Source organism: Lysobacter olei (assembly GCF_054777355.1).
In genome coordinates this window covers 228147-270907 of record NZ_BAAHAT010000006.1, presented here as the reverse complement: position 1 = coordinate 270907, position 42761 = coordinate 228147, and the positions used below count along the sequence as shown (strand labels likewise).

At 65.8% G+C, this 42761-nt stretch carries 34 protein-coding genes (1 of these 34 only partly in view); 11 read left to right on the top strand and 23 right to left on the bottom strand.

Going from position 1 to position 42761, the window contains the following annotated elements:
• Window positions 1-766: 766 nt before the first annotated feature.
• The 8 genes from ACYVBS_RS11160 to ACYVBS_RS11125 all read right to left on the bottom strand — a co-directional run bounded on the left by ACYVBS_RS11160 (window position 767) and on the right by ACYVBS_RS11125 (window position 9038).
• Window positions 767-1219, bottom strand: a complete 453-nt coding sequence (locus ACYVBS_RS11160) for a hypothetical protein (RefSeq protein ID WP_460823673.1) — start codon at window positions 1217-1219, stop codon at window positions 767-769.
• A gap of 30 nt (window positions 1220-1249) precedes the next feature.
• Entirely contained in the window at window positions 1250-1651 is a 402-nt protein-coding gene (crcB, locus tag ACYVBS_RS11155) for a fluoride efflux transporter CrcB (protein ID WP_460823672.1), read from the bottom strand.
• Window positions 1652-1678: 27 nt separating this feature from the next.
• Complete coding sequence (locus ACYVBS_RS11150; protein WP_460823671.1) at window positions 1679-2257, bottom strand: hypothetical protein; 579 nt, start codon at window positions 2255-2257, stop codon at window positions 1679-1681.
• Window positions 2258-2341: 84 nt separating this feature from the next.
• On the bottom strand, window positions 2342-3628 hold the full coding sequence (locus ACYVBS_RS11145) for a replication-associated recombination protein A (RefSeq protein WP_460823689.1): 1287 nt from the start codon (window positions 3626-3628) through the stop codon (window positions 2342-2344).
• 169 nt (window positions 3629-3797) lie between these two features.
• On the bottom strand, window positions 3798-4508 hold the full coding sequence (locus ACYVBS_RS11140; RefSeq protein ID WP_460823670.1) for a hypothetical protein: 711 nt from the start codon (window positions 4506-4508) through the stop codon (window positions 3798-3800).
• Between the two features lie 271 nt (window positions 4509-4779).
• A complete protein-coding gene (gene lolA, locus ACYVBS_RS11135) occupies window positions 4780-5418 on the bottom strand; it encodes an outer membrane lipoprotein chaperone LolA (protein WP_460823669.1) in 639 nt (212 codons plus the stop codon).
• A gap of 101 nt (window positions 5419-5519) precedes the next feature.
• On the bottom strand, window positions 5520-7901 hold the full coding sequence (locus tag ACYVBS_RS11130) for a DNA translocase FtsK (RefSeq protein WP_460823688.1): 2382 nt from the start codon (window positions 7899-7901) through the stop codon (window positions 5520-5522).
• A 69-nt stretch (window positions 7902-7970) separates the two neighbouring features.
• Entirely contained in the window at window positions 7971-9038 is a 1068-nt protein-coding gene (locus ACYVBS_RS11125; RefSeq protein WP_460823668.1) for an alanine dehydrogenase, read from the bottom strand.
• A 175-nt stretch (window positions 9039-9213) separates the two neighbouring features.
• On the opposite strand from ACYVBS_RS11125, the gene trxB reads away from it, so the two are divergent.
• The 4 genes from trxB (at window position 9214) to infA (ending at window position 12453) form a co-directional block, all read left to right on the top strand.
• The gene (trxB, locus tag ACYVBS_RS11120; protein ID WP_460823667.1) at window positions 9214-10167 is read left to right on the top strand and encodes a thioredoxin-disulfide reductase; all 954 of its coding nucleotides are present in this window, start codon (window positions 9214-9216) and stop codon (window positions 10165-10167) included.
• Window positions 10168-10209: 42 nt separating this feature from the next.
• Complete coding sequence (locus ACYVBS_RS11115; protein WP_460823666.1) at window positions 10210-11382, top strand: GNAT family N-acetyltransferase; 1173 nt, start codon at window positions 10210-10212, stop codon at window positions 11380-11382.
• A gap of 12 nt (window positions 11383-11394) precedes the next feature.
• The gene (gene aat / locus ACYVBS_RS11110) at window positions 11395-12135 is read left to right on the top strand and encodes a leucyl/phenylalanyl-tRNA--protein transferase (RefSeq protein WP_460823665.1); all 741 of its coding nucleotides are present in this window, start codon (window positions 11395-11397) and stop codon (window positions 12133-12135) included.
• A 99-nt stretch (window positions 12136-12234) separates the two neighbouring features.
• The gene (infA, locus tag ACYVBS_RS11105; RefSeq protein WP_031372296.1) at window positions 12235-12453 is read left to right on the top strand and encodes a translation initiation factor IF-1; all 219 of its coding nucleotides are present in this window, start codon (window positions 12235-12237) and stop codon (window positions 12451-12453) included.
• 184 nt (window positions 12454-12637) lie between these two features.
• On the opposite strand, the gene clpA is transcribed toward infA, so the two are convergent.
• Window positions 12638-14923, bottom strand: coding sequence for an ATP-dependent Clp protease ATP-binding subunit ClpA (gene clpA, locus ACYVBS_RS11100; protein ID WP_460823664.1), 2286 nt, complete (start codon window positions 14921-14923; stop codon window positions 12638-12640).
• A 143-nt stretch (window positions 14924-15066) separates the two neighbouring features.
• A complete protein-coding gene (gene clpS / locus ACYVBS_RS11095) occupies window positions 15067-15387 on the bottom strand; it encodes an ATP-dependent Clp protease adapter ClpS (RefSeq protein WP_460823662.1) in 321 nt (106 codons plus the stop codon).
• A gap of 238 nt (window positions 15388-15625) precedes the next feature.
• Here clpS and ACYVBS_RS11090 point away from each other — a divergent pair, with 238 nt between their 5' ends.
• From ACYVBS_RS11090 to hflD, 4 genes are all read left to right on the top strand, one after another.
• Window positions 15626-16102, top strand: a complete 477-nt coding sequence (locus ACYVBS_RS11090; RefSeq protein ID WP_460823660.1) for a hypothetical protein — start codon at window positions 15626-15628, stop codon at window positions 16100-16102.
• Window positions 16103-16195: 93 nt separating this feature from the next.
• Complete coding sequence (locus ACYVBS_RS11085) at window positions 16196-16675, top strand: NUDIX hydrolase (RefSeq protein WP_460823659.1); 480 nt, start codon at window positions 16196-16198, stop codon at window positions 16673-16675.
• A complete protein-coding gene (gene mnmA, locus ACYVBS_RS11080; protein ID WP_460823658.1) occupies window positions 16672-17790 on the top strand; it encodes a tRNA 2-thiouridine(34) synthase MnmA in 1119 nt (372 codons plus the stop codon). The genes ACYVBS_RS11085 and mnmA overlap by 4 nt, the downstream gene beginning before the upstream one ends.
• Complete coding sequence (gene hflD, locus ACYVBS_RS11075; protein WP_460823657.1) at window positions 17787-18410, top strand: high frequency lysogenization protein HflD; 624 nt, start codon at window positions 17787-17789, stop codon at window positions 18408-18410. Before mnmA ends, hflD begins: the two co-directional genes overlap by 4 nt.
• An 88-nt stretch (window positions 18411-18498) precedes the next feature.
• Here the strand turns inward: hflD and ACYVBS_RS11070 are convergent, their stop codons facing one another.
• The 4 genes from ACYVBS_RS11070 to ACYVBS_RS11055 form a co-directional block, all read right to left on the bottom strand.
• Window positions 18499-20628: a TonB-dependent receptor family protein gene (locus tag ACYVBS_RS11070; RefSeq protein WP_460823656.1), complete on the bottom strand. Its 2130-nt coding sequence runs from the start codon at window positions 20626-20628 to the stop codon at window positions 18499-18501.
• Between the two features lie 217 nt (window positions 20629-20845).
• Window positions 20846-23434, bottom strand: a complete 2589-nt coding sequence (acnB, locus tag ACYVBS_RS11065) for a bifunctional aconitate hydratase 2/2-methylisocitrate dehydratase (protein ID WP_460823655.1) — start codon at window positions 23432-23434, stop codon at window positions 20846-20848.
• Window positions 23435-23583: 149 nt separating this feature from the next.
• A complete protein-coding gene (locus ACYVBS_RS11060; protein ID WP_144813017.1) occupies window positions 23584-23985 on the bottom strand; it encodes a type II toxin-antitoxin system VapC family toxin in 402 nt (133 codons plus the stop codon).
• Between the two features lie 15 nt (window positions 23986-24000).
• Window positions 24001-24246, bottom strand: coding sequence for an AbrB/MazE/SpoVT family DNA-binding domain-containing protein (locus ACYVBS_RS11055; protein WP_144813015.1), 246 nt, complete (start codon window positions 24244-24246; stop codon window positions 24001-24003).
• A gap of 164 nt (window positions 24247-24410) precedes the next feature.
• On the opposite strand from ACYVBS_RS11055, the gene acnA reads away from it, so the two are divergent.
• Window positions 24411-27314, top strand: coding sequence for an aconitate hydratase AcnA (gene acnA, locus ACYVBS_RS11050; protein ID WP_460823654.1), 2904 nt, complete (start codon window positions 24411-24413; stop codon window positions 27312-27314).
• Between the two features lie 138 nt (window positions 27315-27452).
• Here acnA and ACYVBS_RS11045 read toward each other — a convergent pair whose 3' ends face one another.
• On the bottom strand, window positions 27453-27788 hold the full coding sequence (locus ACYVBS_RS11045; protein ID WP_460823653.1) for a nuclear transport factor 2 family protein: 336 nt from the start codon (window positions 27786-27788) through the stop codon (window positions 27453-27455).
• Window positions 27789-28051: 263 nt separating this feature from the next.
• Between ACYVBS_RS11045 and ACYVBS_RS11040 the strand changes: the two genes are divergently transcribed.
• Together ACYVBS_RS11040 and ACYVBS_RS11035 are read left to right on the top strand one after the other, a co-directional pair.
• Window positions 28052-29731 carry a long-chain fatty acid--CoA ligase gene (locus tag ACYVBS_RS11040; RefSeq protein ID WP_460823652.1) on the top strand — a complete coding sequence of 560 codons (1680 nt, stop codon included), beginning with the start codon at window positions 28052-28054 and terminating at the stop codon, window positions 29729-29731.
• Between the two features lie 140 nt (window positions 29732-29871).
• Window positions 29872-30741: a crotonase/enoyl-CoA hydratase family protein gene (locus ACYVBS_RS11035; protein WP_460823651.1), complete on the top strand. Its 870-nt coding sequence runs from the start codon at window positions 29872-29874 to the stop codon at window positions 30739-30741.
• Between the two features lie 15 nt (window positions 30742-30756).
• On the opposite strand, the gene ACYVBS_RS11030 is transcribed toward ACYVBS_RS11035, so the two are convergent.
• From ACYVBS_RS11030 to carB, 8 genes are all read right to left on the bottom strand, one after another.
• Window positions 30757-32940, bottom strand: coding sequence for an ATP-binding protein (locus ACYVBS_RS11030; RefSeq protein ID WP_460823649.1), 2184 nt, complete (start codon window positions 32938-32940; stop codon window positions 30757-30759).
• A gap of 3 nt (window positions 32941-32943) precedes the next feature.
• Window positions 32944-34002 (bottom strand): HD domain-containing phosphohydrolase, encoded by a 1059-nt coding sequence (locus ACYVBS_RS11025; protein ID WP_460823648.1) that lies wholly within the window; start codon window positions 34000-34002, stop codon window positions 32944-32946.
• Window positions 34003-34108: 106 nt separating this feature from the next.
• Complete coding sequence (gene lysS, locus ACYVBS_RS11020) at window positions 34109-35629, bottom strand: lysine--tRNA ligase (protein WP_460823647.1); 1521 nt, start codon at window positions 35627-35629, stop codon at window positions 34109-34111.
• 229 nt (window positions 35630-35858) lie between these two features.
• Window positions 35859-36987 (bottom strand): peptide chain release factor 2 gene (gene prfB, locus ACYVBS_RS11015; protein ID WP_460823645.1). Its coding sequence is split into 2 segments (ribosomal slippage): window positions 35859-36911 and window positions 36913-36987, totalling 1128 coding nucleotides; the frame shifts between segments, so codons are not numbered across the junction.
• 107 nt (window positions 36988-37094) lie between these two features.
• Window positions 37095-38810: a single-stranded-DNA-specific exonuclease RecJ gene (gene recJ, locus ACYVBS_RS11010; protein ID WP_460823644.1), complete on the bottom strand. Its 1716-nt coding sequence runs from the start codon at window positions 38808-38810 to the stop codon at window positions 37095-37097.
• Entirely contained in the window at window positions 38807-39796 is a 990-nt protein-coding gene (locus ACYVBS_RS11005) for a phosphoglycerate mutase (protein ID WP_460823642.1), read from the bottom strand. The genes recJ and ACYVBS_RS11005 overlap by 4 nt, the downstream gene beginning before the upstream one ends.
• Window positions 39797-39799: 3 nt before the next feature.
• Window positions 39800-40276 carry a transcription elongation factor GreA gene (gene greA / locus ACYVBS_RS11000; RefSeq protein ID WP_460823640.1) on the bottom strand — a complete coding sequence of 159 codons (477 nt, stop codon included), beginning with the start codon at window positions 40274-40276 and terminating at the stop codon, window positions 39800-39802.
• 220 nt (window positions 40277-40496) lie between these two features.
• Window positions 40497-42761 carry the 3' portion of a carbamoyl-phosphate synthase large subunit gene (gene carB / locus ACYVBS_RS10995; protein WP_460823639.1) on the bottom strand. The gene runs 984 nt beyond the window's last position, so only the last 2265 of its 3249 coding nucleotides appear in the window; its start codon lies beyond the right edge, outside the window; it ends in the stop codon at window positions 40497-40499.

Here is a 42761-nt window from a genome sequence, read left to right as displayed (position 1 = left end):
ATCTGCTCGTCGGTGAAGCGCTTCTTCATGTCCGTCCTCTTCTTGGGAACGGACTCTACTTAAGTCAGGGTGGCCCTGAAAACCGGGGGCAGGTCACAAGGGCATGGGTGCTACGGGGAAGTCTGTGAACGCCATTGCGACGTCAGCTCGCATCGACGACGTTCACAGGCTTGCAGAGTATTTGAACAAGTGGAGCAAGCTTCCATATCCCACCCGCGATAACCATCGCTAATCCCCTACCCCAAGCACGTTGGCCTCCAGTCAGAAGCTGACATCTCCTGCTAGCAGCAACCTGGGTAACGGTGCAATCGAAAGACAGGCCGGCGGGCTCGGCGGGACGTTGATTCCGCACCGCGGCTCGTTCACATACTTAATTCGTAGACCAGCCACCCTCGGCGGCGTCGCTGTCCTCCAACCCATTGGACGCCCTGCCGCCAGCGGTCACAGCATTTGCCGGGGTTTCACGCACCGATTGCCAGTCCCGCTGGCTTGAAATCGTCTGGAGGTATTGCGAAGTGTCCCGTCCAATCTTAACCGCGACGCCAAGCACCGACAGGACGACCAGCAGGCACGCTCCGACCAGCCCGCGAACCACAAATTGCCTACCCATGAGCTGAATCCCCGTAACTGATCGTGATCCAGACACTAGTTACAGCTATGCGTAGATTCAGTGAAATGCGCCGGACGATCGTCCCTGGCATCAGCCACGGTTCAAACTGATCCAAGCCGCGCGAAGAAGATCAATCCAGAGCGTCCGTATGATCAATCAACGACAGGCCCGGGCAACCTCGTCATTCAAGATCCGCAAAAGATCGTACGTGCGCTTCAATCCCACCGCTGCGAGCGTCTGTTCACGGTGTTTGCGTGCCCGCTGGCAAGCGGCGTCATCCCGTGCGATGGCAACGCGGTGCAACGTGCCGGTGCCGCCAAGGCCGCTACGCCCGGGCACGGTGCCCGCCCGCCGCGACAATTCCGCCGACTCCGCCCGGCCAGCCTGCTCTCGGGCAGAACGGGCGCGAAGTTGCGCGGCGGTGAGCGGCGGCTCCGCGACGTAGGCGCGGGTGGAGACCTGGCGGGACCCTGGCGCGCATGGCGCCTGCTGGAAACTGGCCGTGCCATTAGGCAGGACGCACTTGCGCAGCTCACCGGTCTGCTGTCCCCACACCGGAACCGCCGAGCCCATCGCCAGCACCGCTACTGCACATCGGATCGCCATCATGGCCTCCTACTCCTTGAACGTTTATCCGAACTACAAGGGCGGCCGGATCGCGCCGCCCACGCGCGCCCCCAGCCACACCAGGAAAAGACCCGTGACGAGCGAAACCAACAGGTAGCCCATCAGCATCGGGGTGCGGTCAGTCCGCGCCATCAGCAGGCACTCAAGCATCAGCGACGACCAGGTCGTGAGTGCGCCCAGCACACCCACGATAAGGAATGCACGCCAGTACAGCGCGCTTGGCCCCCGCCCCTCCAGCCAGATCGCCAGGAAACCAATCGCGAACGATCCCAGCATGTTGACCGTGAAGGTGCCCCACGGAAACCCGCTGCCGAGGTGCCGCAGCAGCACGCCGGCCAGCCAATGACGCCCGGCGGCCCCCAAAGCACCGCCGAGCATGACAAGGCCAAGCTGCTGCCACCAGATCGCGGGCATCAGCATTCGGGCTTGACTAGGGTTACGTCACGCGCCACGAGCGCGCCCACGTCCCAGCCACCACGCAATGGCCGCGCCGGCCAGCGCCCAGCCGACCGCCTGTTCCGCCAGGTTGGCGAGCGTGAAATCCACTGGGAACAGGTACCAGTTCCAGTACGGGACGCTGATTGTCAGCCAGCTGAACACCCCTGCTGCGGCCGCCACCAGGATGCTTCGGCCGAACCCCCACGCACCAAGCGACAGGATCCACGCCAGCACCCCTGCGGCCAGCGTATCGGACGCCCATTGCTTGCCCAGGTTGGGCCCCATGTTCTCCAACGCGGGGTTGCCATTGGGCTGGTAGATCACCAGCGCGTACGGTTTGTCACGGTTGGCCGCCACGAACGCCTGGTTCGCGGTTTCATCCACGTACATCGCCGGGTCCATGCCCGGCAGCATGTACACGCCCTCGCCTTTCGACGCGCTTTGCGTGATGGCGGTGAGCGCCGCGTCCTGCTCGGTTGCGGTGTGCATGCCCAATTCGCCCAACGGCAACATCGTGTGAGCCACGGCACCCCACAGGAACATCACGATCCCGCCGATGATGGCGGCAATGGCAATTCGCATGTCGTCCTCCCCAGGACTTGGCGTCTGCATTGAAGGGTGTGGGGGCGCCGTGAGCTTGCCTGCGTCATCGGCGCGCCGCAACTCTTAACGCGAAGGCTTGCCCTGCCCCCGGCGCGCCGACTCCCGCGCCGACCGCAGGCGGTCCAGCTTCTCTTTGAGCTTGAGTTCCAGTCCGCGTTCAACGGGTTGGTAATACACGCGTTCCCCCATCGCATCCGGAAAGCCGGTTTGCCCCAGGGCCACGCCACCGTCGCTGTCGTGGTCGTACTGATAGCCCTTGGAGTAACCCAGCTGTTTCATCAACTTTGTGGGCGCGTTGCGCAGGTGCATGGGCACGTCCTGCGTGCCGTACGTCGCCACGTCCTGCTGGGCTGCCTTGTACGCCATGTAGGCCGCATTGGACTTGGCCGTGCTGGCCAGGTAGACCGTCAGCTGCGCCAGCGCCAACTCCCCCTCCGGCGTGCCGAGGCGGTCATACGTCTCCCAGGCGTCGATGGCCATCTGCAGGGCCCGCGGGTCGGCCAGGCCGATGTCTTCGACCGCCATGCGGGTCAACCGCCGCGCCAGGTAGGCCCGGTCGCAGCCGCCATCAAACATGCGCGCCAGCCAGTACAACGCCGCATCCGGGTTGGAACTGCGCACGGACTTGTGCAGGGCGGAGATCTGGTCGTAGAACTGCTCGCCGCCCTTGTCGAAACGCCGCGTGCGATCGGCCAGCACCTGCGCCAGCGTGGATTCAGTGATCTCCCCGCCCTCGTCCGCGGCCAACTCGGCCGCAATCTCCAGCAGGGTCAGGCTGCGCCGGACATCACCATCGGCCGCCGTGGCAATCAGCCGCAGGGAGTCCTCCGACACCCGGATCCCCTGCTCGCCCAGCCCGCGGACGTCATCGTCAAGGGCCGCACGCAACGCAATGGCGATGTCGTCGGGCGACACCGCCTCCATCACGTGCACGCGGCAACGCGACAGCAGCGCGGAGTTCAGCTCGAAGGAGGGATTTTCCGTGGTCGCGCCCACGAACAGGATCGTGCCGCGCTCGATGTGCGGCAGGAAGGCATCCTGCTGCGCCTTGTTGAACCGATGGACCTCATCCACGAACAGCACCGTGCGACGGCCCTCGGCGAAACGCTGCGCCGCCTCAGCCAACACCTGACGCACCTCGGGCAGGCCGGACAGCACCGCCGAGATCGCTCGGAATTCGGCGTCAGCGTAACGGGCCAGCAGCAATGCGAGCGTGGTTTTGCCGCACCCGGGCGGCCCCCACAGGATCATCGAGTGCATGCGCCCGGATTCGACCGCCCGCCGCAGCGCACTGCCGGGCGCCAGCAGCCGGCGCTGGCCCACCATCTCGTCCAGCGTCCGCGGGCGCATCCGCTCGGCCAAGGGCCGCAGGGCGTCCCGGTCGGCGCTCAACAGGTCGTGGGCAACATCGGAAAGTGGAGGCGGCGGACTCTGCCGGGGCACGGTACTTCAACGCGAGGACGGACCACACAAGATACCAACTGCACGAACGGAAGTACCGATTCGGCCCCGGCGCCCGTCAGCCTTGGGCCAGATAGTCGCGTGGCGCGACATTGCCCAGGTCATAGTTCACCCGCAGCCACTGTCCGGTGCGGCGGTCATACAAGGCCTCCACACTGGCGTGCTCCGTGCCCTCGCCTTCGAACAGCGCCTGCCCAACGGCCTGCACGTGCAGGTAGCGGCTACCCGCAGGCGATGCGCTCGCGTGGTCAATGCGCATTTCGACGGGCTGCTGCCCAAACTCGGACGCCAGCGCCTGGTTCACCTGTTGCGAAAGCCCACGCACCAGTTGCGACCCTTGCGGCAGCATGCTCGAAGGGGCCTCGCTGCCGAACACGAGGCGCGGCTGTGTCACGACACTGTCCTGAGTGTCATACAGCGCGTTGAAGGCCAGCGGAATCCACACGTCATCGTCACCAATGCGCACCTGGGCCTCGCCCGAGACTGCGCGATCGCGCAGGCTGAGCGGCGCAACGGCCAGCTTCTTGAGTCGTACTTCCACCTTCTGCTTCGCGAACTGCAGCGTGATCGCTCCCACCAGGGACGCAGCCACGGCATCGTCCATCGCCAGGTCGCCCTCCACGCGGGATTCCGCCGTCTGCTCAAGCGCTGCGGCCTGGAAGATCGGTGCAGGCTGGGGCGCTGACTCCGGGGCCGGCGCTGCGGTGAACGCGCCGACCGCACCAGCGGACGCGAGAACGGCGGACGAAATGACGGTACGGAGCAACATGACGTTTCCAACCCAGTCCAGGCCACCGCGCCAAGTGCGGGGCGTGGGTCGAAGCCTGCGCGTGGGCCCGTGGAAGCCCCGTGACAACGAACGCTTGAACGTGAATGCCGCCGCAATGGTCGGGGTCGTTTGCCGGAGCGACGGCACACTGTTTATCGCAGCCGCAAGAAAAAGAGCGGCAGGTTTCCCCACCGCTCTTGCTCTCAAGACTCTGGCAATTGACCGCCGCGCCGAAGCAACGTGCGATCCAACCTGCGTCAGTCCGCCGCGGTCAGCCCTCGCCGAACACGTCCACGCCCTTGCCGGGCGCGTAAGTGAACGTGCCCCGCGCAAAAGCGGGATTGCGCTTCCATCCAGTGAAGCGGATCTCGGTACGCTGGCCGAGGCTGTCCACGATCACCATCTTGGCCAGCGCGCCCTTGGCAAAGCCCAAACGTGCGGTACGGAACCCGGCTTCGTTGTTGCGCGGCGCCAGCGACAGCCAGTTCATGCCGTCCGCCGCCCCGGCATCCTTCACCACAAACTGCGCATCCAGCTTGGCGGGATCAATGAGCGCCGCCAGCGGGCTGTTCTGCTCTTCCGGCCCCTGCGGCTTGACGGTGGCCTGCTGCAGGTCAGGGTCATATACCCACACCTTGCGGCCATCGGCGACGATCAGTTGCGGGAAAGGCTTGACGTACTCCCAGCGAAACAACCGGGGTGCAGACAGCGCCAACCGGCCACTGGAAGACTCCTTCAGCCGTCCCTTCTCGTTGAACACCTGCTGGGTGAACGTGGCATTCAGCCCCTTCAGCCCCTTGGTGAACGCGTTGAGGTCGTCACGGGCCGCGGCCCAGGCCGACGAGGTGAACATGGCACTGACCAGCACGCCTGCGCCAATACGGGCAGCCCATTGGGTGATGTGCTTCATGGCAATACTCCAATTGCGTTGGCCGCAGTCTGGGGCCATCAAGCTGAATAGGTGATCAAGACGGGCGCGCCGCCTGGCCCTTCATTCAGCGAAATCCGCCCTCAATCCCGTGGAGGCGGCGGCGCCAGTACGCTGCGGTCGCCATTGTGTTCGGGAGCGGAAACCACACCCGCGGCCTCCATCGCCTCGATCAGGCGTGCGGCTCGGTTGTAGCCGATCTTCAGCCGGCGCTGCACGCCGGAAATCGAAGCCCGCCGCGTCTCGGTCACGATCCGCACCGCCTCGTCGTACAACGGGTCGGACTCGTCGCCCCCTCCCCCACCGCTCTCCGGCAAGCCGGTGGCGCCGACCACCACGCCATCGCCCATGGTCTGCACTTCGTCCAGCACCCCGTCGATGTAATCCGGGCCGCCGCCGATCTGCTTGAGGTGCTCCACGACGCGATGCACCTCCTCGTCGCTGACGAAAGCGCCGTGCACTCGCTCGGGCATGGCCGTGCCGGGCGGCAGGTACAGCATGTCGCCGTGACCCAGCAGCGTCTCCGCGCCGGACTGGTCCAGGATGGTGCGCGAGTCGATCTTGCTCGACACCTGGAACGCGATGCGCGTCGGGATGTTCGCTTTGATCAAGCCCGTGATCACGTCCACCGATGGACGCTGCGTGGCCAGGATCAGGTGGATGCCCGCGGCTCGCGCCTTCTGCGCCAGACGCGCAATCAGCTCCTCCACCTTCTTGCCGACGATCATCATCATGTCGGCGAATTCGTCGATGAAGATGACGATGAACGGCAGGGTTTCCAGCGGACGCGGCGCCTCACCCAGCTCGGCGTTGGGCTTGAACAGCGGGTCCATCATCGGCTGGCCCGCGTCCTGCGCGTCCTTCACCTTCTTGTTGAAGCCGGCCAGGTTGCGCACGCCCACCGCGCTCATCAGCTTGTAGCGGCGCTCCATTTCCGCCACGCACCAGCGCAGGCCATTGGCCGCCTCCTTCATGTCGGTGACGACGGGCGCCAGCAGGTGCGGGATGCCCTGGTAGACCGACAACTCCAGCATCTTCGGGTCGATCATCAGCATCCGCAGGTCCTTCGCGGAGGCCTTGTACAGCAGGCTCAGCACCATTGCGTTGACCGCGACGGACTTGCCGGAGCCGGTGGTACCCGCCACCAGCAGGTGCGGCATGCGCGCCAGGTCGGCCACGGTCGGGCGGCCGGCGATGTCCTTGCCCAGCGCCAGCGTCAGCGGGCTGGCGGACTTGTCATATTCCTTCGAGCGCAGCAGCTCGGACAGGAAGATCATCTCGCGACTGGTGTTGGGCGTCTCCAGACCGATCACCGACTTGCCCGGGATCACGTCCACCACGCGCACCGATTTCACCGACAGGCCGCGGGCGATGTCCTTGTCCAGCGAACTGATCTGGCTGACCTTCACGCCCGGCGCAGGCTCGATCTCGAAGCGGGTGATGACCGGCCCCGGATACGCGCCGACGACCTGGGCATCGATGCGGAAGTCCTTCAGCTTGAACTCGATCTGCCGCGACAGGGTTTCCAGTGTCTGCTCGTCGTAGCCCTTGGGCTGCGGCTTGGGGTCATCCAGCAGCGCCAGCGGCGGCAGGCCGGTGCCGTCGCCCGCATTGAACAGCGGGATCTGGGTCTCGCGCTTGGCGCGCTCGCTCTTCTCCACCACCGGCGCCGGCGGCGGCTCGATCTTGACCGGCGCACGCTTGGCGCGCAGTTCGGAGTCCACCTTGCGGACTTCCTCACGCTCCTCGCGCAGGGCGCGGGTCTGCTGCCACTCGGTGGCCTGCTTGCTGCCGCGCTTGAACAGCCCCGACACCAGCGGCCCCAGCGCCAGCGTCCACTGGCCCAGCTTGTCCATCACGTGCAACCAGGACAGGCCCGTGGCCAGCGTCACCGAAATCAGCAGCAGGGCCAGCAGGAACAGGTTGCCGCCCACGGGGCCAAAGCCCTTGTACAGGGACTTGCCCACCACCTGGCCCAGGATGCCGCCGCTGCCGGCGGAGAAATCCGACAGCCCGTTGAAGCGCAGGTACAGCAGTCCGGTAGCCGACACCAGGAAACCGACAATGCCGATCAACCGCAGTGCCGGCCCCAGGTCTGCCTGGCCATCGCCATCGGTGTCCATGCCGAACAGCGCAATCCAGGCGATCAGCCCCAGGATGATGGGCAGCAGGAACGCCACATAGCCCGTCAGGTACAGCAGCACGTCCGCGAGGTAGGCCCCCACGCGGCCACCCAGGTTGTGCAGCGGCGCAGTCACGTTGCCGGCCTGGGACCAGCCCGGATCCTGCGCCGAATACGTGGCCAGGCTGGCCAGCATGTACACCAGCAACGGCGCGATGATGATCAACGAGATGTCGCGCATGAGCCGCTGACGACGGGGCGATGGCGGGGCCTTCTCGGCGGTCGCCTTTTTTCGGCTTGCTGCGGACGCTTGCGCCACCGTGATGCTCTGCCTTAAATCGATTTCGTTAGTTGTTGAATATACGGTGAAATAGGCCCGAATCACAGCCTGCGCGACACACGGGGACGCGGATCACAGTGCCATCCCCTGCAAGGCCGGGTGCACCAGCCGCCCCCCTTCCACATTGATGCCGCGAACCAGGGGATGGCTGTCCCGCCACTGCCCCGAGGCCAGCTTGTTGACCCACGGCAGGATGGCCGCGCAGATCGCCTGTGAAGAGCTCTGCGGCACGGCCCCGGGCATGTTGGTCACGCAGAAGTGGATTACCCCCTCTCCCACGAAGGTCGGCTCCTTCCACGTAGTCGGCCGGGAGGTCTCGAAGCAACCGCCCTGGTCGATGGAGATATCGACCACCACGCTTCCGTCCTCCATGCCCTTGAGCATCTCGCGGGTCAGCACGTGCGGCGCCACCGCCCCGGGGATCAGCACCGCGCCGACCGCGAGGTCCGCGGTGGCAATCTCTGCCGCCACCACGTCGTCGTATGGGTAGAGCGCCGTGACGTTGTTACCCAGCCGCATCATGTCTTCCATCCGGTCCTGGCGTTTCTCGAATACCACGACGTTCGCCCCGCCCGCGGCTGCCAGCGCCGCCGCATGCCCGCCGGCCTGCCCAGCACCGAACACCACCACCTTGCCGCGCTCCGTGGCAGGCAGTCCGCCCAGCAGCTTGCCCTTGCCGCCCTGCGGCTGGTGCAGCAGGTGGGTGCCGATCTGGACTGCGATCTTGCCGGCAATCACCGACATCGGCGCCAGCAGCGGCAGCGCACCGTCGTCCAGTTCCACCGTCTCGAACGCGACCCCGGTCAGGCCAATCTCCAACAACCGTCCGGTAAGTGCCGGGTCGGGCGCGAGGTGCAGGTAACAGAACAAAAGGTGATCGGGGCGCAGGTGGCGCAGGTCACCCTCGATGGGCTCCTTCACCTTCACGATCAACTCGCCCTTGTCATACAGGGCCGCGGCGTCGGGCGCGATGCTGACGCCCAGCTGCGCGTACTGCGCATCGCTGAAGCCGCTTTTCAGTCCCGCCCCCTGCTCCACCCATACCTCGTGACCGCGCCGCACGAGGTCGCCGGCCGCCGCAGGCACCAGTGCCACGCGCCCTTCCAATGTCTTGGTTTCCCGGGGTATTCCGATACGCATCGCGTCCTCCCAGCCCATGCCTGCCTGTCAGGAAGCGCCGCAAACGCGGCGCCGTGGGTGTCGCACACCGAATGCCTGCGGTGAAGCTGTTGCAACGCTGTTTTCGCCCGCGTCGCCTTGTAAAGCAGGGACGCGCCCGCCACTCTATGACGTCCCCTAGCGGCCCAGTATAGCCATGACCCCATCCAAGCATTCCAAGTTGATCATCCTCGGTTCCGGCCCCGCCGGTTGGACCGCCGCCGTGTACGCCGCGCGCGCCAACCTCAAGCCCGTGGTGATCACCGGCCTGCAGATGGGCGGCCAGCTGATGACCACCACCGAGGTCGACAACTGGCCGGGCGACGCCCATGGCCTGATGGGTCCGGACCTGATGGCGCGCATGCAGGCCCACGCCGAGCGCTTCGACACCGAAGTGGTGTTTGACCACGTCCATACCGCCGACCTGTCCAAGCGCCCGTTCCGCCTGGTGGGTGACAGCGGCGAGTACACCTGTGACGCCCTGATCATCGCCACCGGCGCCACCGCCAAGTACCTGGGCATCCCGTCCGAAGAGGCCTACAAGGGCCGCGGCGTGTCGGCCTGCGCCACCTGCGACGGCTTCTTCTACAAGGACAAGGACGTGGCGGTCATCGGCGGCGGCAACACCGCGGTCGAAGAGGCGCTGTATCTGTCCAACATCGCCCGCAAGGTCTACCTGATCCACCGCCGCGACACCCTGCGCGCCGAGAAGATCATGCAGGACAAGCTGTTCGCCAAGGCCGAGGCCGGCAAGATCGAACTGGTGTGGAACAACACCGTCGACGAAGTGCTGGGCGACGACGCTGGCGTGACCGGAGTGCGCGTGAAGTCGATGCTGGACGGCAGCACCCGCGAGATCCCCGTTCACGGCTTCTTCGTGGCCATCGGCCACACCCCCAACACCTCGCTGTTCGAAGGCCAGCTGGCCATGCGCAACGGTTACCTGACCATCACCACCGGCCTGGAAGGCAACGCCACCCAGACCTCGGTCGAAGGCGTGTTTGCCGCCGGCGACGTGGCCGACCAGGTCTACCGCCAGGCCATCACCTCGGCCGGCTTCGGCTGCATGGCGGCGCTGGACGCCGAGAAGTTCCTCGATAGCGAGGGCTGAGCCCGCGCTGGCGCCCCGCTCGTAACGGGGCGCCTTTCGCCCATGCCAGATGTCCGCCTCCTGCCCCGATTGGCCGACGTACCCGCAGCGAAGTGGGATGCACTCCATGACGGTCGCAACCCGTTTGTCAGCCACGCGTTTCTCGCCGGGTTGGAGCAACACGGCTGCATCCGCGAGGATTGGGGCTGGATCCCGCGCCACCTGACCCTCTGGGACGGCGAAAGCCTGGTCGGCGCGGCCCCCATGTACCTCAAGGAAAATTCCCACGGCGAGTTCGTGTTCGACCACGCGTGGGCGAACGCCTTTGCGCGGCATGGCCTGGATTACTTCCCCAAATGGTTGTGCGCGGTGCCTTACTCGCCGGTTACCGGGCCGCGACTGCTCGCCCGCGACGAATCGACACGCCGCCTTCTGGTCGAGGCCATGGTGGATGGTGCCCGCACGCAGGGACTTTCGTCCGCGCATGTGAACTTCCATACCGAAGTTGAAGCGGCAGCCTTCGACCCCCTGGGCGATGAGTCATACGGCCACGGGTCCGACTGGCTGGCCCGGATTGACGTGCAGTACCACTGGCGCAATGACGCCGGCTGGCGCACGTTCGACGACTTCCTGTCCGCCCTCGACCACAAGCATCGCAAGAACATCCGCCAGGAGCGCCGGAAGGTCATGGAGGCCGGTGTGCGGTTCCGCGTGCTGGACGGGCACAGCGCCAGCGAAGCCGACCGGGCGGCCATGTACGGGTTTTACCGGCGCACGTTTGCGGAATACGGCAACCACCCCGCGTTGACGCTGGCGTTTCTCGACCATTTGGCCTCGGAACTGCCCCAGGCGCTCGTCATCTTCCTGGCCGAATTCCAGGGGGAACCCGTGGCGGGCGCACTGTGCCTGCGGGGCGGCGACACGTTGTACGGGCGCTACTGGGGCAGCGAGGCCACCCTCCCCGGCCTGCATTTCGAGACCTGCTACTACCAGGGCATCGAATACTGCCTGCACCACGGCCTGACCCACTTCGAGCCGGGCGCCCAGGGCGAACACAAGCTGGCGCGCGGCTTCCTTCCCGAGTGGGTCCACAGCCGGCATTGGATCGCCGACGATCGCTTCCGCGACGCGCTTCAGGACTGGTGCCGACAGGAGTCGGCCGCCGTCTCGCAATACGCGCGTCGCCTGGCAAGCTGCTCCCCCTTCAAGGTGGGAGACGCGGGTACGGCGACGTGACAAGCTTCCGACATGTCCCTGCGACTGCCCGAACTGCCCCTTGACCCAGCGGCCCCGTTTCCGCCCGGCGGAAGCGCGCTCCGGCAGCCCGACGGCTTGCTGGCGCTGGGCGGCGACCTCTCCCCCATCCGCCTGCTCAATGCATACCGCCACGGGATCTTTCCTTGGTACTCGGAAGGGCAGCCCATCCTGTGGTGGTGCCCTGATCCCCGTACCGTCTTCCGGACGGACACATTCCGGCTGTCGTCGCGCTTTCGCCGCACGCTCCGCGGGTTGCCGTGGGTGGTGCGCGCCGACTCGAACTTCGAACAGGTCATCGACGTTTGCGCCTCCATCCCGCGGAACGGGCAGGACGGCACGTGGATCACGCCGGAGATGCGGGAGGCCTATCTGGAGTTGCACCGTCTGGGCCATGCCCATTCGATCGAGGTCTGGGATGACCACCGGCTGGTCGGCGGAATCTACGGCGTCTCGCTCGGACACATGTTCTTCGGCGAGAGCATGTTCAGCGCCGTGTCCGGAGGCTCCAAAGTGGCATTGGCGGGGCTGGCGTTCCGGATGCACCAGTGGAGCTGGCCATTGATCGACGCCCAGGTCGAGAACCCCCACCTGATCTCGCTGGGGGCGCGGCTGATGCGCCGGGACCGGTTCCTGACGCAAGTGGCGGCCCTCACCGCCCTGCCAGCGGAGCCGGGGCCTTGGACGTCCCGTTTCGGGGCACTGGGTGCACGGGAGCTGGCCGCCCAAATCTGAACCGCCGCAACCGGCCTTTTGCGCCAGCCCCGGCAACATGGCAGAATGCTGGGCTTCGCGGCCGGGAATAGGCTGCTCTTCGCAACACTCAGGGAACACATGGCAAAAGACGACGTGATCGAATTCGAGGGCACGGTGGCGGAAACCCTTCCGAACACCATGTTCCGAGTGCGCCTCGAAAACGGGCACGAGATCATTGCCCACATCTCCGGCCGCATGCGCAAGAACTACATCCGCATCCTGACCGGCGATAAGGTGAAGGTCGAAATGACCCCCTACGACCTGACCAAGGGTCGCATCACCTACCGCATGAAGTAATTGCGGTAACGCATTGAAAAAAGGCGACCTTTGGGTCGCCTTTTTCGTGTGTGCATCTTGGGGCCACCGCAGGTGGCGCCTTGGTAAAGGTCGACGACCGCCTGATGCCCCACGGCAGCCGATCGCCTGATACCTCGCCCCGACCCGCGCCGCAATTGCCATTGCGGCATGGGAGGAGAGAGCGTCAGCTGACCGTGGCCGGCAGCAACTTCTCCGGCTCGGCCTGCACGTCCAGCGCCAGCTCGTCGCCCTTGACGTCGATGGTGACCCGGCCACCGCCCACCAGCTTGCCGAACAGCAGCTCGTCGGCCAGCGGACGCTTGATCTTGTCCTGGATCACCCGCGCCATAGGCCGCGCGCCCATCAGCGGGTCGAAGCCGTGCTGGGCCAGCCAGTCGCGGGCCGGCGGCGTGGCCGACAGCGTCACGTCCTTCTCGTGCAACTGGGTTTCCAGCTCGATCAGGAACTTGTCCACCACGCGCAGGATGTGCTCGAAGCCCAGCGGCTGGAACTGCACCACCGCATCCAGGCGGTTGCGGAACTCTGGCGTGAACGAGCGACGGATCACCTCCATCGCGTCGGTGCTGTGGTCCTGCTTGGTGAAGCCGATCGAGCGCCGCGAGGCCTGCGCCGCGCCGGCATTGGTGGTCATCACCAGCACCACGTTCTTGAAGTTGGCCTCGCGCCCGTTGGTGTCGGTCAGGATGCCGCGGTCCATCACCTGCAGCAGGATGTTGAAGATGTCCGGGTGGGCCTTCTCCACCTCGTCCAACAGCAGCACGCAGTGGGGCGTCTTGACGATCTTCTCGGTCAGCAGGCCGCCCTGGTCGAAGCCGACATAGCCCGGAGGCGCACCGATCAGGCGACTGACCGAATGCGGCTCCATGTACTCGGACATGTCGAAGCGCACCAGCTCGATGCCCAGCTGCAGCGCCAGCTGCTTGGTCACCTCGGTCTTGCCCACGCCCGTCGGGCCGGCGAACAGGAAGTTGCCGATCGGCTTGTCCGGGTTGCCCAGGCCACTGCGCGCCAGCTTGATCGCCGACGTCAGCGTCTCGATGGCCGGGTCCTGGCCGAAGATCACCATCTTCAGGTTGCGCTCCAGGTTGCGGAGCACGTCCTTGTCGGTGGCCGTCACCTGCTTGGCCGGGATGCGCGCCATCTTGGCCACGATCGTCTCGATTTCCTCGACGTCGATCAGGGTCTTGCGCACGCTTTCGGGCAGCACCCGCTGGCGGGCACCCGCCTCGTCGATCACGTCGATGGCCTTGTCCGGCAGCAGCCGATCGCCAATGTGCTTGACCGACAGGTCCACGGCGGCCTGAAGCGCGTCGTCGGCGTAGGTCACGCCATGGTGCGCCTCGTACTTGGGCTTCAGGCCCTGCAGGATCTCGACAGTCTCGTGCACCGTGGGCTCCACGATGTCGATCTTCTGGAAGCGACGGGCCAGCGCCCGGTCCTTCTCGAAGATGCCACGGTATTCCTGGAACGTGGTCGAGCCGATGCAGCGCAGCTCTCCCGAGGCAAGCGCCGGCTTGATCAGGTTGGACGCGTCCATGGTCCCACCCGAGGCCGAACCGGCCCCGATGATGGTGTGGATCTCGTCGATGAAGAGGATGGCCCCCGGCAGCTTCTTCAGCTGCGACAGGACGGCCTTGAGGCGCTTCTCGAAATCACCGCGGTACTTGGTGCCGGCCACCAGCGCGCCCAGGTCGAGCGAGAAGATGGTGGCGTCCATCAGCACCTCGGGCACGTCGCCCTCGACGATGCGCTTGGCCAGGCCTTCGGCAATCGCCGTCTTGCCCACGCCGGCCTCACCCACATACAGCGGATTGTTCTTGCGGCGGCGGCAGAGCACCTGGATGGTGCGCTCGACCTCGTCCGCGCGGCCGACCAGCGGGTCGATCTTGCCGTCGCGGGCCGCCAGGTTGAGGTTGCTGGCGAACTCGGCCAGCGCGTCGCCCTTGCCCTCGCCCTCCCCGCTTTCGGCCTGGCGCGACTCGCCTTCCTCATGCGGCTGCTGGGGCTCGTCCTCGCCGTGTTTGGCGATGCCGTGGGAGATGTAGTTGACGACATCCAGCCTCGCCACGTCCTGCTGGTTCAGGAAATAGACGGCATGGGAGTCCTTCTCGCCGAAGATGGCCACCAGCACGTTGGCGCCGGTGACTTCCTTCTTGCCCGAGGACTGCACATGGTAGACGGCGCGCTGCAGCACGCGCTGGAACCCCAGCGTGGGCTGGGTGTCCCGGTCGATATCCGCCGGCAGCACCGAGACCGACGTGGCAATGGCCTGCTCCAGGTCGTTGCGCAGGCGCGGGAAGTCCACGCTGCAGGCCTTGAGCACCTGCTCGGCGGAAGGGTTGTCCAGGAGCGCCAGCAGCAGGTGCTCGACCGTCATGTACTCGTGGCGCGCCTCGCGGGCTCGCTTGTAACACTGGCCGATGCTGTATTCGAGATCCTTGCTGAACATGGGGGCAAGCCTCCAAAAAGCTACTGCGGTCCTAGATGGGGACACGCAAGGTGCTTTTCCATGCGCCCCCCTTCGGAACGTCCCGACCGACCGGCAGGGCCCAGAGTCCCCGCTTAATGATCAGTACGTCCCTTGGGACCGTTTTAGGCCTTTTCCATCGTACACAGCAAGGGGTGCTGGTTGAGCCTTGAGTATTCGTTCACCTGCGCGACCTTGGACTCGGCCACCTCGCGGGTGAAAACGCCACATACCCCCCGGCCACGGGTGTGGACGTGGAGCATGACCTGGGTGGCCTTCTCGATATCCAGATGGAAGAACCGCATCAACACGTCCACCACGAAGTCCATCGGGGTGTAGTCGTCGTTGAGCAGCAGTACCGAGTACAGCGGGGGTCGGGCGAGCTCCGGCTTGCCGGTTTCCACCAGTACGCCGTGGTGGTGCTCATGGTCGGTCTGCTTGGCCATCTTTTCATTATACCCCCCGGCTGGAATCCACCCCAGGCACGCTGGAGGCCTGAGGCAGCGCGCACGCCACGCTGGAACCCTTCCAGGACCAAGGAACGGCCGTGACCTTGGGCCGCTCCAACGCCGCGCGGCTGAGGCGTCCCCACGGTTGGCCGCCGTACCGGGGCATCTCCCGCCCATGGACGGCCCCCCCTCCGCCACGACACAATGCGGTTTCCATCACACAGGGGGACGTTCCATGCATCTGCGCCACAGTCTGTTGCTGCCCGCTGCATTGCTGCTTGTCACCGCACTGCCCGCCATGGCGTCCGATGGCTCCGTGAAGACCCGCCTGGACGCCCGCGGCGTCAAGTACCAGATCGATGGAGATGGCGATTACAAGGTCACTTACAACTACTCCAAGGAAGGCCGGACCCAGCTGGTGTTTGTCTCGGGCGGTACCCAGTCGGTCGGTGGCTTCTCGGTCCGAGAAATCTTTTCCCCCGCCGGCCGCGTCGCGAAGGACGGCATCGACGGGGACAAGGCCCTTGAACTGATGGGCGAAAGCCGCAACAACAAGCTGGGCAGCTGGGAACTTGCGGGCGACGTGCTCTACTTCGTACTCAAGATGCCCGACAGCATCGACGCGTCCGAACTGGAATCGGCCATGGACATTGCCGCGCAGACCGCAGACGACATGGAGCTGGAGTTGTCCGGCGACAGCGACGAGCTCTGAACCCAACGCCGGGGTCACCACGAAGCCCCGTGCGGCATGGCCGCCGGGGTTTCGCCTTTTTTGCACGGAATTCAGACACAGGGCCGTTCCACCATGACCTACCGCCAAACCCCCATCTGGCAACCTGACGTCACCGTCGCCACAGTGGTGGTGGCCAATGGGCGCCTGTTGATGGTGGAGGAAACGGCAGGCGGCCGGCTCGTGCTCAACCAGCCGGCCGGGCACCTCGAGCCCGATGAAAGCCTGGTCCAGGCGGCGCTGCGCGAGACGCTTGAGGAAACCGGCTGGGAAGTCCAGCTGACCAGCTTCATCGGTGCGTACCAGTGGAAGGCGCCGACACAGGCCGACGGTAGCGGCGGGCGTCATTACCTGCGTTTTGCCTTTGCCGCCGAGCCCCTCCGGCACGACCCCGCCCGTCCGTTGGACGAAGGCATTGTGCAGGCCCTGTGGCTGACGCCGACGGAGCTGCAGGCACAAGCCGCCCGCCACCGTAGCCCGCTTGTCTGGCGCACCGCCGAGGACTTCCTCGCCGGCCGCCGACAGCCGCTGGACGTGTTGCAGCACCTGGCATGAGTGGCATCCGAACCATCGTCGGGATGTCAGGGGGCGTGGATTCGTCCGTCGCGGCACTGTTGCTGCGTGACAGCGGTGAATCCATCGCCGGACTGTTCATGCAGAACTGGGCCGATGACGGCAGTGGCGAATGCCGCGCCGAGGATGACCGGCGAGATGCCGTGGCGGTCTGCGGCCGGTTAGGCATCCCCATTTACTTCCGCGACTTTTCCGGCGAGTACTGGAAAGGCGTGTTCGAGCACTTCCTGGCGGAGTACGCGGCCGGGCGCACGCCCAACCCGGACGTGCTCTGCAACCGCGAGATCAAGTTCAAGCATTTCCTCGACGCCGCCCACGACCTCGGCGCCGAGTTCATCGCGACCGGCCATTACGCCCGCGTCGCCCAGGACGGCAGCCGTTTCAACCTGTTGCGTGCCCTCGACCGTAACAAGGACCAGAGCTACTTCCTGCATCAACTGGGGCAGCGCCAGTTGGCCAGCACGCGCTTCCCGCTGGGGGAAGTGGTCAAGACCGACGTGCGCCGCATGGCGCAGGAGGCCGGGCTCCCCACCGCCGCGAAGAAGGACTCCACCGGCATCTGCTTCATTGGTGAGCGGGACTTCCGAGAATTCCTTTCCCGTTACCTGCCCGCGCGTACCGGCGAGATGCGCACGCCGGAGGGACGGGTGATTGGCCAGCACCCTGGCGTGTTCTTCTACACCCTGGGCCAGCGCGAGGGTCTGAACATCGGCGGCGTTCGCGGCTTCGAGCCCGCGCCGTGGTTCGTGGTGGGCAAGGACGTGGGCAGCAATGTGCTCTACGTGGATCAGTGCCTTGCCTATCCGTGGCTGCAATCCAGCACGCTCTGGTCGGAGACGGCGCACTGGATCGCGGGCGCTCCTCCGGCATCCTGCTTCGAGTGCACCGCACAAACCCGCTACCGGCAGGCCGATGAGGCCTGCTCCGTCGCCGTCCGCGACGACGGCACGCTGGAAGTCCGCTTCGCGCGCCCCCAACGTGCCGTTACGCCCGGGCAATCACTCGTGCTGTATGACGGCGACGTCTGCCTGGGTGGCGCCGTCATCGCTTCCACCGATGCCCCCCTCGAACAACGCCTGAAGGCCCAAGCTGCATGAGCGACACCCGTCCCAACCCAGTCTCCGAACGCGTCCTGGCCCTCGCCGGTCTGGTGCAGGCATTGGCGCAGGTGCGCCGCATTGCCGATACCGGCACGGCCGAGCAGCGCATCCTGGCGACCGCGCTGGACTCGGTGTTCCGCATCGACGCGGCGACACCCGCCGCCGTGTATGGCGGTGCGGATGCCCTCCGTCCTGGGCTGACGCTGCTGCGGGACTACTTCTCAAGCCAGTCGCGTGACGAGCAGTTGCCCCGGTTGGCCTTGGCCGTCCTGCAGCTGGAACGACGCTTCGTGGCGGACGACGCCATGGGCCGCCGCGTGCAACATGGCATTCGCGCGCAGTCCGCGCTTGCCGAGCGTGAAGGGGCCACGCATCCGGACGTACTGTCCGCACTGGGAGGCCTGTACGCCGAGACGCTCAGCCACCTGCGGCCACGCGTGCTGGTGCAGGGCAACCCGCATTACCTGGGGCAAGCCAATGTCGTCGCGGAGGTCCGCGCGGTCCTGCTGGCCGCCGTCCGGTCGGCCGTGCTGTGGCGGCAGTTGGGCGGCAGTCTGTGGGACTTCCTGCTGCGTCGGCGGGAAATGGTCGCTGCCATCAACGCGCACCTGGCCTGATCAGGCCTTCCAACAGCACCCCACCTCCGGCGCGTATCGACGGATAGGGGCTCGGAAAGGCTCGGAGTGGGCACGACTTGGCGCGTGCTTACCTTGAGCGCCAGCCGAGTCCAAGGGTGAAGGTGCGTGTGCCGCCGGGCTCGAAGAAGCGGTTGTTGCCTTCGTTGACGATGATCGAGCCAACGTGGTCGCGCCCAAAGAGATTGTCGATCCGCGCAAATCCGTGCCAGCCCGAGCGACGGGGTTGCCAGGAGGCCCGAAGGGCGACCAGTGCATAGCCGGGCGCATGGTCTGTGTTTCGATCATCGACCCACACACGACCGCTCGCCCTGCCCTCCACGCCAATTTGCACGCGGTCATCCGAGCCGTGCCACGCCACTTCACCACGCGCCTCGGCCCGTGGAATGCCGGGCATGCGATTACCGGCTGCCACTTGGCGCGTTTGCAGCCCACCATCGCTGAAAACACGATAGCTGAATCCCTCGCTGAATCGAGCTCGAAGCCAGTTTGCCGCGAACGCATAGCGCCAGTGCGTCCCCCAGCGGCCATCCATCCCCACCTCCAGTCCCTCCCGGCGTGTCGCACCCGCATTCGCGAAGCTAGCCCGCCCACCGGAACTGCTCGCAGCGACGATCTCGTCGCGGCCTTCGATGCGATACCCGCTGACACCCACCCGATGCCCGGGGCCCCGCAAACGCATGCCGGCTTCGATGGACCGCGTCCGTGAGGGCTGCAGCACCAGGTTGAGCCCACCGGCACCGTCAGGCCGATAGGACAGTTCGGTAACGGTCGGGGTCTCGAAGCCGTGGCCAACGCTGGCGAACACCTCGCCGTATCCAATATCGCGCGCGACACCCAACGAGACGGCATTCTCCGTGTACCGGACACGACCGCTGTCATCGCCGTTACCAGGCGCGACGTAATGGTCGTTGGAGTCAAATTCGGATCGCACGTGCCGAAGACCGGCCAAAGCGTTGAAACCATCGCCAAGGCGCATTTCAGCCACCAAGAATGCGGCCTGGCTGGACACCTGATTGTCTTCGTCGCGCCGGAGTCGTCCGCGCACGCCCAAAGTGTCGCCTACGAAATTCTCATATCCGCGCCGCGCCTCAGACAGACCAGCGAGGTCGACGCCAGCGGCCAATGATCCGCGAGTGCCGTGCCAACGATAGCCACCTTCCACCCCGGCCTCCTGCCGGTCCACATCCACCACCCCGCCCGCGCTGGTGGGCGCGCGCTGGGCCACGACGGGAATGGCGAGGAACTGCTCGATCGCACGCATGCCGCCGTATGCCGCCAGCCACCACGCCCGCCCGGCTGCCACCTCGTGGTCCCAGCGGACACCCAGTTGATGGTTGTCGATCTGCTTGCGCGTGTCGAACAATTCGGCGACTGGAGAACCTCCCCGTGGATCCGCCTCCCATTGCGTGCGCGTGAGTCCCAGCGGGTCCTGCGTCCACGGCTGTGACAGGCCATTGAGGGTCAGACGAAGGCGGCGCGACGCGTCGGGCTGCCATTGGACGTGCGCCACTCCATGGTGACGTTCTGCCTTCGCGTGAGGTCGCTCACCCGGCGTACGAAAATGACTGCCGGCGAGGCGCCAGCGCCAGTCATCCACGGTGTCGGCGCCGGCGCCGTCCCAGCGAATTGCGCCGCGATGTGCGCCCCGGTCGTCCCGCCACGCGTCCAGCCCCATGAAGGGCGCGCCATCGAGATCACTGTGTCCCACGATCGCACCGCCTGCCGCGTTGCCGTGCTGGAGTGCCAGCGGGCCACGCAACACTTCAGTCGTGTCCAGGGTATCGAGCGGGAAGCTGGCGGCCTGGCCTTGACCATCGGCCGCCGTCAGCGGGATGCCGTCGGCGACCAGCCGTATCCCGCGGATGCCAAACGTCGAACGCGCACCAAACCCGCGGCTCTGTATCTGCAGGTCCTGGGCGTAGTTGCCGCGATCGCGAACGCTGAAACCCGGCACGCGCTGGATCGACTCGGAAAGGTTGACCCGGCGTTGGCCGCTTCGCAGCGAATCGCCATCCACCAGGTCCACCGCACCCGGGAAGGAGGCCAGCGGCAGGCGATGCCCGATCACGGTGATGGTATCCAACACGCGTGCGGATAGTGGCGTGTCAGCCTGCGGTGTCCCCTCAGCAGGGCTTTGCGCGCGCGCGCCCCAATGCACTGCATACAACAGCATTCCGGCGGCAACCGCCACACCCATGCGCACTTGCTTGCCACGCCCGGATGCGACGCCATTCCGCGCCTGATGGTCGACAGGCTCGTACCTCTCCAATCAGCCCCCTACCCCTTCGGCACGATCCACGAGCGTTGGTGAAGCACAGTAAAACCCACCAACACCTGGCGCAATGGCGCCCCTCTCCAAAAAAGGAAGCCCGGCACATGGCCGGGCTCCCTGCACTGCTTGACGGGGCGACCGATCAGGCCGCCGCCACCTTGTCGGCCACTTCGCGGTATTCCTCGATCTGGTCGAAGTTCATGTAGCGGTAAATCTCGGCGCCCTTCTCGTTGATCACGCCGATGTCTGCCATGTACTCCTCGCGGGTCGGGATGCGGCCCAGGCGCGAGCAGATCGCCGCCAGTTCCGCCGAGCCGAGGTACACGTTGGTGTTGCGGCCAAGGCGGTTCGGGAAGTTGCGGGTCGAGGTCGAGAACACCGTCGCACCCTCGCGCGCCTGCGCCTGGTTGCCCATGCACAGCGAGCAGCCCGGCATCTCCATGCGCGCACCGGCGGTGCCGAAGGTGCCGTAGTGGCCTTCCTTGGTCAGCTCCGAGGCGTCCATCTTGGTCGGCGGCGCGACCCACAGGCGGGTCGGGATGTCGCGCTTGCCTTCCAGCAGCTTGGCCGCGGCACGGAAGTGGCCGATGTTGGTCATGCACGAGCCGATGAACACTTCGTCGATCTTGGCACCGGCGACGTCGGACAGGGTCTTCACGTCGTCCGGGTCATTCGGGCAGGCCAAGATCGGCTCGACGATCTCGTTGAGGTCGATCTCGATGACCGCGGCGTACTCGGCATCCGCATCACCTTCCAACAGCTGCGGGTTGGCCAGCCACGCTTCCATGGCCTTGATGCGGCGGGCCAGCGAACGCGCGTCCTGGTAGCCCTCGGCGATCATCCACTTCAGCAGCGTGATGTTGCTGTTGATGTATTCGATGATCGGCGCCTTGTCCAGGTGCACGGTGCAGCCGGCAGCCGAACGTTCGGCCGAGGCGTCGGACAGCTCGAACGCCTGCTCAACCTTCAGCTGCGGCAGGCCTTCGATCTCGAGGATGCGGCCAGAGAAGATGTTCTTCTTGCCCTGCTTGGCGACGGTCAGCAGGCCCTGCTTGATCGCGGCCAGCGGGATCGCGTTGACGAGGTCACGCAGGGTCACGCCTGGCTGCATCTCGCCCTTGAAGCGGACCAGCACCGACTCCGGCATGTCCAGCGGCATCACGCCGGTGGCCGCGGCGAACGCAACCAGGCCCGAACCGGCCGGGAACGAGATGCCCACCGGGAAGCGGGTGTGGCTGTCGCCACCGGTGCCGACGGTGTCGGGCAGCAGCATGCGGTTGAGCCAGCTGTGGATCACGCCGTCGCCCGGGCGCAGCGAGATGCCGCCGCGGTTGGAGATGAACTCCGGCAGCGTGTGGTGGGTCTTGACGTCGACCGGCTTCGGGTAAGCCGCGGTGTGGCAGAACGACTGCATGACAAGGTCGGCCGAGAAGCCCAGGCACGCCAGGTCCTTGAGCTCGTCGCGGGTCATCGGGCCGGTGGTGTCCTGCGAACCCACCGAGGTCATCTTCGGCTCGCAGTAGGTGCCCGGACGCACGCCCTGGCCTTCCGGCAGGCCGCAGGCGCGACCGACCATCTTCTGCGCCAGAGAGTAACCCTTGCCGGTGTCGGCCGGGTTGGTCGGCAGGCGGAACAGGGTCGAAGCCGGCAGGCCCAGCGCCTCACGCGCCTTGGCGGTCAGGCCACGGCCCACGATCAGGGGGATGCGGCCGCCGGCGCGGACTTCGTCCAGCAGCACGTCGGACTTGAGCGTGAACTCGGCGATGACCTTGCCGTCCTTCAGCGCCTTGCCTTCGTACGGGCGCAGCTCGACGACGTCGCCCATGTTCATCTGCGACACGTCGAGTTCGATCGGCAGCGCGCCGGCATCTTCCATGGTGTTGTAGAAGATCGGCGCGATCTTCGAACCCAGGCACACGCCCCCGAAGCGCTTGTTCGGGATGAAGGGGATGTCCTCGCCGGTGAACCACAGCACCGAGTTGGTGGCGGACTTGCGGCTGGAGCCGGTGCCCACGACGTCGCCAACATAGGCGACCAGGTGGCCCTTGTCCTTCAGCGACTCGATGAACTTCACCGGGCCGCGCTTGCCGTCTTCTTCCGGGGTGATGCCGTCACGGGCGTTCTTGAGCATCGCCAGCGCGTGCAGCGGGATGTCCGGGCGCGTGGTGGCGTCCGGCGCCGGCGACAGGTCGTCGGTGTTGGTCTCGCCGGTCACCTTGAACACGGTGATGGTCAGCGACTCCGGCACTTCCGGCTTGCTGGTGAACCACTCGGCGTCGGCCCAGCTCTGCAGCACGGCCTTGGCGTTGGCGTTGCCCTGCTCGGCCTTCTCCTGCACGTCGTGGAAGGCATCGAACATCAGCAGCGTGTGCTTGAGCGCATTGGCGGCCACGGTGCCGACTTCGGCGTCATCCAGCAGCTCGATCAGCGGGTGGATGTTGTAGCCGCCCAGCATGGTGCCCAGCAGCTCGGTGGCGCGGGCGCGGCTGATCAGCGCGTTCTTCTCGGTGCCATGGGCGACCGCGGCCAGGTACGAGGCCTTGACCTTGGCGGCGTCGTCGACGCCGGCCGGCACGCGGTTGGTCAGCAGGTCGAGCAGGAACTCACCCTCGCCCGCAGGCGGGTTCTTCAGCAGCTCGATGACGTCGGCAGTCTGCTGCGCGGTCAGCGGCAGCGGCGGGATACCGAGCGCGGCGCGCTCTGCGACGTGTTGGCGATAGGCTTCGAGCATGTGAGGACTCCGGTGGCTTACAGGACCCCTGGGATGGGATCCGGCTATTGAGGGGGATGCAGCGATGACGCGAAACAGGTAGTGCGAATCGGGTGTTGCAGGTGCGTCAGGACGGCCCCGGTCCTGCATGGGGCCAATCCGTGGGAAGCTCAAGCCGTTGGCACGATCAGCTTGAGCCCCTTGAAGTACTGACGATAAAACCCGTCGTCGCGGGTAATCAGGCCATCGCACTGCAGCAGTGCGTGGGCGCCGATCAGGAAATCGGGCACCGCTCGCGCGCGCGGACCGCCGCGCTGGCGATGGCGGCGCTGCATCTCGCCAGCCCGCAGCGCCGACTTGGATTCCAGCGCGCTGAAACGGATGCTCATCTCCTCCAGCACCGCCAGCGCCTCGGCACCGTCGCGCAGTGCGCTGCACACCTCGGCCAGCGCCACGTCGCTGATCACCACCGGGCCGTTGCCCAGGCATTGGCGGAGACATGCTTCGGCCGCGTCGGCCTGCGGGCCGTTGGCCAGCAGGTCGATCAGGACGGAGGAGTCGATGGCAATCATCGCGGCGTCGCCTGCTCAGGACTCGAGCGGCTCGCCCGGCGCACGGCCACGGATGGCGCGCATGGCTTCGTCGGTGGATTCGAACCCGTCAAGCTTGAAACGGCCGCGGGCACGGGAGATGGCGTCGTCCACGCTCTTGCGCAGCACGATGCGATTGCCCTCCAGCTCGACCTTGAGCTGGGCTCCCTTGGCCAGGCCCAGCGCATCGCGCACGGCCTTGGGCAAAGTGATCTGGCCGCGCTCCCCAACGGTCGCTTCCATGGGCGGTCTCCGCATCGAAGTATGCATCAATCATACATACCTGAACGTTCATACTCAAGTTGGCATACCGGTCTTGGGACGCCCGCAGCAAGGGCTTCCCGGCGCGTTAGACCAAGGTCCAATGCAGGGGCGCAGCGTTCCGGCCGGGGGATCACCAAAGCTGAATGAGGCCGGGACATAATGGGCCTGTCGTGCCGCACCAGCCCTCCCTGCGGTGCTCAAGGACGCCCGCCACGCCCGCCTCCCGCGCGGCCGGCCCGCCCCCTGCCAAAGGAGCTGCCTCCCCCATGAACGACTCCTTCTCCACCCGCCGCCAGTTGTCGATCAACGGCAAGTCGCTGACCTACTACAGCCTGCCGACGCTGGGCGAGCGCTTCGACCTTTCGAAGCTGCCCTACTCCATGAAGATCCTGCTGGAGAACCTGTTGCGCCACGAAGACGGTGGCATGACGGTCGGCCGCGAGCACATCGAAGCCATCGCCACCTGGAACGCCAGCAAGGAACCCGACACCGAGATCGCCTTCATGCCCGCCCGCGTGGTGCTGCAGGATTTCACCGGCGTGCCGTGCGTGGTCGACCTGGCGGCGATGCGCGATGCGGTGACCCGGCTGGGCGGCAGCCCCAAGCAGATCAACCCGCTGATTCCCTCCGAACTGGTGATCGACCACTCGGTGCAGGTGGACGTCTTCGGCCGGCCCGACGCATTGGACCTCAACGGCCAGATTGAGTTCGAGCGCAACAAGGAGCGCTACAGCTTCCTGCGCTGGGGCCAGAAGGCCTTCGAAAACTTCAAGGTGGTGCCGCCGAACACCGGCATCGTGCACCAGGTCAACCTGGAGAACCTCGCCCGCGTCGTCGTCGAGCGCGAGGTCAAGACCAGTGACGGCGGCAGCGAATGGCAGGCCTTCCCCGACACCGTGTTCGGCACCGACAGCCACACCACCATGATCAACGGCATCGGCGTGCTGGGCTGGGGCGTGGGCGGCATCGAAGCCGAGGCGGCCATGCTCGGCCAGCCGTCGTCGATGCTGATTCCGCAGGTCGTAGGCTTCAAGCTCACCGGCCGGTTGCCCGAAGGCACCACGGCGACCGACCTGGTGCTCACCGTCACCCAGATGCTGCGCAAGCTGGGCGTGGTGGGCAAGTTCGTCGAGTTCTACGGCGACGGCCTGCAGCACCTGCCGCTGGCCGACCGCGCCACCATCGCCAACATGGCACCCGAATACGGCGCCACCTGCGGCATCTTCCCGATCGATGCCGAAGCCTTGAACTACCTGCGCCTGTCCGGCCGGAGCGACGCCCAGATCGCGCTGGTCGAGGCGTATGCCAAGGCACAGGGCCTCTGGCACGAACCGGGCGCACCCGAAGCGACCTACTCCGCGACCCTGTCGCTGGACCTGGGTGACGTCAAGCCGTCCCTCGCAGGCCCCAAGCGCCCGCAAGACCGCGTGTTGCTGGGCGAGATGCGCACCAACTTCAACGAAAACCTCACCGGCCTGATCGCAGGTCGCAAACCCAAGACGGGCTGCGCCGAATCCGAATTCCGCGAGGAAGGCGGCGCACAGCCGCAGGCCGAGCACCTGGCCGCCAAGCCGCAATCGAAGATCCGCATCCACGACCAGGATGCGTACCTGCATGACGGCTCGGTGGTGATCGCTGCCATCACCTCGTGTACCAACACATCCAACCCGGCAGTGATGCTGGGAGCAGGCTTGCTGGCGCGCAACGCGGCCAAACTTGGCTTGAAGGCCAAGCCCTGGGTGAAAACCTCGCTTGGGCCGGGCTCGCTGGTGGTGACCGACTACCTTAAGAAGGCTGGCCTGCTCGACGACCTCGAGCAGTTGGGCTTCTACGTGGTTGGCTATGGCTGCACCACCTGCATCGGCAATTCGGGCCCATTGCCAGACGTGGTGTCCAAGGGCATTGCCGAGAACGACCTGGTGGTCGCGTCGGTGCTGTCAGGCAACCGCAACTTCGAAGGCCGCGTGCACCCCGAAGTGAAGATGAACTACCTGGCCTCGCCGCCCCTCGTAGTGGCGTATGCCATCGCGGGCACGGTGGACATCGACCTGACCCGTGATCCGCTGGCACACACTGCCGATGGCACGCCGGTGTTCCTGCGCGACCTGTGGCCCAGTAACAAGGAGATCGGCGACCTCATCGCTGCCACGGTCGGCCCCGAGTTGTTTGCACAAAACTATGCCGACGTGTTCAAGGGCGATAGCCGCTGGAACCAGATCGCCGCGCCGGAGGGCGAGTCCTTCCACTGGGACGAGACTTCCACCTACATCAAGAACCCGCCCTACTTCGACGGCATGACAATGGCCATCGGGCACATCGCCGACATCGAAGGCGCCCGCGTGATGGGGGTGTTCGGCGATTCCATCACCACCGACCACATTTCGCCGGCGGGCAACATCAAGAAGGACTCACCGGCCGGGCGTTTCCTGCAAGCCCGTGGGGTGCAGCCGGCGGACTTCAACAGCTACGGCAGCCGTCGCGGCAACGACGACGTGATGGTGCGCGGCACGTTTGCCAACATCCGCATCAAGAACCTGATGCTGGGCGGCGAAGAAGGCGGCAACACGCTGTACTACGGCAAGGCGGGTACCGCCCCCGAAAAGATGGCCATCTATGATGCGGCCATGAAGTACAAGGACGACGGTGTGCCGCTGGTGGTGTTTGCCGGCAAGGAATACGGCACCGGCTCCAGCCGCGACTGGGCCGCCAAGGGTACCAACCTGCTGGGGGTGAAGGCCGTGGTAGCGGAGAGCTTCGAGCGCATCCACCGCTCCAACTTGGTCGGCATGGGCGTGCTGCCGCTGCAGTTCCATGAGGGCGACAACGCGCAGACGCTGGGGCTCGATGGTTCGGAAACCATCAGCATCAGCGGGCTGGCCGACGGCGCCTCACGCACGGCCACCGTCACTGCACGCAAGGACGATGGCAGCGAGAAGCGCTTCGAGGTCAAGGTGCTGCTGCTGACCCCCAAGGAAGTCGAGTATTTCCGGCACGGCGGCATCCTGCATTACGTGCTCCGCCACCTGGCATCACGCACGGCCGCCTAGGCATCGCCACTGTCATTGACCAGGCGATGCCGTTACAGGAGCCGCAACGCGGCTGCAGCCCGGGCATCCCCGTGCCCGGGTTGCCCAGGTCCTCGGTGGCCCACAGCCATGGGCGCCGACCGCGGAACTGGGCCGTCGTTATTGCGCCCCATCCCAACGCAGGCTGGTGAGCTGCCAGTCTTTTCCCTCCAGGCGCCACCCACTCTCGACCTGATACAGGCGGGCGCTCTCGGGCAACAACGCGCCGTCGCCCCCGGTGAGCGCGGCAGTGAACTGCACCGTGGCATGACGGCCGTCAGCGGACATGTCCACCTGCGTCGGACCGAGGGTCACGCCCACCGAGCGGTAGCGCAGGAAGGCCGCTTGGGCGGTACGGCGCAACGCCATCCGATCCATGCCCTCGGGTCCCACAAAATCCTCCGCCACCCGCTCGGTCAGTGCGCCGGCGTTGCGCGACTCCAGATCCTGCTGCATCGCAGCAATTTCATTTCGAAGCCGTTCCTCTGGCGGTGTGCCGGAGCAACCCACCAGCACGAGAACGCCGGCGACCGACCGGATGGCTCTACTGAATCTTCCCAAGGAACTCTGCTCCACCACGCGTTCGTCCATCCCAACGCTAAAGGGCCGCGCGGTGCCTTGCCAGCCCCAGCACCCTATGCTCCAATCCTGACAAAGACCGTACGGCTGCGAATCCGCGCGCCGAGCGGCGATGAATCAAGCGATAAGAGGGGATCGCGATGACCAATGCTCGACCGTGGCTGGCCCAATATCCGTCAGGAATCCCGGCGGATGTCGACGTCGATGAGTTTCCGTCCATCGTCTCGGTGCTCGATGCCGCGATCGCCAACTTCCGTGACCGCCCGGCGTTCGCCAATCTGGGAAAGACGCTGACCTACAGCGAGATCGACCAGCTGAGCGCGCAGTTCGCCGCCTACCTGTTGGGCGAACTCAAGCTCAAGAAAGGCGATCGCGTCGCGATCATGATGCCCAACTGCCTGCAGTACCCGATTGCGACGTTCGGCATCCTCCGAGCGGGCCTGACGGTGGTCAACACCAACCCCATGTACACCGCGCGCGAGCTCAAGCATCAGCTCGTCGACTCGGGTGCCAGTGCCGTCCTCGTCATGGACAACTTTGGGCACACGGTGCAGGAAGTGCTCGCCGACACCCAGGTCAAGCAGGTGATCACCACCGGCTTGGGCGACATGCTCAGCTTCCCCAAGGGAGCGATCGTCAACTTCGTCCTGAAGTACGTGAAGAAGATGGTGCCGGATTACGACATTCCTGGCGCCATCCGTTTCCGGGACGCGCTGACGCTCGGCCAGATGCACACACTGCCGGACGTGGACATCGAGTCCGGTGACATCGCCTTCCTGCAATACACCGGCGGCACGACGGGCGTGGCCAAGGGGGCGATGCTCACCCACCGCAACCTGGTGGCAAACATGCAGCAGGCGGCGGCGTGGGTCGGCGGCAACGTCAAGATGGGCGAGGAGATCATTGTCACCGCCCTGCCGCTGTACCACATCTTCGCGCTGACGGCGAACGGCCTGGTCTTCATGAAGTTCGGCAGCCTGAACTACATGATCACCAATCCGCGCGACATGCAGGGCTTCGTGAAGGAGCTCAAGAGCGTGCCCTTCACCGCCATCACCGGCGTGAACACGCTGTTCAACGGACTGCTCAATACTCCTGGCTTTGACGAGATCGACTTCTCCCGTCTGCACCTCACCCTGGGTGGCGGCATGGCCGTCCAACGCTCGGTGGCGGAGCGATGGAAGAAGGTCACCGGTTGCACGCTGGTCGAGGCTTACGGGCTGACGGAAACCTCACCGGCCGCGTGTATCAATCCGATGACGCTGGAGGAATACAACGGTGCCATTGGCCTGCCGATTCCCTCCACCGATGCCTGCATCAAGGATGAAGCCGGCAACACGCTCCCGCAGGGTGAGGTCGGCGAACTGTGCATCAAGGGGCCACAGGTCATGAAGGGCTACTGGCAGCGGCCGGAAGAGACGGCGGCGGTGATGGACGCCGACGGCTGGCTGCACACCGGCGACATGGCCCGCATGGACGAAAAGGGCTATTTCTATGTGGTCGACCGCAAGAAGGACATGATCCTGGTGTCGGGCTTCAACGTGTACCCGAACGAAGTCGAGGACGTGATCGCGATGATGCCAGGCGTGCTTGAAGTGGCCGCGGTTGGCGTGCTGGATGAAAAATCGGGCGAAGCGGTCAAGGTGGTGATCGTGAAGAAGGACCCCAGCCTGACCGCCGAACAGGTCAAGGCACATGCCCGCGAAAACCTGACGGGCTACAAACAGCCGAAGATCGTTGAGTTCCGGAAGGAGCTTCCTAAGACCAATGTCGGCAAGATCCTGCGGCGTGAATTGCGCGAGGAGCACGCCACTCATTGAGTCACGTTCCAACGGCTTGACCACGAGAGGCCCCTCTACGAGGGGCCTTTTCGTTTGGCGTCCTTTTCGAGGTGTAGCATCGGAACGGTCCTGCGTGTCAACCCCGAAACCGAAACACCGCCATCACTGAGGAGCTCATCATGAACGTCATCGAAAAGTACTCCCGCGCTCGCCCCTACCCCACTGTCGAGATCGAAACCGACGAAGCTGGAAACGAAGTCTGGATGTACATGCACGCGGACGCGCGACCCGGCGTGCGCCCGTGCTTTCGTACCGAGCTGATGGTGGACATGCATGCCTATCTCGCGTCCATCGTCACGCCGAACGAAGCACCCGAGGCGCCACGCCTGCGCCACCTGGTCATCGCCTCCGCCGCGCAGGCCTTCAACCTCGGCGGCGACCTTGAGCTGTTCGGACAACTGATCCGGGCTGGGAACAGGAGCGAACTACTCGCGTATGCGCAGAGCTGTGTTGAAGGGGTTTTCCAGTTCCACACCGGACTGGGTGGCGACTTCCGCACGATCGCCCTCGTCCAGGGCGACGCGCTGGGAGGCGGCCTCGAGCTGGCGCTGTCGTGCCATACCATCGTCGCCGAGCAAGGTGTGGACATGGGGCTGCCGGAAGTGCTGTTCGGCTTGTTCCCGGGCATGGGCGCCTATTCCTTCCTTTCGCGCCGTGTCAGCCCGCAACTGGCCGAACGCATCATTCTCGAAGGCCGCGTCTACACCAGCGACGAGTTGTACGCGTTGGGCATTGTCGACGTGCTGGTGCCAAAGGGACACGGCGAACAAGCCGTGCGCGAGCTCATCCGGCAGCAGCAGCGCGCGCCGCACGCACATCGCGCCCTCAACCGCGTGCGTGCCCTGTCGCAGCCGGTCGAACGCGAGGAGTTGATGCAGATCACCGAGGTGTGGGTGGACGCGGCGCTTCAGCTCAGCGACCGCTCCCTGCGCACAATGGAGCGCATCGTCCGGGCGCAATCCCGACGCGCCTCGGGCACGGTCGAATGACGACCGGGCAAGGCTTCAGGGCGCGTTCTCTCCGCTCGCGCCCAAAGCCTGGGCACGTCGATCCAGCGCTGATCGCCCAAGGGACAGCTGCTCACCGAGCTTGATGGCGTGCTGACGCCAATCGCGGGAGAGCTGCCAGTCCTGCATGCGCATCACTTCTCCGGCGGCGGACGCCAAGCGCATCAATCCCAGATTGCTCGCCACGCCCTTGAGGGCGTGCGCATGCTCGCGGATCCGGCCCCATTGGCCTTGGTCGCCGGAATGATTGAGCTGCATCAGGCATTCTTCCGCATCGCGGAGGCACTGGACGATGAACTCACGCTCAAACGATTCCCCCAGCCCCAACGAACGAAGCTCGTCCAGCACGCCCGGATCGAAGACATCCGCTGACAGTCCTCCCTCCCCTCGGGCCAAGACCGGCGTTGCGGTGGGAGCCACGCCGTTGGCAAGGTTGCCCAACACCTCCAGCAAGCGCGACGTGGCGATGGGCTTTGCGAGGAACTCCCACGCGCCCGCCCGGCGGCACGCATCGATGGCGTCCGGCGTCACGTCGGCGCTGAGTACCATCACGGGGGTCTTGGTGGCCGCGCCCGCCTGCAGCACCCTCAGGTGATGGAGCAGGTCCAGGCCGCTCATGTCCGGCATGTGCAGGTCCACGATTGCGGCATCGAACTCCGACTGTTCCATCGCCGAGAGGACGTCCTCGCCGCTGTCGACGCAGGTCACACGATGCCCGGCCTTGCGCAGCAGGCGCTCCAATACCAGGCGGTTGGCAGCGTGGTCGTCGGCGATCAGCAGGCGCATGCTGCGCACGCGCGCACGGTGTCGCAGGAATGGATCGGAGAAGGCAATGACGTTGACGCCCTGCTGGCTGGCACTGACCTGTGCCACCACCTGCGCGTCGTCGTCCGGCTCGGAGGCAGGGTCCACGGCCGCGCGTGCCGACAGATCGAACGGCAGCTCGACCCAGAAACGACTGCCGCGTCCTTCGGCACTCTCAAAGCCGATGGTGCCGCCCATGGCCTCGGTCAGGCCCTTGGCAATGGTCGTGCCCAGGCCCGTGCCCCCGTACCGTCGGCCAAGGCTGGAGTCCGCCTGCTCGAAGGCTTCGAACAACCGGTGACGCACTGAGTCCGAGACCCCCATGCCGGTATCGGTCACCGTGAATCGCAGACGGACGCGGCCATCGACGCCCCCCACCGTGGTGGCGCTCAGGCTCACGGTTCCCTGCTGCGTGAACTTCACCGCATTGCCCGCGAGGTTCAGCAGGACTTGGCGCAGATGCGCAACGTCGCCTTGCAGCAGCGGCGGGATCGCGTCATCCAACGAGGTCGTGAAACGCAGGCGCTTTGCACGGGCTTGGGGAGACAGGATCAACTCAATGCTGTCGATCAAGTCACGAGGCGAGAACTCCGTGACGTCCAGCTTGAGCTTGCCGGCCTCAATGGCCGAGATGTCCAGCACGTCCTGAACCAACGCCAGCAACGACTGGGTCGATGCACGGATGGTGTTGACGCATTCGCGCTGCTCATCGTCCAGACGGGTCGTGGCCAGCAACTCCGACATGCCGGCAAGCCCGTTGAGCGGAGTGCGGAACTCGTGGCTCATGTTGGCCAGGAATCGGGACTTGGCTTCGCTGGCTCGCCGGGCCTCGTCGGTGGCCCGCGTCAGGGCGCGCAACAACCCGGACAGGTACATCGGAATCGCAATCAGTCCCAGCAGCAGCCCAACCGCCAGCACCCGGTTTTCCAACCAGTACGGGGTCACCGAGATGACCAGTCCGAACGATGCGGTCGCCACGGCGACCGCCGCGGCCAGATAACGGTTGCCAAAACGCAGGCCGTTACCGACCGTCACCCACATCAGGATGACGTACACCCAGGCCAACGGTTCGCCCATGCGAACCATCGCCGCAGCCATCAACCCGTAGTCCGCCATCATCCCCAGGGCGCGTCGCCAGTGGGAACGCGCCGGTACGACGACGATCCATCCCAGCAACATGGCACCGATGCCGAAGCCGGTGGCGACCATTGCCAGCACGTCATGGTAGATCGCGTCCGGCATGGCGCCACGGACGCCACCCAACATCAGATAGAACAGCACGACCGACAACACGGCCAGGCGCACCATGGCCTGGCCGTGCTCACTATCCGTCCGCTGCGCGAGGCGCAACTTGAGCCAAGCCAGGGGGTGGTTCATCCGTCACTCCGTGTCGGGCTGGTGGCTGCCCTTCGAGTAGCGCAGGCAGATGGCATGCAGGCGATCGCGGGCGCCCAGCAGCACGTCGACGCAGTCCGGATCGAAAAGGCGACCTCGCTCCGAACCCAGGTAGCTCAAGGTGTCCTCAATGGTCCATGCGTGTTTGTACGGCCTGGGCGACAGCAGCGCATCGAACACGTCCGCCGTCGCCACGATCCTTGCTTCCAACGGTATATCGGCGCCGACGAGGCCGTCTGGATACCCGGAACCGTCAAAGCGCTCGTGATGGCGCAACGCGATAGTCGCCCCAAGCTGGATGAACCGGTTGTGGCTACCGCTGAGGAGGTGGTGGCCAATGCCCGGGTGGGTGCGCATCACGGCCCGTTCCTCGTCGTTGAGCGGGCCGGCCTTGAGCAGCACCGAATCGGGAATCGCGATCTTGCCCACGTCGTGCAAGGGGGCGGCCAGCTCGATCAGGCTCGCCTCGTCTTCCGAAAGCCCCATTTCCTCGGCGATAAGACCAGCGACATGCGCCATGCGCTCCAGGTACACGCTGGTGCCCGTGTCCCGAAGTTCGATCGCCCGTGCCAGACGTGACAGGGTCTCGCGCTCGCGCTGCTCGACCTCATGCATGCTGGCCAGCAACCGCTGCTCCAACGAGAGCGCGCGCAGCTTCACGGTCTCCGACTGCTGCCGCAGGTGCAGCAGGTTGCGGCATCGCGCCCGCAGCTCGCGCGGGCGCACGGGCTTCACCAGGAAATCGATCACGCCCGCATCCAACGCGGCCTGGCGGACGGGTTCGTCGCCCACGACGGTGACCAGGATGATGGGTACGTCGCGATGGGTCGGGCGACGGCGGAAGCGGCGGGCAAACTCAAGTCCGTCCATCCCCGGCATGCGGTAATCGAGGAGCAGCAGATCTGACTGCCCCCCTTCGCACCACGCCAGCGCCGTCTCCGGCTCACCGAAATCGTGCACCTTCAATTCGGGGGTGATGTCTTCGATGATCCGCCGCAGCATCGTGCGGGCGGATGGCTGGTCATCGACGATGACTACATTCACTCAGATACCTGCCTTTGTGCCGCCATGGGGGCAGCACTCACGGCCCAGCATATCTTCACGTCGGGATACATGCAGCCACTCCTTGGCGTTGACGGGGGGGTGGGATTCAGCCCTGTTCTGGGCGCATATAGGGGAACAGCAGGACATCGCGAATCGAGGACGACCCCGTCAGCAGCATCACCAGGCGGTCGATGCCGATGCCCAGACCGCCGGTTGGGGGAAGGCCCACCTCCAGCGCACGGATGTAATCCGAGTCGAAGTGCATGGCCTCGTCGTCACCGCCCGCCTTGGCCTCCACCTGCGCCTGGAAGCGCGCCGCCTGGTCCTCCGGATCATTGAGCTCCGAGAAGCCGTTTGCCAGCTCCTTGCCACCAATGAACAGCTCGAAGCGGTCGGTCAGCTCCGGATCGTGGTCGTTGGCGCGGGCCAGCGGACTGACTTCCACCGGATGGTCGGTGATGAACGTCGGCTGGACCAGGGTATGCTCAACGGTCTTCTCGAAGACCTCCAGCAGCAGCTTTCCCCAACCGAACGAGGACTTCACCGGGATCTTCAGGCGGGCGCAATGGGCGCGCATCTTCTCGACGTCGCGCAGGTCCTCGCGGCTGATCTCAGGGTTGTGTTCCAGCACCGCATCGGTCATCGACCAGCGACGGAAGGTCGGCCCCAGGTCAATCGTATTGCCGTCCCAGTCCACCTCGGTGGTGCCCAGCACGGTCTGGGCCACGTCCCGGATCACGCCCTCGGTCAGGTCCATGATCTCGGTGTACGTGGCATAGGCCTCGTACAGCTCAAGCATGGTGAACTCGGGATTGTGTCGGGTCGACACGCCCTCGTTGCGGAAGTTGCGGTTGATCTCGTACACGCGCTCCATGCCGCCCACGACCAGCCGCTTGAGGTACAGCTCCGGCGCCACGCGCAGGTAGAGCTGCAGATCCAGCGCGTTGTGGTGGGTCACGAAGGGCTTGGCCGTGGCGCCGCCGGGGATGTAATGCATCATCGGCGTCTCGACCTCGAGGAAGCGGCGGGCATCCAGCCACGCACGCATCTCGCGGATGATCTTGCTGCGCTTGAAGAAGACGTCACGCGCCTCGGGATTGACGACCAGGTCGACGTAACGCTGACGATAGCGCTGCTCGACATCCGCCAGACCGTGGAACTTGTCCGGCAGCGGGCGCAGGGCCTTGGTCAGCAGGCGAAGCGACTCGGCCCGGATCGACAACTCACCGGTCTTGGTGCGGGTGACGAAGCCTTCGGCACCGACGATGTCACCCACGTCCCAGCCCTTGAAGGCCTCGTAGGTTTCGCCCAGCGCGTTGGCCTGCAGGAACAGCTGGATGCGGCCTGACTCGTCCTGGATCTGGACGAAGCTGGCCTTGCCCATCACGCGCTTCAGCAGGATGCGTCCGGCCACCGCGACCTTCTGGGCCTTGGCTTCCAGCGCCTCGGCGGTCCAGGCGTCGCGGTCGGCGTAGGCGCTCTGCAGGTCGCCCGCATAGTCGTGGCGCTTGAAGTCATTGGGAAACGCGACACCCTGCCCGCGGATCGCCGTGAGTTTGGCGCGACGTTCCGCGATCAGGAAGTTCTCATCGGCGGGCGTCTGGGCGGGGCTGGTCTGGTCGGTCATCGCAGTAGGGCTCAGGAAATTCCGTGAAAAACTGTTTCAGTTACAGGGAGGCCGTCTGGCAGGTCGGGCAAGTCGGGCGGGCCCGGTCGCCCGTGGGGTCGGCCAGGGCGCCCAGCGACGGGTTCCATCCTGACGGGCCGGAAGGCTCGGCGCCACCCCGTCGGTTGTCGCGGGCATTCCGCCCCAAGGGCCACAACGGCCCGGCGGGACTCGCGCCCCACCGCCCTCGTCAGGCCATGTCGGCGCGTTTCGAGCCTACTTCCAGGCCGGCCTTCAGGCTGGCCTCGACGAACTCGTCCAGATCGCCGTCGAGCACCTTCTGGGTGTCGCTGCGCTCCACGCCCGTACGCAGATCCTTGATGCGGCTCTGGTCCAGCACGTAGTTGCGAATCTGGCTGCCCCAGCCGATGTCGGCCTTGGTCGCTTCCAGCGCATCCTTTTCGGCATTGCGCTTCTGCATCTCCAGTTCGTACAACTTGGCCGCCAGCATCTTCATCGCGTTGTCGCGGTTCTGGTGCTGGCTGCGGCCGGTCTGGCAGGCCACGACAATGCCGGTCGGGACGTGCGTGATGCGCACCGCCGACTCGGTCTTGTTCACGTGCTGGCCACCGGCGCCGGACGAACGGTAAACGTCCGTCCTCAGGTCTGCGGGATTGATGTCGATCTCGAAGCTGTCATCGACTTCCGGCGACACGAACACCGACGTGAACGAGGTATGGCGGCGGTTATCGGAATCGAACGGCGACTTGCGCACCAGCCGGTGCACGCCGGTTTCGGTCTTCAGCCAGCCATAGGCAAAATCGCCCTCGACGCGCACGGTCGCGGACTTGATGCCCGCCACGTCGCCACCGCTGGCTTCCATCAACTCGGTCTTCCAGCCCCGCGACTCGCACCAACGCAGGTACATGCGCAGCAGGATTTCCGCCCAGTCCTGGGCCTCGGTTCCGCCGGCACCCGCCTGGATGTCGATGAAGGCATTGGCCGAGTCCATCTTGCCGGAGAACATGCGCTGGAACTCCAGCTTCTCCACGTCCTTGGCGAAGGTGTCGACGTCGTCCACCACGGCCAGCGCGGTGCCCTCGTCGTTCTCCATCTCCGCCAGTTCGAGCAACTCGTTGGCGCCCACCAGACCGTCGGTCAAGGTGCGGATACCCGTGACCACCTTGTCCAGTGACGCACGCTCGCGCCCAAGCGCCTGGGCCCGCTCGGCGTCGTTCCAGACGTCGGGGCTTTCCAGTTCGCGGTTTACTTCTTCGAGGCGTTCAACCTTGCCATCGAAGTCAAAGATACCCCCTCAGCGAATCCAGCCGTTCCCGAAGGTCGGCGATTCGCTGGCGGACGGGATTCAGCTCGATCATGCTGGGTGTCCGTTTGACTGCTTGCGGTGATGAACCTGTAATTCTAGCAAGCCCAGAGGCAGTTCAGGCGCCGCTGAACCCTTTGGACTGGAGCAGGCGCAAGGCGTTCAGGCCGGCTCACGATGCGTGATCACCAATTGCACGGCATCACCGCCACGGTAGTCATCGGGCTCCAGCCGGTAGGCAATGCGGATTCGCCCCCCCGGGGGCACCCCCGTCCAGCCGCCGAACTCGATGGCATTGAGGCGGCGGCCGGCATGGCCCAGTTCCAGCTTAAGGTGGCGTTCGGCGATCACCCGCCACTGCAATACATCGAATTCGCCGTCGAACTGCGGCTCGGGGAATCCCTGCCCCCACGGTCCGGCATCACGAAGGGCCTCGGCGCTGGCCCGGCTAAACTCCCCGTCCGCCAGTGAGCCATCGGAAAGCACATCCACCTCCAGCAGTTCCGGCGTCAGCACCGCCGTCGCACGTTCGCGGAATGCCACCTCGAACGCGGGCAGCGCCTCGGCATGCAAGGACAATCCCGCCGCCATCGCGTGGCCGCCAAAGCGCTCGATCAGGCCCGGATGGCGACTGTCCACGTCGGCGATGGCATCGCGGATGTGATAGCCAGGGATCGAACGCGCGGAGCCGCGAAGCATCGGACTGCCCGGCTCCGCGGGCGCGAAGGCCACCACGGGCCGATGCACGCGCTCCTTGATCTTCGAAGCGACCAGCCCGACCACGCCCGGGTGCCACTCGGCATCGAACAGGCACAGCGAAACCGGCACGGCGCCGTCCGCGAGTGTCACGCGGGCCACCGCGGCCGCGGCCTCGTCGGTCATCTGCTGTTGCTTGCTGCGGCGCTCGCCATTGATCGCATCAAGCGTGGCGGCCATGCTCCGGGCCTGCTCGAGGCTGTCAGTAAGCAGGCATTCGATGCCCAGCGCCATGTCTTCCAGCCGCCCTGCCGCGTTGATCCGCGGACCGATGGCATAGCCAATGTCGGCAGCGGTCAAACGTCCGGGATCGCGCTGCGCCACCTCGGCCAAGGCCTGCAGGCCAGCGCACCCCTGCCCTGCCCGCAACCGCCGCAGGCCTGCAGCCACGAGCGCACGGTTGTTCGTGTCCAGTGGAACAAGGTCGGCAACAGTCCCGACCGCAACCAGATCCAGCAGCGCCGCCAGGTCGGGGCCAGCGCCGCTGATCACGCTGCTGTCGCGAAGACGACGGCGCAACGCCAGCAGCACGTAAAACATTACGCCCACGCCGGCCATGACCTTGCTGGGAAAGCGATCCCCGGGCAGGTTGGGATTGACGATGGCATCCGCCGGGGGAAGTCTTTCCCCCGGCAGGTGATGGTCGGTCACCAGCACCTGCCAGCCCTTCGCCTTGGCCGCAGTGATACCGGGATGGCAGGCGATGCCATGGTCCACGGTGACCACCAGGTCGGGCTTGAGGACCGCCAGTTCCTCCACCAGCGCGGGCGACAGACCGTAGCCGTGCACGATCCGGTTGGGGACGGCGTGCGATACGTGTCGAGCGCCGAGCATGCGCAGCCCGCGCACGCCAACGGCGCAAGCGGTCGCGCCGTCGCAATCGAAATCACCGACCACGACGATGTGGCGGTCGCGCGCTATCGCGTCAGCGAGCAGTGCGGTCGCTGCATCCATCCCTCCCAGCAGGTCAGGGAGCAGAAGCTGCGCGAGGCGCGGTTGGGCCTGCTCAATATTGCTGGCGCCGCGCGCCGAATACACACGGCGCAGCAGCGGCGGGATGCGTTCGGGCCACTCCCCGGTCACCAATTCCGCGCGGCGGCGCAGCCTGGACGTGGGCCTCATGCGTCGAGCGACTCCAATGCGCGACGCCAGAACCGCCAACGCTGGCCGGGGGCGAGGACGAATGCCTGGTCGTCCGCAAAATCAAGCGTGGCCCGATCCAGGTACCCGGCGTTCAGGTCGGCATGCAGCGGCGCCAACCAGTCCTGTTCGAGGGCCGCCAGGTCTCGCACGTGCCGCAAGTCGAACAAGATGGGCATTCCCTCGTCCCCGGAGTGCAAGGGCGAGGGATGCTGGGACGGCCAAGCAGGCGGCAGTGTCGAGATCCTGGCTCCTGCCAGCAGCGCCATCGCGGCCAAGGCGTCGTCATCGCTTGCGACATGCAGGAATTGACTGCGGACGGTTCCCGGCAGGGGGCCCGCCCCCCAGAACCACAGCGAATTCACAGGGGCCAAGCCGGCGCCTGCGCGCTCGGCATTGCGGGGATGGTTGTGAAGGACCACCTGCGCCTCGCTCAGCAGCGCTCGCCAGCGACGTCCTTCACCACCCTCTTCCGCGTTGGCGCCCGGCAGGTGGTCGAACACGTCGTCGCCCAGCGCGACTTCCGGCGGCACAAAGGTCGGCAGCTTCGCTCCCGCAGGCATCCGCAGGTACCAGCGCGAAGGGACTGGAGCATCGATGAGGAAACCGACATCGCCGAACAACGGGCGCAACGCAGGCAGGAATGCCTCCACATCCTCCGCGGTGAGCGACAGTGCGGGACCGTGGGCCAGCAACCTGGCGCCGTTGATGTCCGGGCGAACATACGCCGGGTCGGCGCGCAGCCAAGCCGCACCCAGTGCATCGCCTGCGTCGCGTTGGCGGGTGGCGGCGGCCACAGGCCAAACGCGGGGCACTACATCCAGCACCCGTCCCATCTGCCCAAGACCGTTGCCATTACCCGCATCGGAGACGCGGTCCGCACGCGCCAGCCGCGCGGCCAGCCCCTGGGGAAGGCGCTGCTGCGCCAGTCGCGCACGAGCCGGCAGCAGCAGCGTCGCAGTCTTCATCGGTCAGCCGAGGTAGCGAACCGCCACGATCTCGTATTCGCGCGTGCCACCCGGCGCTTCGATCGTGATGCTGTCACCCTCGTGCTTGCCGATGAGGGCACGTGCCACGGGCGAGGAAATGGCGATCCACCCCTGCTTGATGTCGGCCTCCAAGTCACCCACGATCTGGTAGGTCTTGGCTTCGTCGGTATCCACGTCGGCCAATTCCACCGTCGCGCCAAAAACGACGCGCGAACCGGCATTGAGCGAGGCCACGTCGATCACCTGGGCATGCGACAGCTCGGCTTCAAGCTGCTTGATGCGGCCTTCGATGAAGCCCTGCTGTTCGCGCGCGGCGTGGTACTCGGCGTTTTCCTTCAGGTCGCCATGGGCGCGCGCTTCGGAAATGGCGTTGATCACGGCCGGTCGCTTGACCGACTTCAGTTCTTCCAGCTCGGCGCGCAGGCGTTGCGCGCCTTTCATGGTGATGGGTGCTCGCATTGCAAAAAATCCTCGTGCCAGCGCAGGCGCCAGCGCGTTTCATCCAATGAGCCCGCCGGCAGGAGGCCGGCGGTTACGGGTTCAGATTGTGCACGGAAGGAGCCGGGACGTCATGCCTCACCCCGTCCCCTGCCAACCTGGACAATGCCCGGTCAGCCACGCGTGGCGGTGACCGGGCTGGCGACAGCCACCTGGCGGCGGCCGCCACTCAAGGCGGGCCTCAGGCGGCGCCTTGCACCTCAGCGTGCAGTTCCTGCAGCGACCACACCGGGCCGGTGCCACGGTAGTCGAGGGAGGTGACCAGCGCACGGGCGCCCGACACGGTGGTCGAGTACGTCAGGCGCTGCTGCAACGCCTCGCGGCGGATCGAGAACGAGTCGTTGATGGCCTGGCGGCCTTCGGTCGTGTTGATGATGTACACGATCTCGCCGTTCTTGATCAGGTCGACGATGTGCGGACGGCCTTCGGTCACCTTGTTGATGCGCTCGCACGCCAGGCCCTGTTCGGTCAGGAACGTGTGGGTGCCGCTGGTGGCCACCAGCGTGTAACCGCGCTTGACCAGGTCCTGCGCCACCGGTAGCACGCGCTGCTTGTCCGGGTCGCGCACCGAGATGAACACCTTGCCCGGCTGCAGTGCCTTGATACCGCCGGCCTCCTGCGCGCGCGCCATGGCCGCGCCGAAGTTGCGACCCACACCCATCACCTCGCCGGTGGAGCGCATCTCCGGCCCAAGGATCGGGTCCACGCCCTGGAACTTGGCGAACGGGAAGATCGCTTCCTTGACCGAGTAATAGTCGGGGATGATCTCCTTCGTCGCGCCCTGCTCCGCCAGCGTCTGGCCGACCATGCAGCGCGCCGCGATCTTGGCCAGCGGCAGGCCGGTGGCCTTGGAGACGAACGGCACGGTGCGCGAGGCACGCGGGTTCACTTCGATCAGGTAGACGGTGTCGTTGCCCTGCTCGTCGAAGGTGATCGCGAACTGGGTGTTCATCAGGCCGACCACGTTCAGCGCCTTGGCCAACGCCACCACCTGGTCGCGCAGCTTGTCCTGCACGGCCGGGGTCAGCGAGTACGGCGGCAGCGAACACGAGGAGTCGCCGGAGTGCACGCCGGCTTCTTCGATGTGCTCCATTACGCCGCCGATGACCACGTTGCCGTCCTTGTCGGCGATGACGTCGACGTCGACTTCCACCGCGTTGTCCAGGAAGCGGTCCAACAGCACCGGTGAGTCGTTCGACACCTTCACCGCGTCACGGATGTAGCGGGTCAGGTCGGCGTCACCGTAGACGATCTCCATCGCGCGGCCGCCGAGCACGTAGCTCGGGCGCACGACCAGCGGATAGCCGATCTGCGAGGCCAGCAGCAGCGCCTCTTCCGGGTTGCGCGCGGTGCGGTTCAGCGGCTGGGCCAGGCCCAGGTCCTGCACCAGCTTCTGGAAGCGCTCGCGGTCCTCGGCCAGGTCGATGCTGTCCGGGGTGGTGCCGATCACCGGCACCCCATTGGCTTCCAGCGCGCGCGCCAGCTTCAGCGGGGTCTGGCCGCCGTACTGCACGATCACGCCCTTGGGCTTCTCGAGGTCGGCGATCTCCAGCACGTCTTCCAGCGTCAGCGGCTCGAAGTACAGGCGGTCCGAGGTGTCGTAGTCGGTCGACACAGTCTCCGGGTTGCAGTTGACCATGATGGTTTCATAGCCGTCCTCGCGCAGGGCGAGCGCGGCATGCACGCAGCAGTAGTCGAACTCGATGCCCTGGCCGATGCGGTTCGGGCCGCCACCGAGCACGATGATCTTGTTGCGGTCGGTCGGCTGCGCCTCGCACTCGTCCTCGTAGGTCGAGTACATGTAGGCCGTGGTCGTGGCGAACTCCGCCGCGCACGAGTCCACGCGCTTGTACACCGGGCGCACGCCGAAGGCGCGACGCAGGGTGCGCACCGCGGTTTCGTCGGTGCCGGTCAGCTGCGCCAGGCGCGCATCGGAGAAGCCCATGCGCTTGAGTTCGCGCATGCGCTTGGCGTCGATGCCACTCAGGCCGGCGATCGACACGTCCTTCTCGGTCGCGATGATCTCCTCGATCTGGTCGAGGAACCACGGGTCGACGAAAGACAGCGCGTGGATGTCCTCCACGCTCAAGCCGGCGCGGAAGGCATCGCCGATGTAGAACATGCGCTCCGGACCCGGCTCCTTCAGCTCGCGCTTCAGGACGGTCACGTCATCTTCGCTGGCGAGGTTCAGGCCGGTCGGATCGAGGCCGACCTTGCCGGTCTCCAGGCCGCGCAGCGCCTTCTGCAGCGACTCCTGGAAGGTGCGGCCCATGGCCATCACCTCGCCCACCGACTTCATCTGGGTGGTCAGGCGTGCATCGGCCTGCGGGAACTTCTCGAACGCGAAGCGCGGAATTTTGGTGACCACGTAGTCGATCGACGGCTCGAACGAGGCCGGGGTCTTGCTACCGGTGATCTCGTTGCGCAGTTCGTCCAGCGTGTAGCC

Bases quoted from the DNA above. Each gene is read 5' to 3' on its own strand.
- ACYVBS_RS11045 (WP_460823653.1), bottom strand. From the start codon at position 27,788: ATGCAGCAGGATCTGGAGTCGCGCAACGCCGGCGCACTGACCGAGCGG.
- recJ (WP_460823644.1), bottom strand. From the start codon at position 38,810: ATGAGGCCCACGTCCAGGCTGCGCCGCCGCGCGGAATTGGTGACCGGG.
- aat (WP_460823665.1), top strand. From the start codon at position 11,395: ATGTCCCTGCGACTGCCCGAACTGCCCCTTGACCCAGCGGCCCCGTTT.
- ACYVBS_RS11070 (WP_460823656.1), bottom strand. From the start codon at position 20,628: ATGGGTGTGGCGGTTGCCGCCGGAATGCTGTTGTATGCAGTGCATTGG.
- greA (WP_460823640.1), bottom strand. From the start codon at position 40,276: ATGCGAGCACCCATCACCATGAAAGGCGCGCAACGCCTGCGCGCCGAG.
- mnmA (WP_460823658.1), top strand. From the start codon at position 16,672: ATGAGTGGCATCCGAACCATCGTCGGGATGTCAGGGGGCGTGGATTCG.
- acnB (WP_460823655.1), bottom strand. From the start codon at position 23,434: ATGCTCGAAGCCTATCGCCAACACGTCGCAGAGCGCGCCGCGCTCGGT.
- trxB (WP_460823667.1), top strand. From the start codon at position 9,214: ATGACCCCATCCAAGCATTCCAAGTTGATCATCCTCGGTTCCGGCCCC.
- hflD (WP_460823657.1), top strand. From the start codon at position 17,787: ATGAGCGACACCCGTCCCAACCCAGTCTCCGAACGCGTCCTGGCCCTC.
- ACYVBS_RS11090 (WP_460823660.1), top strand. From the start codon at position 15,626: ATGCATCTGCGCCACAGTCTGTTGCTGCCCGCTGCATTGCTGCTTGTC.
- ACYVBS_RS11060 (WP_144813017.1), bottom strand. From the start codon at position 23,985: ATGATTGCCATCGACTCCTCCGTCCTGATCGACCTGCTGGCCAACGGC.
- acnA (WP_460823654.1), top strand. From the start codon at position 24,411: ATGAGGCCGGGACATAATGGGCCTGTCGTGCCGCACCAGCCCTCCCTG.
- ACYVBS_RS11040 (WP_460823652.1), top strand. From the start codon at position 28,052: ATGACCAATGCTCGACCGTGGCTGGCCCAATATCCGTCAGGAATCCCG.
- ACYVBS_RS11085 (WP_460823659.1), top strand. From the start codon at position 16,196: ATGACCTACCGCCAAACCCCCATCTGGCAACCTGACGTCACCGTCGCC.
- lolA (WP_460823669.1), bottom strand. From the start codon at position 5,418: ATGAAGCACATCACCCAATGGGCTGCCCGTATTGGCGCAGGCGTGCTG.
- ACYVBS_RS11150 (WP_460823671.1), bottom strand. From the start codon at position 2,257: ATGCGAATTGCCATTGCCGCCATCATCGGCGGGATCGTGATGTTCCTG.
- crcB (WP_460823672.1), bottom strand. From the start codon at position 1,651: ATGCCCGCGATCTGGTGGCAGCAGCTTGGCCTTGTCATGCTCGGCGGT.
- ACYVBS_RS11125 (WP_460823668.1), bottom strand. From the start codon at position 9,038: ATGCGTATCGGAATACCCCGGGAAACCAAGACATTGGAAGGGCGCGTG.
- ACYVBS_RS11115 (WP_460823666.1), top strand. From the start codon at position 10,210: ATGCCAGATGTCCGCCTCCTGCCCCGATTGGCCGACGTACCCGCAGCG.
- lysS (WP_460823647.1), bottom strand. From the start codon at position 35,629: ATGACCGACCAGACCAGCCCCGCCCAGACGCCCGCCGATGAGAACTTC.
- ACYVBS_RS11160 (WP_460823673.1), bottom strand. From the start codon at position 1,219: ATGATGGCGATCCGATGTGCAGTAGCGGTGCTGGCGATGGGCTCGGCG.
- clpS (WP_460823662.1), bottom strand. From the start codon at position 15,387: ATGGCCAAGCAGACCGACCATGAGCACCACCACGGCGTACTGGTGGAA.
- infA (WP_031372296.1), top strand. From the start codon at position 12,235: ATGGCAAAAGACGACGTGATCGAATTCGAGGGCACGGTGGCGGAAACC.
- ACYVBS_RS11055 (WP_144813015.1), bottom strand. From the start codon at position 24,246: ATGGAAGCGACCGTTGGGGAGCGCGGCCAGATCACTTTGCCCAAGGCC.
- ACYVBS_RS11030 (WP_460823649.1), bottom strand. From the start codon at position 32,940: ATGAACCACCCCCTGGCTTGGCTCAAGTTGCGCCTCGCGCAGCGGACG.
- ACYVBS_RS11005 (WP_460823642.1), bottom strand. From the start codon at position 39,796: ATGAAGACTGCGACGCTGCTGCTGCCGGCTCGTGCGCGACTGGCGCAG.
- ACYVBS_RS11140 (WP_460823670.1), bottom strand. From the start codon at position 4,508: ATGTTGCTCCGTACCGTCATTTCGTCCGCCGTTCTCGCGTCCGCTGGT.
- ACYVBS_RS11145 (WP_460823689.1), bottom strand. From the start codon at position 3,628: ATGCGCCCGCGGACGCTGGACGAGATGGTGGGCCAGCGCCGGCTGCTG.
- clpA (WP_460823664.1), bottom strand. From the start codon at position 14,923: ATGTTCAGCAAGGATCTCGAATACAGCATCGGCCAGTGTTACAAGCGA.
- ACYVBS_RS11035 (WP_460823651.1), top strand. From the start codon at position 29,872: ATGAACGTCATCGAAAAGTACTCCCGCGCTCGCCCCTACCCCACTGTC.